This is a genomic window from Blattabacterium cuenoti, assembly GCF_014251795.1.
GTDB lineage: Bacteria > Bacteroidota > Bacteroidia > Flavobacteriales > Blattabacteriaceae > Blattabacterium > Blattabacterium cuenoti_AB.
Genome location: NZ_CP059201.1, coordinates 346,029 through 402,971, shown reverse-complemented (window position 1 = coordinate 402,971; position 56,943 = coordinate 346,029). Strand labels below are relative to the sequence as shown.

The 56,943-nt window shown below is 27.4% G+C and carries 62 protein-coding genes, 4 tRNA genes, 3 rRNA genes, 1 pseudogene and 1 other annotated feature (2 of these 71 running past the window's edge); of the genes and pseudogenes, 49 read left to right on the top strand and 21 right to left on the bottom strand.

The genetic code is table 11. The features are described 5' to 3' along the window. The 28 genes in view from rplD to nhaD are tightly spaced (at most 56 nt apart) and all read left to right on the top strand, a layout consistent with a single transcriptional unit that may run on beyond the window. Positions 1-57: the 3' end of a 50S ribosomal protein L4 gene (gene rplD, locus H0H55_RS01980; protein WP_185861087.1), read on the top strand. 576 nt of this gene lie to the left of the window's left edge; the window shows 57 of its 633 coding nt (coding positions 577-633); its start codon lies off the left edge, out of view; its stop codon occupies positions 55-57. Continuing rightward, on the top strand, positions 54-344 hold the full coding sequence (gene rplW, locus H0H55_RS01975) for a 50S ribosomal protein L23 (RefSeq protein WP_185861086.1): 291 nt from the start codon (positions 54-56) through the stop codon (positions 342-344). The genes rplD and rplW overlap by 4 nt, the downstream gene beginning before the upstream one ends. A gap of 5 nt (positions 345-349) precedes the next feature. Then, the gene (gene rplB / locus H0H55_RS01970; protein WP_185861085.1) at positions 350-1,174 is read left to right on the top strand and encodes a 50S ribosomal protein L2; all 825 of its coding nucleotides are present in this window, start codon (positions 350-352) and stop codon (positions 1,172-1,174) included. Between the two features lie 14 nt (positions 1,175-1,188). Further along, entirely contained in the window at positions 1,189-1,482 is a 294-nt protein-coding gene (gene rpsS / locus H0H55_RS01965; RefSeq protein ID WP_185861084.1) for a 30S ribosomal protein S19, read from the top strand. Beyond that, complete coding sequence (locus H0H55_RS01960) at positions 1,479-1,862, top strand: large ribosomal subunit protein uL22 (RefSeq protein WP_185861083.1); 384 nt, start codon at positions 1,479-1,481, stop codon at positions 1,860-1,862. Before rpsS ends, H0H55_RS01960 begins: the two co-directional genes overlap by 4 nt. A gap of 2 nt (positions 1,863-1,864) precedes the next feature. Then, positions 1,865-2,560, top strand: a complete 696-nt coding sequence (rpsC, locus tag H0H55_RS01955) for a 30S ribosomal protein S3 (protein ID WP_185861082.1) — start codon at positions 1,865-1,867, stop codon at positions 2,558-2,560. Positions 2,561-2,579: 19 nt separating this feature from the next. After that, positions 2,580-2,993, top strand: coding sequence for a 50S ribosomal protein L16 (gene rplP / locus H0H55_RS01950; RefSeq protein WP_185861081.1), 414 nt, complete (start codon positions 2,580-2,582; stop codon positions 2,991-2,993). Further along, complete coding sequence (gene rpmC / locus H0H55_RS01945; RefSeq protein WP_185861080.1) at positions 2,990-3,190, top strand: 50S ribosomal protein L29; 201 nt, start codon at positions 2,990-2,992, stop codon at positions 3,188-3,190. Before rplP ends, rpmC begins: the two co-directional genes overlap by 4 nt. After that, positions 3,174-3,440, top strand: coding sequence for a 30S ribosomal protein S17 (gene rpsQ / locus H0H55_RS01940; RefSeq protein ID WP_185861079.1), 267 nt, complete (start codon positions 3,174-3,176; stop codon positions 3,438-3,440). Before rpmC ends, rpsQ begins: the two co-directional genes overlap by 17 nt. Continuing rightward, positions 3,440-3,811, top strand: coding sequence for a 50S ribosomal protein L14 (rplN, locus tag H0H55_RS01935; protein ID WP_185861078.1), 372 nt, complete (start codon positions 3,440-3,442; stop codon positions 3,809-3,811). The genes rpsQ and rplN overlap by 1 nt, the downstream gene beginning before the upstream one ends. 18 nt (positions 3,812-3,829) lie before the next feature. After that, positions 3,830-4,066: a 50S ribosomal protein L24 gene (gene rplX / locus H0H55_RS01930; RefSeq protein ID WP_185861077.1), complete on the top strand. Its 237-nt coding sequence runs from the start codon at positions 3,830-3,832 to the stop codon at positions 4,064-4,066. Then, a complete protein-coding gene (gene rplE / locus H0H55_RS01925) occupies positions 4,050-4,616 on the top strand; it encodes a 50S ribosomal protein L5 (protein WP_185861572.1) in 567 nt (188 codons plus the stop codon). The genes rplX and rplE overlap by 17 nt, the downstream gene beginning before the upstream one ends. After that, positions 4,609-4,878, top strand: coding sequence for a 30S ribosomal protein S14 (rpsN, locus tag H0H55_RS01920; protein WP_185861076.1), 270 nt, complete (start codon positions 4,609-4,611; stop codon positions 4,876-4,878). The genes rplE and rpsN overlap by 8 nt, the downstream gene beginning before the upstream one ends. Positions 4,879-4,893: 15 nt before the next feature. After that, the gene (gene rpsH / locus H0H55_RS01915; RefSeq protein ID WP_185861075.1) at positions 4,894-5,277 is read left to right on the top strand and encodes a 30S ribosomal protein S8; all 384 of its coding nucleotides are present in this window, start codon (positions 4,894-4,896) and stop codon (positions 5,275-5,277) included. A 28-nt stretch (positions 5,278-5,305) separates the two neighbouring features. Further along, positions 5,306-5,851, top strand: coding sequence for a 50S ribosomal protein L6 (gene rplF, locus H0H55_RS01910; protein WP_185861074.1), 546 nt, complete (start codon positions 5,306-5,308; stop codon positions 5,849-5,851). A 5-nt stretch (positions 5,852-5,856) separates the two neighbouring features. Next, the gene (rplR, locus tag H0H55_RS01905) at positions 5,857-6,180 is read left to right on the top strand and encodes a 50S ribosomal protein L18 (RefSeq protein ID WP_185861073.1); all 324 of its coding nucleotides are present in this window, start codon (positions 5,857-5,859) and stop codon (positions 6,178-6,180) included. Positions 6,181-6,187: 7 nt separating this feature from the next. Further along, the gene (rpsE, locus tag H0H55_RS01900) at positions 6,188-6,688 is read left to right on the top strand and encodes a 30S ribosomal protein S5 (RefSeq protein WP_185861072.1); all 501 of its coding nucleotides are present in this window, start codon (positions 6,188-6,190) and stop codon (positions 6,686-6,688) included. Continuing rightward, positions 6,681-7,145, top strand: a complete 465-nt coding sequence (gene rplO, locus H0H55_RS01895) for a 50S ribosomal protein L15 (RefSeq protein WP_185861071.1) — start codon at positions 6,681-6,683, stop codon at positions 7,143-7,145. Before rpsE ends, rplO begins: the two co-directional genes overlap by 8 nt. A gap of 9 nt (positions 7,146-7,154) precedes the next feature. Further along, complete coding sequence (gene secY / locus H0H55_RS01890) at positions 7,155-8,537, top strand: preprotein translocase subunit SecY (RefSeq protein ID WP_185861070.1); 1,383 nt, start codon at positions 7,155-7,157, stop codon at positions 8,535-8,537. 56 nt (positions 8,538-8,593) lie between these two features. Then, complete coding sequence (gene infA / locus H0H55_RS01885) at positions 8,594-8,809, top strand: translation initiation factor IF-1 (protein ID WP_185861069.1); 216 nt, start codon at positions 8,594-8,596, stop codon at positions 8,807-8,809. 21 nt (positions 8,810-8,830) lie between these two features. Further along, complete coding sequence (gene rpmJ, locus H0H55_RS01880; RefSeq protein WP_022565077.1) at positions 8,831-8,947, top strand: 50S ribosomal protein L36; 117 nt, start codon at positions 8,831-8,833, stop codon at positions 8,945-8,947. A 5-nt stretch (positions 8,948-8,952) separates the two neighbouring features. Next, positions 8,953-9,333, top strand: a complete 381-nt coding sequence (gene rpsM, locus H0H55_RS01875; protein ID WP_185861068.1) for a 30S ribosomal protein S13 — start codon at positions 8,953-8,955, stop codon at positions 9,331-9,333. Positions 9,334-9,336: 3 nt separating this feature from the next. Next, positions 9,337-9,735, top strand: coding sequence for a 30S ribosomal protein S11 (rpsK, locus tag H0H55_RS01870; protein ID WP_185861067.1), 399 nt, complete (start codon positions 9,337-9,339; stop codon positions 9,733-9,735). 15 nt (positions 9,736-9,750) lie between these two features. Then, entirely contained in the window at positions 9,751-10,359 is a 609-nt protein-coding gene (rpsD, locus tag H0H55_RS01865) for a 30S ribosomal protein S4 (RefSeq protein ID WP_185861066.1), read from the top strand. A gap of 11 nt (positions 10,360-10,370) precedes the next feature. Next, on the top strand, positions 10,371-11,369 hold the full coding sequence (locus H0H55_RS01860; RefSeq protein ID WP_185861065.1) for a DNA-directed RNA polymerase subunit alpha: 999 nt from the start codon (positions 10,371-10,373) through the stop codon (positions 11,367-11,369). Continuing rightward, complete coding sequence (gene rplQ / locus H0H55_RS01855; protein ID WP_185861064.1) at positions 11,359-11,796, top strand: 50S ribosomal protein L17; 438 nt, start codon at positions 11,359-11,361, stop codon at positions 11,794-11,796. The genes H0H55_RS01860 and rplQ overlap by 11 nt, the downstream gene beginning before the upstream one ends. Further along, entirely contained in the window at positions 11,789-13,093 is a 1,305-nt protein-coding gene (gene eno / locus H0H55_RS01850; protein ID WP_185861063.1) for a phosphopyruvate hydratase, read from the top strand. The genes rplQ and eno overlap by 8 nt, the downstream gene beginning before the upstream one ends. A gap of 25 nt (positions 13,094-13,118) precedes the next feature. After that, positions 13,119-14,384 (top strand): sodium:proton antiporter NhaD, encoded by a 1,266-nt coding sequence (gene nhaD, locus H0H55_RS01845; protein ID WP_185861062.1) that lies wholly within the window; start codon positions 13,119-13,121, stop codon positions 14,382-14,384. On the opposite strand, the gene H0H55_RS01840 is transcribed toward nhaD, so the two are convergent. After that, the gene (locus H0H55_RS01840; RefSeq protein ID WP_185861061.1) at positions 14,355-14,765 is read right to left on the bottom strand and encodes a hypothetical protein; all 411 of its coding nucleotides are present in this window, start codon (positions 14,763-14,765) and stop codon (positions 14,355-14,357) included. The two genes, nhaD and H0H55_RS01840, sit on opposite strands and share 30 nt — an antisense overlap. A 65-nt stretch (positions 14,766-14,830) precedes the next feature. Here H0H55_RS01840 and menB point away from each other — a divergent pair, with 65 nt between their 5' ends. The 5 genes from menB to H0H55_RS01815 are packed head-to-tail and all read left to right on the top strand — an operon-like array spanning position 14,831 to position 19,414. Then, a complete protein-coding gene (menB, locus tag H0H55_RS01835) occupies positions 14,831-15,655 on the top strand; it encodes a 1,4-dihydroxy-2-naphthoyl-CoA synthase (protein WP_185861060.1) in 825 nt (274 codons plus the stop codon). Beyond that, positions 15,652-16,572 carry a 1,4-dihydroxy-2-naphthoate octaprenyltransferase gene (gene menA, locus H0H55_RS01830; protein WP_317168405.1) on the top strand — a complete coding sequence of 307 codons (921 nt, stop codon included), beginning with the start codon at positions 15,652-15,654 and terminating at the stop codon, positions 16,570-16,572. The genes menB and menA overlap by 4 nt, the downstream gene beginning before the upstream one ends. Before the next feature lie 4 nt (positions 16,573-16,576). Then, positions 16,577-17,263, top strand: coding sequence for a metal-dependent hydrolase (locus tag H0H55_RS01825; RefSeq protein WP_185861059.1), 687 nt, complete (start codon positions 16,577-16,579; stop codon positions 17,261-17,263). 10 nt (positions 17,264-17,273) lie between these two features. Next, the gene (locus tag H0H55_RS01820; protein ID WP_185861058.1) at positions 17,274-18,380 is read left to right on the top strand and encodes an enolase C-terminal domain-like protein; all 1,107 of its coding nucleotides are present in this window, start codon (positions 17,274-17,276) and stop codon (positions 18,378-18,380) included. Beyond that, positions 18,371-19,414, top strand: a complete 1,044-nt coding sequence (locus H0H55_RS01815; RefSeq protein WP_185861057.1) for an AMP-binding protein — start codon at positions 18,371-18,373, stop codon at positions 19,412-19,414. The genes H0H55_RS01820 and H0H55_RS01815 overlap by 10 nt, the downstream gene beginning before the upstream one ends. 4 nt (positions 19,415-19,418) lie before the next feature. Here the strand turns inward: H0H55_RS01815 and H0H55_RS01810 are convergent, their stop codons facing one another. Next, positions 19,419-20,663, bottom strand: a complete 1,245-nt coding sequence (locus H0H55_RS01810; RefSeq protein ID WP_238784147.1) for an NADP-dependent isocitrate dehydrogenase — start codon at positions 20,661-20,663, stop codon at positions 19,419-19,421. 338 nt (positions 20,664-21,001) lie between these two features. On the opposite strand from H0H55_RS01810, the gene H0H55_RS01805 reads away from it, so the two are divergent. From H0H55_RS01805 to H0H55_RS01795, 3 genes are all read left to right on the top strand, one after another. After that, positions 21,002-21,856, top strand: a complete 855-nt coding sequence (locus H0H55_RS01805) for a serine O-acetyltransferase (RefSeq protein WP_394798758.1) — start codon at positions 21,002-21,004, stop codon at positions 21,854-21,856. Positions 21,857-21,871: 15 nt separating this feature from the next. Beyond that, on the top strand, positions 21,872-22,780 hold the full coding sequence (cysK, locus tag H0H55_RS01800; RefSeq protein WP_185861056.1) for a cysteine synthase A: 909 nt from the start codon (positions 21,872-21,874) through the stop codon (positions 22,778-22,780). A 305-nt stretch (positions 22,781-23,085) separates the two neighbouring features. Then, positions 23,086-24,750, top strand: coding sequence for a diflavin oxidoreductase (locus tag H0H55_RS01795; protein ID WP_185861055.1), 1,665 nt, complete (start codon positions 23,086-23,088; stop codon positions 24,748-24,750). Positions 24,751-24,910: 160 nt separating this feature from the next. Here the strand turns inward: H0H55_RS01795 and H0H55_RS01790 are convergent, their stop codons facing one another. Genes H0H55_RS01790 through H0H55_RS01780 form a run of 3 tightly spaced genes read right to left on the bottom strand, consistent with a single transcriptional unit; the run spans position 24,911 to position 29,242 of the window. Beyond that, positions 24,911-25,864 carry a 2-hydroxyacid dehydrogenase gene (locus tag H0H55_RS01790; protein WP_185861054.1) on the bottom strand — a complete coding sequence of 318 codons (954 nt, stop codon included), beginning with the start codon at positions 25,862-25,864 and terminating at the stop codon, positions 24,911-24,913. After that, on the bottom strand, positions 25,861-28,155 hold the full coding sequence (locus H0H55_RS01785) for a transglycosylase domain-containing protein (RefSeq protein ID WP_185861053.1): 2,295 nt from the start codon (positions 28,153-28,155) through the stop codon (positions 25,861-25,863). Before H0H55_RS01785 ends, H0H55_RS01790 begins: the two co-directional genes overlap by 4 nt. A gap of 40 nt (positions 28,156-28,195) precedes the next feature. Then, positions 28,196-29,242 (bottom strand): PSP1 domain-containing protein, encoded by a 1,047-nt coding sequence (locus H0H55_RS01780; protein ID WP_185861052.1) that lies wholly within the window; start codon positions 29,240-29,242, stop codon positions 28,196-28,198. 61 nt (positions 29,243-29,303) lie between these two features. Here H0H55_RS01780 and coaD point away from each other — a divergent pair, with 61 nt between their 5' ends. Then, on the top strand, positions 29,304-29,774 hold the full coding sequence (gene coaD / locus H0H55_RS01775) for a pantetheine-phosphate adenylyltransferase (RefSeq protein WP_185861051.1): 471 nt from the start codon (positions 29,304-29,306) through the stop codon (positions 29,772-29,774). 6 nt (positions 29,775-29,780) lie between these two features. Here coaD and rnr read toward each other — a convergent pair whose 3' ends face one another. Continuing rightward, on the bottom strand, positions 29,781-31,718 hold the full coding sequence (gene rnr, locus H0H55_RS01770) for a ribonuclease R (protein WP_185861050.1): 1,938 nt from the start codon (positions 31,716-31,718) through the stop codon (positions 29,781-29,783). A gap of 156 nt (positions 31,719-31,874) precedes the next feature. Between rnr and H0H55_RS01765 the strand changes: the two genes are divergently transcribed. Next, positions 31,875-32,693, top strand: a complete 819-nt coding sequence (locus tag H0H55_RS01765; protein WP_185861049.1) for a glycogen/starch synthase — start codon at positions 31,875-31,877, stop codon at positions 32,691-32,693. A 33-nt stretch (positions 32,694-32,726) separates the two neighbouring features. Then, complete coding sequence (gene glmS / locus H0H55_RS01760; RefSeq protein ID WP_185861048.1) at positions 32,727-34,577, top strand: glutamine--fructose-6-phosphate transaminase (isomerizing); 1,851 nt, start codon at positions 32,727-32,729, stop codon at positions 34,575-34,577. A 91-nt stretch (positions 34,578-34,668) separates the two neighbouring features. Here glmS and H0H55_RS01755 read toward each other — a convergent pair whose 3' ends face one another. The 5 genes from H0H55_RS01755 to H0H55_RS01735 form a co-directional block, all read right to left on the bottom strand. Next, positions 34,669-35,403: a uroporphyrinogen-III synthase gene (locus tag H0H55_RS01755; protein ID WP_185861047.1), complete on the bottom strand. Its 735-nt coding sequence runs from the start codon at positions 35,401-35,403 to the stop codon at positions 34,669-34,671. Positions 35,404-35,472: 69 nt separating this feature from the next. Beyond that, positions 35,473-35,543: transfer RNA gene (locus tag H0H55_RS01750), tRNA-Cys, on the bottom strand. Positions 35,544-35,553: 10 nt separating this feature from the next. Then, positions 35,554-35,907 carry a dihydroneopterin aldolase gene (gene folB, locus H0H55_RS01745; RefSeq protein WP_185861046.1) on the bottom strand — a complete coding sequence of 118 codons (354 nt, stop codon included), beginning with the start codon at positions 35,905-35,907 and terminating at the stop codon, positions 35,554-35,556. Positions 35,908-35,920: 13 nt separating this feature from the next. Then, entirely contained in the window at positions 35,921-36,535 is a 615-nt protein-coding gene (locus tag H0H55_RS01740) for a superoxide dismutase (RefSeq protein WP_185861045.1), read from the bottom strand. Positions 36,536-36,584: 49 nt separating this feature from the next. After that, positions 36,585-37,814, bottom strand: a complete 1,230-nt coding sequence (locus H0H55_RS01735; RefSeq protein WP_238784146.1) for a phosphoglycerate kinase — start codon at positions 37,812-37,814, stop codon at positions 36,585-36,587. Between the two features lie 69 nt (positions 37,815-37,883). Here H0H55_RS01735 and H0H55_RS01730 point away from each other — a divergent pair, with 69 nt between their 5' ends. Next, positions 37,884-38,336: an RpiB/LacA/LacB family sugar-phosphate isomerase gene (locus H0H55_RS01730; RefSeq protein WP_185861567.1), complete on the top strand. Its 453-nt coding sequence runs from the start codon at positions 37,884-37,886 to the stop codon at positions 38,334-38,336. Continuing rightward, a tRNA-Asn gene (locus H0H55_RS01725) sits at positions 38,314-38,387 on the top strand. Before H0H55_RS01730 ends, H0H55_RS01725 begins: the two co-directional genes overlap by 23 nt. Positions 38,388-38,475: 88 nt before the next feature. Here H0H55_RS01725 and gmk read toward each other — a convergent pair. Further along, the gene (gene gmk, locus H0H55_RS01720) at positions 38,476-39,099 is read right to left on the bottom strand and encodes a guanylate kinase (protein ID WP_238784145.1); all 624 of its coding nucleotides are present in this window, start codon (positions 39,097-39,099) and stop codon (positions 38,476-38,478) included. Positions 39,100-39,142: 43 nt separating this feature from the next. Between gmk and H0H55_RS01715 the strand changes: the two genes are divergently transcribed. Then, a complete protein-coding gene (locus H0H55_RS01715; protein ID WP_185861044.1) occupies positions 39,143-40,132 on the top strand; it encodes an aspartate-semialdehyde dehydrogenase in 990 nt (329 codons plus the stop codon). Here H0H55_RS01715 and rsmI read toward each other — a convergent pair whose 3' ends face one another. Beyond that, positions 40,133-40,804 (bottom strand): 16S rRNA (cytidine(1402)-2'-O)-methyltransferase, encoded by a 672-nt coding sequence (rsmI, locus tag H0H55_RS01710; protein WP_185861043.1) that lies wholly within the window; start codon positions 40,802-40,804, stop codon positions 40,133-40,135. Between the two features lie 214 nt (positions 40,805-41,018). Here rsmI and H0H55_RS01705 point away from each other — a divergent pair, with 214 nt between their 5' ends. Beyond that, positions 41,019-41,441, top strand: a complete 423-nt coding sequence (locus tag H0H55_RS01705; RefSeq protein WP_185861565.1) for a hypothetical protein — start codon at positions 41,019-41,021, stop codon at positions 41,439-41,441. Between the two features lie 4 nt (positions 41,442-41,445). Here H0H55_RS01705 and topA read toward each other — a convergent pair whose 3' ends face one another. The 6 genes and pseudogenes from topA to queA (H0H55_RS01680) form a co-directional block, all read right to left on the bottom strand. Further along, positions 41,446-43,326, bottom strand: a complete 1,881-nt coding sequence (topA, locus tag H0H55_RS01700; RefSeq protein WP_455905746.1) for a type I DNA topoisomerase — start codon at positions 43,324-43,326, stop codon at positions 41,446-41,448. A gap of 17 nt (positions 43,327-43,343) precedes the next feature. Continuing rightward, entirely contained in the window at positions 43,344-43,553 is a 210-nt protein-coding gene (locus H0H55_RS03130) for a toprim domain-containing protein (protein WP_455905744.1), read from the bottom strand. A gap of 4 nt (positions 43,554-43,557) precedes the next feature. Continuing rightward, entirely contained in the window at positions 43,558-44,535 is a 978-nt protein-coding gene (locus H0H55_RS01695) for a polyprenyl synthetase family protein (RefSeq protein ID WP_185861042.1), read from the bottom strand. Between the two features lie 13 nt (positions 44,536-44,548). Beyond that, complete coding sequence (gene queA / locus H0H55_RS01690; RefSeq protein ID WP_185861041.1) at positions 44,549-45,592, bottom strand: tRNA preQ1(34) S-adenosylmethionine ribosyltransferase-isomerase QueA; 1,044 nt, start codon at positions 45,590-45,592, stop codon at positions 44,549-44,551. A gap of 229 nt (positions 45,593-45,821) precedes the next feature. Beyond that, positions 45,822-46,147 (top strand) — a sequence feature (16S ribosomal RNA rRNA prediction is too short). Between the two features lie 44 nt (positions 46,148-46,191). Next, a pseudogene (locus tag H0H55_RS01685) lies at positions 46,192-46,536 on the bottom strand (polyprenyl synthetase family protein); the annotation flags it as partial. A gap of 13 nt (positions 46,537-46,549) precedes the next feature. Continuing rightward, the gene (queA, locus tag H0H55_RS01680) at positions 46,550-47,593 is read right to left on the bottom strand and encodes a tRNA preQ1(34) S-adenosylmethionine ribosyltransferase-isomerase QueA (RefSeq protein WP_185861041.1); all 1,044 of its coding nucleotides are present in this window, start codon (positions 47,591-47,593) and stop codon (positions 46,550-46,552) included. Between the two features lie 182 nt (positions 47,594-47,775). Between queA (H0H55_RS01680) and H0H55_RS01675 the strand changes: the two genes are divergently transcribed. From H0H55_RS01675 to rrf, 5 genes are all read left to right on the top strand, one after another. Next, positions 47,776-49,311 (top strand): 16S ribosomal RNA (locus H0H55_RS01675). A gap of 104 nt (positions 49,312-49,415) precedes the next feature. Next, positions 49,416-49,489, top strand: a tRNA-Ile gene (locus tag H0H55_RS01670). Positions 49,490-49,492: 3 nt separating this feature from the next. After that, positions 49,493-49,566: transfer RNA gene (locus H0H55_RS01665), tRNA-Ala, on the top strand. Positions 49,567-49,618: 52 nt separating this feature from the next. Next, positions 49,619-52,503, top strand: a 23S ribosomal RNA gene (locus tag H0H55_RS01660). Positions 52,504-52,559: 56 nt separating this feature from the next. Beyond that, positions 52,560-52,670 (top strand): 5S ribosomal RNA (rrf, locus tag H0H55_RS01655). Together the 16S, 23S and 5S rRNA genes with 2 tRNA genes alongside form the textbook arrangement of a ribosomal RNA operon. A gap of 27 nt (positions 52,671-52,697) precedes the next feature. Here rrf and H0H55_RS01650 read toward each other — a convergent pair. Together H0H55_RS01650 and rpsA are read right to left on the bottom strand one after the other, a co-directional pair. Continuing rightward, entirely contained in the window at positions 52,698-54,410 is a 1,713-nt protein-coding gene (locus tag H0H55_RS01650; RefSeq protein ID WP_185861040.1) for a ribonucleoside-diphosphate reductase subunit alpha, read from the bottom strand. Positions 54,411-54,416: 6 nt separating this feature from the next. Then, positions 54,417-56,213: a 30S ribosomal protein S1 gene (rpsA, locus tag H0H55_RS01645; RefSeq protein WP_185861039.1), complete on the bottom strand. Its 1,797-nt coding sequence runs from the start codon at positions 56,211-56,213 to the stop codon at positions 54,417-54,419. A gap of 180 nt (positions 56,214-56,393) precedes the next feature. Here rpsA and dnaE point away from each other — a divergent pair, with 180 nt between their 5' ends. Further along, positions 56,394-56,943: the beginning of a DNA polymerase III subunit alpha gene (dnaE, locus tag H0H55_RS01640; RefSeq protein ID WP_185861038.1), read on the top strand. The gene runs 3,779 nt beyond the window's last position; 550 of the gene's 4,329 nt are visible here — the first part of the coding sequence; the start codon lies at positions 56,394-56,396; its stop codon lies off the right edge, out of view.

The following is a 56,943-nucleotide window of genomic DNA, read 5'->3' as shown; positions in this document are numbered from 1 at the left end:
ATTATTTTTTCAGAAAATTCTATAAATAGAATATCTAAATTTTTAGATTCAATATGATTTTAATTAAACCTTTTATCACAGATAAGTCTTATAAAGGAAAGAAATATAATTGTTATACTTTTTCTGTGAATATAAATTTTGATAAAATTCAAATCAAAAAAAAGATAAAAAAATTGTTTGGATTGAACATAAAAAATATCAGAACAATGATTTATCCTAGAAAGGATAAATCTAAGTATACTAAAAAAGGATTTCTTTATGGAAGAACTAATAAAATAAAAAAAGTTATTGTTCAATTTGATAAAAATCAGGAAATTGATTTATTCAATATTAATCAAAAATAAATCCGATGTCAGTAAAAAAATTAAAACCCATAACACCTGGTCAACGCTTTAAAATTGTAAATTCTTTTGATAAACTTACTAGTTCTAATTGCGAAAAAACTTTAGTGAAAGGAAAATGTAAATCTGGGGGAAGAAATAATATGGGGCGTATGACAATGCGTTATTTTGGAGGAGGACACAAAAGAAAGTACAGAATAATAGATTTTAAAAGAAAAAAATTTGGTATTTATGCGGTTGTGAAATCTATAGAATATGATCCTAATCGATCTTCTTTTATTTCTTTACTTCATTATGAAGACGGAGAAAAAAGATATATTCTAACAATAGAAGGATTAAAAGTGGGACAAAAAGTAATTTCAGGAAAAAGTATTCCTTTTAATATAGGAAATTCTACTTTTTTAAGCGATATCCCTTTGGGAACTAACATATCTTGTATAGAATTTAAACCTGGTCAGGGCGCTAAAATAGCGAGAAGTGCAGGGTCTTTCGCTCAATTATTTGCGAAAGATGAAAAGTATGCTACTATTAAACTTCCTTCTGGAGAAATTAGAATGATAATGATAACTTGTATGGCTACAATTGGAATTATTTCTAATGTTGATCATCAGTTAGAAATATATGGAAAAGCAGGAAAAATGCGTCATTTAGGACGAAGACCTAGAACAAGAGGTGTTGCTATGAATCCAGTAGATCATCCAATGGGTGGAGGAGAAGGGAAAGCTTCTGGTGGAATACCTAGAGATAGAAAAGGAAAACCATCTAAAGGATTTAAAACTCGTTCTAAAAAACGATATTCTGATAAATATATTTTGCAAAGAAGAAAAAAATAAAATAATTTATAATTATGGCAAGATCTTTGAAAAAAGGACCGTATGTTTCTCAAGCATTGTATAAAAAAGTATTGAACAATATTAAATTAGATAAGAAAACTGTAATTAAAACTTGGTCTAGACCTTCTACTATTTTACCTGATTTTGTAGGACAAACTTTTGCCGTTCATAACGGAAAACAATTTATCAATGTATATGTTACAGAAAATATGATTGGGCATAAACTTGGTGAATTTGCTCCAACTCGGATTTTTAGAGGACATGCTGGGTCTAAAAATAAATTGAAAATAAAAAATCAAAAAGTATGAAAGAGGAAACTAGCATAGTTTCAGCTTCTTTGAATGGTGTTAGAAATTCTCCAAGGAAGGTAAGATTGATAGCAAACCTAATTCGAAACAAAGAAATACAAAAAGCTATAGATTTGTTAAATTATAGTAAAAAAAGAAAAATTTCTATTTTTTTCAAAAAATTACTGATCTCTCTATTATCTAACTGGAAAAATAAAAATGATCAATCTTCTTATGAAAAAGAAAAATTTTTATACATAAAAGAAATTAAAGTGAATCAAGGTAAAACTTTGAAAAGATTACGACCTGTTCCTCAAGGAAGAGGCCATAGAATTAGAAAAAGATCAAGTAATATTATAGTTTTTTTGGATGAAAAAAAAGATGAAAAAAAAGAAGTATAATTATGGGACAAAAAACTAATCCAATTGTGAATCGACTTGGAATTATAACAGGATGGCAATCTAGTTGGTGCAATAATTATAAAGATAGAATACAAGAAGATTTTAAAGTAAGAAGATATATAGAAGCTAGATTTCCAAAAGGAATAGTTTCTCGTATTTTTATAGAAAGAACTTTGAAATTTATAACAATTACTATTAGAACATCAAGACCTGCACTTGTTATAGGAAAAAGAGGAGATGAAGTAGATACAGTAAGAAAAGAATTAAAGAAACTTACTAAAAAAGAAATTCAAATTAATATATCTGAAGTTAAACGTCCTGAATTAGATGCTCCACTAATTGCTAAAGGTTTAGTTAGACAACTAGAGAATCGTATTTCTTATAAAAAGGCCATTAAAGTATCTATTCTTTCCGCTGTCAGAACTAATGCCCAAGGTATAAGAATTCAGATTTCAGGAAGGCTTAATGGATCGGAAATGGCAAGATGTGAAACTTATAAAGAAGGCAGAATTTCTCTTGGAACTTTTCGTGCTGATGTTGATTACCATATGGAAGTGGCTCATACTATTTATGGCAGTATAGGAGTTAAAGTATGGATTATGAAAGGGGAAATATACGGAAAAAGAGAATTATCTCCATTGTTAGGAATTCAAAAAAAACATAGAAAATCTCATCATTTTAATAGAAAAAAGAAGTAAATAAATTTTTTTCATCAACATGTTACAACCAAAAAAAACAAAATATAAAAAAAAACAAAAAGGAAGAATTCGTGGAAATGCAAAAAAGGGTATTTTTCTTTCTCGAGGTTTGTATGGAATCAAAGCTTTAGAAGGAGCTTGGATCACTTCTAGACAATTAGAGGCTGCGAGAATTGCTGCAACAAGATATATGAAAAGAGAAGGACAATTATGGATTAATGTTTTTCCTGATAAGCCAGCTACAAGAAAACCACAAGAAGTCCGTATGGGAAAAGGAAAAGGTCCTGTTGAATTCTGGGTATCTGTAGTTAAACCTGGTCGAATTTTATTTGAAATAGATGGAGTTGAAATGGATGTAGCTAAAGAAGCTTTAAGATTAGCTGCTCAAAAACTTCCTATAAAAATAAAATTTATTTATTCTAATGAATTATGAATAATTTAGACATAAAAAATTTATCCATTAGGAATTTGATTAAGAAAATTAGTGAGTTGAAAAAAAACTACCAAAATATAAAATTTAATCATCACATAAAAATGTTGAAAAATCCTATGCAAATTAAATTTATCAGGAAAAATATTGCCAAATTAAAAACTGAATATAATAAAAAAATTAATGATAAAAAAAACTAGAAACATTCGAAAACAAAGACAAGGAATAGTTGTTAGTGATAAAATGGATAAAACGATTATAGTACATGAAATCAAAAAGGTGAAACATAGATATTACGGAAAAAGTATTACGAAAAATAAAAAATATATGGTTCACGATGAAAAAAATATTTCTAAAAATGGAGATAAAGTAAGTATCATGGAAATGCGTCCTGTTAGTAAAAGAAAATGTTGGAGATTAGTTAATATTTTAGAAAAATTTAATGTATAATGTTACAACAAGAATCTAGGTGTAGAGTATCCGATAATACAGGAGCTAAAGAAGTTTTAATTATTAGAGTTTTAGGTGGAACTAAAAAGAGATATGCTTCATTAGGTGATACTATAGTAGTTACTATAAAAGTAGCTGTTTCTAAAGGAAGTATAGTTAAAAAAGGTCAAGTTTGTAAAGCTGTAATAATTAGAACAAAAAACAGAACTAGAAGAAAAGATGGATCTTACATAAATTTTGATGATAATGCTTGTGTGTTAATTAACACTTCTGGAGAAATAATGGGAACAAGAGTTTTTGGTCCAGTAGCAAGAGAACTAAGGGAAAGAGAATATATGAAAATTATTTCTTTAGCACAAGAAGTTTTGTAAAAAAACAAACAAATTTTCATGAAAAAAATAAAGAAAAAAGATAAAGTATTAATTTTATCAGGAAATTATAAGGGGATTGAAGGAATAGTTACGAAAGTTTTTTATAAAAAAAATAAAGCTATTATAGATGGAATCAATATGGTTAAACGACATACTAAACCTATTCCAAAACAACCTAAAGGTGGTATTATAGAAAAAGAAGCTCCTATACATTTATCTAATTTGAAAAAAATTGAAAGTGATTTATCAATCTAAATTTCAAGAATTTTATAAAAAAAAAATAGTTCCTGCTTTAATTAAAAAATTTAGATATATTTCTATTATGGAAGTACCTAAATTAAAAAAAATAGTGATTCATCAAGGGGTAGGTTCTTCCGTTTTTGATAAAAAAATCATATATCATTCCATGAATGAAATAACAGATGTAACAGGACAAAAAGCTGTTTTTTGTTATTCTAAACATGATGAATCCGGATTTAAACTTAGAAAAGGAATGTCTATAGGGGTCAAAGTTACTTTAAGGAGAGTAAAAATGTATGAATTTTTAGAAAGACTTATTGTTGTTTATTTACCTAGAGTTAGGGATTTCAATGGAGTGAAAGAAAATAGTTTTGATGGTCGTGGAAATTATAATATGGGAATTATAGAACAAATAATTTATCCTGAAATAAGTATTGATAAAATTAAAAAAAATATGGGAATGAATATTACATTTGTAACTTCTGCAAAAAATAATGAAGAAGCTAAAAGTCTTTTGTCTTTATTTGGAATACCTTTTAAAATTAAAAAGAATAAAAATGGCTAAAGAATCAGTTAAAGCAAGACAAAGAAAAAGAGAAAAAATGGTTTTGAAATATGCAAGTAAAAGAAAAGCTTTAAAAAAAGCTGGAAATTATCAGCTATTGCAAAAATTACCTAGAGATGCTTCTCCTGTTCGTTTAAGAAATAGATGTTCTATTACTGGTAGATGTAGAGGATATATGCGTAAGTTTGGAATTTCTCGTATTATTTTTAGAAATTTAGTTTCTCAAGGACTTATTCCTGGAGTAAAAAAAGCAAGTTGGTGAAAAAAAACATAACGTATGGATATTATTGCTGATTTTTTAACTAGAATTCGAAATGCTAGTTTAGCAAAACATAAATTACTTAAAGTTCCATCTTCTAAAATGAAGAAAGAGATTCTTCGTGTTTTATTAGAAAATGGATACATATTAGGTTATAAATTTGAATATGATAGAAAAATAATTAAAATAGCTTTAAAATATTATAAAGAAAAAACTTCTGTTATTCAAAAAATTATTAGAATTAGTAAACCAGGATTAAGAAAATATTGTAAATATAAAAATATACCTAGAGTATTAAACGGATTAGGAATTGCTATAATTTCTACTTCTAGTGGAGTTATTACAGATAAGCAAGCAAGAAAAAAGAAAATAGGAGGAGAAATATTATGTTTTATATATTGAATTGATTAAATTTTAAATTATAAAAAAAATGTCTAGAATAGGGAAGAAGCCTATTTTTATCCCTGAAGATGTTAATATTGAGATTTTTGATCAAAATATATTGGTAAAAGGCTCTTTAGGAAGTTTAAGTCAAAAAATTTCAGAAGGATTTCAATTGAATTTAAATGGAAATAAATTGTTAATTACTAAAAATCAAGAAAATAAAAAATATAAATCTTTACACGGGTTATATCATATGTTAATAAAAAATATGATAATAGGAGTTACAAAAGGATTTCAAAAAAAATTAGAGTTAGTAGGAATTGGTTACAGAGCATTTTATAATGAATCAATTTTAGATTTAAGTTTAGGTTTTTCTCATAATATTATGATGCAAATTCCTGAGGAAATTAATATAAAAATAGAGTCTGAGAAAGCTAAAAATACTATTATTATTTTAAAATCTTATGATAAACAGTTGTTGGGAATAATCGCTGCTAAAATTAGATCTTTCAGAACTCCAGAACCTTATAAAGGAAAAGGAATTAGATATTTTGGAGAAGAAGTTCGAAGAAAGGCAGGAAAATCTGCTTAAATTATATGAAAAATAAAAAATCGAGAAAAATTTTCGGAAATCCAAATAGACCTAGAATTTCCGTTTTTAGAAGCAATAAAGAAATATATGCACAAATAATAGATGATTTATGTGGAAAAACTTTAGTTTTTTCTTCTTCAAAAGAAAAAGAATTTCGAAAATATAAAAAAAATAAAACAGAAATAGCTAATAAAGTAGGAAAACGATTAGGAAACAAGGCAATGAAATTGAAAATAAAAAAATTAGTATTTGATAAAGGAAAATATTTATATCATGGAAGAGTTAAATCTTTAGCTGATGGAGTGAGAGAAGCTGGGTTAGAATTTTAAATAAAATATGTCAATAAAATATACAGGATTTGAGTTAAAAGAAAAATTAGTTGGAGTAACAAGAGTATGTAAGGTAACTAAAGGAAGAAGGTATTTTAGTTTTAGTGCTATTGTTATTAAAGGAAACGAAAATGGAATAGTAGGTTATGGATTTGGAAAATCTAAAGAAGCACCTGATGCTATTCATAAAGCTGGAGAGCAAGCAAAAAAAAATCTTTTTAAGGTATGTATTTCTAATGGAACCATACCTCATAAACAAGAGGCTAAATATGGGGGAGCGCGTATTCTGATCAAACCTGCATCTGATGGGACTGGAATCATTGCTGGAGGTCCTTTAAGGGCCGTTCTTGAAGCTGCAGGATTGAGAAATGTTTTGTCTAAATCTAAAGGATCGTCTAATCATCATAATGTTATAAAAGCAACGATCAAAGCATTAAGTAAAATGAGAGATGTTTATATAATAGCAAAACAAAGAGGAATAAACACAAAAAAAGTATACGATGGATAAAAGTTTTTTAACTATTAATTGTTTACATCCAAACCATAAATCTAATAAAAAGAAATTAAGATTAGGTAGAGGACAAGGTTCAGGAAAAGGAGGAACTTGTGGTAGAGGACATAAAGGAGCTAAATCTAGATCTGGTTTTTCTAAAAAAAAAGGATTTGAAGGAGGACAAATGCCTTTTCAAAGAAGAATACCTAAATTTGGATTTAAAAGAAATGTTTTCGGTAAAAGAATTGTTGGAATTAATTTAGACACAATTCAAGATCGTATTAAAAAAGAAGGAAAAAATATCGTTAATAAAGAATTCTTTATCAAAAATAATTTGATTAGGAAAAATGATTTTGTTAAAATTTTAGGAAGAGGGAAACTTAACATCCCATTAAAAATATATGCATCCAAATTTAGTAAAAAAGCTTTATTATCTATAAAAAAAATAGGGGGAGAAGCTGTATTTACATAAACAAAATTTATGAATAAAAATTTTATAATGACTGTTTATAACATTTGGAATGTTAAAGAATTACGAAAAAAAATAATAATCACTTTAGGTTTATTGTTAGTATATCGTTTTGGTGCTTATATTCCTCTTCCAGGTATTAATCCTTTAGGAATTAGTAATTTTATAGAAAAATTTAATTCAGGATCTAAAGGATTAATGCAAATTTTATCCTCTTTTACAGGTGGGGCTTTTAATCGTGCATCAGTTTTAGCTTTAGGCATTATGCCTTATATATCTGCATCTATTATTATACAATTGATGTGTATAATTATTCCTTATTTGCAAAGATTACAAAAAGATGGAGAAAGCGGAAGAAAACAAATTAATTTTATAACGAGATGGTTAACTATAGGAATATGTTTAATACAAGCTCCTGTGTATCTCGTTTCTTTGACTCAACAATTTATTCCTTTTTCTTCTTCAAGAATTGCTTATTTAATTAATTTAAATACTTTTCATGGGAAAAGTATGTTTTGGATTATAGGAATAATGATTTTAACTTCAGGTACTTTATTTACCATGTGGTTGGGAGATAAAATAACGGATAAAGGAATAGGAAATGGAATTTCTTTAATTATAATGTCTGGAATAATAGCGCGTTTTCCAGATGCTATCAGTAAGGAAATTATTAGTAAATTGGAAATTGGAAATGGAGGATTAATAATTTTGTTTCTTGAATTTTTATTATGGTTATTAGTTATTTTGTTTTCTATTATAATTATTCAAGCTGTTAGAAAAATACCAGTACAATATGTTTCTCATTATAAGTCTTTAGGATTAGATTCAATACACAATAAAAAGCATCAATATATTCCACTAAAAATGACGGCAGCTGGAGTTATGCCTATTATATTTTCTCAAGCTATTATGTTGTTTCCACTAACTTTTTCTGATTATGTAAAAAACACTAACATAAAAAGTTTTTTTCATCTTTTTCAAGATATTTATGGATTATGGTATAATTTAACTATTTCTTTGTTAGTCATAATTTTTACTTTTTTTTATACAGCTATTGCTATTCCAGTAAATCAAATGGCCAATGATTTGAAAAGAAGTGGAGGACATATACCTAGAATTAAACCTGGAAAAGAGACTGCTGAGTATATAGATCGCATTTTATCAACAATCACATTGCCTGGAGCTTTTTTATTATCAGTCATAGCAATACTTCCCTCTATTGTTTTTCGTTTGGGTTTTACACAAAATTTTTCTTTATTTTATGGAGGAACTTCTCTACTAATTGTAGTAGGAGTAATTCTAGACATTTTACAGCAAGTGAACATATATCTTTTGAACTATCATTATGATGAATTAATGATGATGAAATATCGTAGTAGTAGATATACTAGATAATAATTTTTTTGTATATATTATTTTTATGTTTTATATTAAACAAATTATTTATATGTATGGCTAAACAAAAGCATATTGAAGTTGATGGCATTATCATAGATTCATCTCCGAATGCGATGTTTCGTGTAGAATTAGAGAATGGATGTGTTGTAAAAGCTCATATTTCAGGTAAAATGAGAATGCATTATATAAAAATATTGCCAGGAGATAAAGTAAGATTAGAAATGTCTTCTTATGATTTAGAAAGAGGAAGAATAACTTATAGATATTAAATCGAATCAAATTTTTATGTTATGAAAGTAAGGGCATCTTTAAAAAAAAGAACTGATAACTGTAAAATTGTTAGAAGAAAAAGACGTCTTCGTATTATTAATAAAAAAAATCCTAGATTTAAACAAAAACAAGGTTAATTTTTATGTCTGTAAGAATTTCAGGAGTGGATTTACCAAAATCTAAAAGGGGAGTTATCGGTCTTACTTATTTATATGGAGTGGGGAAAAGTCTATCAAAAAGAATACTCTGTTCAATTGGAATAGATGAAAATAAAAAAGTAGAGAGTTGGTCTGATGATGATATAAGTAAGATACGGAAATATATATCTGATCATATAAAGATTGAAGGAGAATTAAGATCTGAAATACAATTTCATATTAAACGATTAATGGATATAGGCTGTTATGTCGGAACTAGACATAGAAAATGTTTACCATTAAGAGGACAAAAGACAAAAAATAATTGTAGAACCAGAAAAGGTAGAAAAAAAACAGTAGCAAATAAAAAGAAAGTAGCAACATAAAATATGGTCAAATCATCATTGGGAAAGGGAAAGGGTAGAAAAAAATCAGTAGTAGTAGATTCTGTGGGGGAAGCTCATATCCAAGCTACTTTTAATAATATTATTATAACTTTAACAAATAAAAAAGGGGACGTAGTTGCATGGTCTTCTGCTGGTAAAATGAATTTTAGAGGATCTAAAAAAAATACTCCATATGCTGCTCAAATGGTAGCAGAAAATGTAGCAAAAGAAGGTTTAAACGCTGGAATAAAAAAGGTGGAAGTTAAAGTCAAAGGTCCTGGAGCAGGAAGAGATGCTGCTATACGAGCATTGAGTAATTCTGGTATTGTAGTAACAATAATAAAAGATATTACTCCTTTACCACATAATGGTTGTCGTCCTCCTAAAAGGAGAAGAGTTTGATATTTTTTTAAAATTATGGCAAAATATATAGGACCAAAAACCAAAATATCTAGAAGATTTGGGGAGTGTATTTATGGGGAAGATAAATATTTCGAAAGAAGAAAATATCCATCTGGTCAACATGGAGCTAACCGTCGTAGAGGAAAACGTTCAGAATATTTTATTCAATTAATAGAAAAACAAAAAGCGAGGTATACCTATGGAATATTAGAACGACAATTTGAAAGTTTATTTTTTGAAGCTTCGAAAAAAAAAGGAATAACTGGAGAGTTATTGTTGCAAGCATGTGAAAGTCGTTTAGATAACATAGTTTTTAGATTAAAATTTGCACCATCTCGATCTTCTGCTCGTCAAATTGTTTCTCATAGACATATTATTGTGAATAATAAAATAGTTAACATTCCATCTTTTCGATTAAAACCTGGAGATAAAATAGAAATTAAAGAAAAATCAAAAAAACACCCTGTAATATTAGATTCTATACACAATAAAACAGGACCAATAGTGGAATGGTTGATTTTGGATGAAAAAAACATGTTTGGTATATTTAGAATGATGCCAAAAAGAGCACAAATTCCTGAAAATATTAAGGAACAATTAATTGTTGAATTATATTCAAAATAGTAGTAAATTAAATGGCTATTCTAGATTTCGTAAAACCTAATAAAATTACAATATCTGAATTTTCAGATAGTAAGGGCATTTTTCATTTAAAACCTTTAGAACCAGGATATGGAATGACTTTAGGTAATGCATTAAGAAGAGTTTTATTGGGTTCTTTGAGAGGATTCGCAGTAACTTCTATTAAAATTAAAGGAGTTAAATATGAATTTTCTACTATAGAAGGGGTTCTTGAAGATGTAACTGAAATTATTTTAAATTTCAAGAAAATTCGTTTTAAACAAAAAATATTAGGAACTTGTAAAGAAACAGTTAACGTTCATATAAATCAGGAGAAACAAGTGACAGGAAAAATTTTGAATAAATTCATTTCTGGATTTCAAATTTTGAACGATAATTTAGTTATTTGTAATAAAGATGAATCAATTCCTTTAGATATAAGTTTCACAATTGAAGAAGGAAGAGGTTATGTTCCTGCAGAAGAAAATAAAAAGAATAATCAAGATTCTATTGAAACTATTTCGATTGATTCTATTTATACTCCAATTAAAAATGTGAAATATACAATAGAAAGCTGTCGCGTAGGACAAAAAACGGATTTTGAAAATCTTTCATTAGAAATAATAACGGATGGATCTATATCTCCAAAATTGGCTTTAATGGAGGCTTCAAAAATATTAATTCAGTATTTTTCTATTTTTTCTTATGAAAAAATAGGTGAGAAAAAAGAAGAAAAAATTAATAAAGAAAAAAAATATGATGAAGAATTTATACGAATGCGAACATTATTAATGTCTAAGTTAAGTGATATGGATTTATCTGTTCGTACAAAAAATTGCTTAAAGTCAGCTTCTATAAATACGATTGCAGATTTAGTGAGTTGTAAAAGAAATAATATGTTAAAAATGAGAAATTTTGGTAAAAAATCACTAGATGAACTAGAAAGTAAAATGAAGGATAAAGGATTATATTTTGGCATGAACATAGGAGAATTTAAATTAAATGAATCATAAAAATAAAAATAATCACTTGGGAAGAAAATATGGACATCGTAAATCCCTTCTTTCTAACATTGCTTCTTCTCTTATAAAAAAGAAAAGAATTTTTACAACTTTGGCTAAAGCTAAAACTTTAAGAAAATATATAGAGCCTATTATAACAAAATCAAAAATTAACACAATTCATTCTAAAAGAAATATTTTTTCGTATTTAAAAGATAAAGAAGCGGTATCAGAATTATTTAAGGATACTTTTCACAAAGTACGTGAACGTTCTGGTGGGTATACTAGAATAATAAAAACTGGATTTCGTTTTGGAGATCAAGCTTCTTATTCCCTGATTGAATTCGTAGATTTTAATGAAATATATACTTCTAAAAAAAGAGTAAAATCCATAAGACGGAGCAGAAAAAAACATAGTAGTAACAATAACAATGAGTAAAATTAAAAAGATTCAAGCTAGACAAATATTAGATTCTAGAGGAAATCCTACTGTAGAAGTAGACGTAATAACTGAAAATCATATATTAGGACGAGCCTCTGTTCCATCTGGAGCGTCAAAGGGAAAAAATGAAGCTTTTGAATTACGTGATGAAAATCAAAATGTTTTTTTTGGAAAAAGTGTTTTAAAAGCTGTTCAAAATGTAAATGATATTATTGCTCCTGAACTAATCGGAAAATCTGTTTTAGATCAAATTAGCATTGATCGACTGATGTTAGAATTGGATGGAACAGAGAATAAAACAAGATTAGGATCTAATGCTATTTTGGCTATTTCATTAGCTACCGTAAAAGCAGCTTCTAATGAGTTGAGAATTCCTCTTTATAAATATATTGGAGGAGTTTATACTTGTTCATTACCTATACCATTAATCAATATTATTAATGGGGGAAGACATTCAAATATTTCTTCTATAGTTTTTCAAGAATTTATGATAATTCCTGTTAAAGCCAATACTTTTAGAGAAGCGCTTCAAATGGGACATAAAGTATTTTTTCAACTAAAAAATATGTTAAATCATAAAGGTTTTTCTACAAATGTAGGCGATGAAGGGGGTTTTTCTCCTAATTTTAAGAATAATGGTATTGAAAGTATTTTAGATTCTATATTAGAAGCTATACACATAGCTAATTACGAACCTTATGATCAAATTGCTATTGCTATAGATTGTGCTGCATCTGAATTTTATGAAAAAGAAAAAAATCAATATGATTATTCTAAGTTTGAAAAGCCAGAAAAAAAGACAAAAGATTTGATTAAAACGAGAGAAGAACACATTAATTATTTATCTTATTTAATTAAAAAATATCCAATTATATCTATTGAAGATGGAATGGATCAACATGATTGGGAAGGATGGAAATTGTTAACTCATGAAATAGGAGATAAAGTTCAATTGGTGGGAGATGATCTTTTTGTAACACAAGTAAAAAAATTGAAAAAAGGAATAGAAGAGAAAGTAGCAAATTCTATTTTAATTAAAGTAAATCAAGTAGGAACATTAACGGAAACAATTGAAACAATAAATGTAGCTAAAAAAAATAAATATAAAAATATTGTATCTCATCGTTCTGGAGATACTGAAGATCCTTTCATAGCAGATCTTTCTGTTGCATTTAATATTGAACAAATAAAAACAGGTTCTTTATGTCGTTCTGAAAGAGTTTCAAAATATAATCAATTATTACGTATTGAGAATGCTCTTGGAAAAAATTCATTTTATTCAAAATGGAATTAAATATTTTATTAGAGTATAAAAATCAATGGTAATTTTAATTTTTATCTTTGGATATTTATTAATTACTTTTGAGAATTTATTTTCTATAAATAAAGTTATTTCATCTATTTTAATGGCTACTATTTGTTGGTCTTTGATTATATTTTTTAATCTTCCTGTTTATGAACTAGATCAACATTTAATTCCAAAAGAAGATCCCAAGCATTTATTATTATTTCATTTAGGAAAAGCATCTGAAATTGTTTTTTTTCTTATTGGAGCTATGTCTATTATTGCTATTATTGAAAAGTATTCTGGATTCGAAGCTCTAAAAGAATTATTTTTTACAAGTACAAAACGTAAGTTTTTATGGATTATAAGTATAATTTCTTTTTTATTATCTGCTATAATAGATAATCTGACAGCTACTATGGTTTTAATTTCTTTATTGAGAAAAACCGTATCAAATTATAAAGATCGTTTATATTATTTAGGATTAATCATTATATCTGCTAATGCAGGAGGAGTTTGGTCTCCTATTGGGGACATAACTACAACCATGTTATGGATTTCTAATAAAGTAACTACAATTCATCTCTTAAAAAAAATATTGATACCATCTATATTATGTATGGTTATTTCTACTTTAATAGCATCTTATATGCCTATTTTTAATGGATCTATTCAAATAGAAAAAAATAATAATCTTGATTCTCTCAATAGAGGTTTTTTTATGTTAAAAATAGGTTTATTTTTAATGTTACTTGTTCCAGTTTTGAAAACTATAATAGGAATTCCTCCATATATGGGAATGATGTTTTCTCTAAGTATTATGCTTCTCATAGTATCTAAAAAATATAGATCAAAATCTATATTAAATGATACGCTAAAAAAAATCGATATATCTAGTATTTTATTTTTTTTAGGAATTTTACTTTCTGTTTCTTCTTTAGAATCCATGGGGATATTATATACTTTATCTCATTGGATCAATGAAACTGTTTATACGTGGAAGATTACAACTTTTTTATTTGGATTAATCTCTTCTATTATAGATAACGTTCCTTTAGTAGCTGCTACCATATCTATGTTTTCTTATCCTATAAATCATGACTTATGGCATTTTATAGCTTATGTTTCTGGAACAGGAGGAAGTATCTTTTTGATAGGATCCGCGGCAGGTGTAGCAGCTATGAGTATGGAAAAAATAGATTTTTTTTGGTATTTAAAAAAAATTAGTTGGATTGCTTTAATGGGATATATATCTGGATTTATTTATCTATTAATTTATCCATTTTTTTCTTTGCAATAATTCTATAAAGTTTCCTCCTATATATGAAAAAAAGAAAAAAATAGGTAAAATTATTATTTTGAACCATAATGGAAATGGATAAAAAAACATATGAAATAGTATCATAATAAATAAAATAAAACCTGTTAATATAGCATAAGCTTTTTTTGCATTTTTTGAAAAAAAAGCAGTGATTAATCCTCCTAATAAAGCACTAAAAGCATAAATGAAAATTAAAAAAATGAAAAATTCAGTAGGCGCTTTAATTAAGATATATTTGAATTGTTTTAATGGTATCAATCTTATTTTTTCAAAATATTTTTTTACAATCTTAATTGCATAAAATATTTCTATGATACTTATTAAAATTCCTATAGATATAGATAAAACATTACGGAACATAACATAATAGAATCTTTTTTTTTGTTATTTTGTAAAAGTAAATATCAATTTTTAATTTTTTGATTATGGATCATGTTATAGATTGGATTCCAATTAAAAAATATGAAGACATTTTATTCTTTTTTGGAGAAGGTATTTCTAAAATAGAAATTAATAGACCATGGTGTCATAATGCTTTTCGTGTTGAAACAGTCAATGAAATGATAGACGCTATAAATATATGCATAAATAGAAGTGATATAGATGTATTAATTATAACTGGATCTGGAGAAAAATCTTTTTGTTCTGGAGGAGATCAAACTACAAGAGGTATGGGTGGATATTTAGATAAAAATGGAAATCCAAGATTAAATATTTTAGATTTTTATAAAAAAATAAGAGAAATACCTAAACCGGTTATAGCTATGGTTAATGGTTATGCAGTAGGAGGGGGGCATGTTTTGCATGTTGTCTGTGATTTAACTATAGCTTCTGATAATGCTATTTTTAGTCAGGTAGGACCAAAAGTTGGTTCTTTTGATGGAGGATTTGGATGTTCATATTTAGCTCGTCATATTGGACAGAAAAAGACACGGGAAATGTGGTTTTTATGTCAAGAATATACAGCTAAAGAAGCTATGAAAATGGGATTGATTAATAAAGTTGTAAAAAAAGAAGAATTGGAGGCAGAAACTATAAAATGGTGTAAAATCATGCAAAAAAGAAGTCCTATGTCTTTAAGGATGATTAAGCGTTGTTTAAATGCAGAATTGGATGGACAACATGGACTGATGCAATTAGCAGGAGATGCTACTTTAATGTTTTATTTAATGGAAGAATCTCAAGAAGGAAAGAAAGCTTTTTTAGAAAAAAGATCCCCTAATTTTAAAAAATTTCCAAAATTTTTATGAATATGAAAATTCAATATTGGATTTATGCAGCTCGTATTTATACTTTACCTTTATCTTTTTCTGGAATAACTTTAAGTTTTGTTATATCTAGAAATAGAACGAATGTAGATTTTTCTGTTTATTTTCTATGTGTTTTAACTGCTTTATTATTACAAATATTGGCAAATTTTTCAAATGATTATGGAGATAGTATATCTGGAGTAGATAATTTTCAACGAATAGGACCTAAAAGAACAATTCAATATGGTTTTATTTCTTTATCAGAAATGAAAAAAGCTATATATATATTTTCTGTTTTATCTTCTATTTCAGGATTGTTATTGCTTTATAAAACTATATTATGGAATAGTTTTTTTACCTTTTTTATATATTTTATAGGAATTTTTATATGTATATATAGTTCAATAAAATATTCTGTAGGACCACATCCTTATGGTTATAAAGTAGGAATGGGTGATTTGTCTGTTATGATTTTTTTTGGAATTCTATCGGTAGTAGGAAGTTATTTTTTATATACTCAAACTTTGAGTATGGATATATTTCTTCTTTCTTTATCTATAGGTTTTCTAAATATTGGTGTTTTGAATGTGAATAATATGAGAGATTTAGATAATGACTCCAAAAGTGGAAAATATACTATACCTGTATGGTTAGGTATAAAGTATGCAAAATTATATCATATATGCATTATATTAACATCAATATTTTTAGGAGCATGTTTTATCTTTTTAAATAAAAAAAATAATAAAGTTATTTATCAATGGTTTTTCTTTATTTTTATTGTTATTTTTTTAATATTACATATTAAAAGAATAATTTTTATTAAAGAAAATAAATTATTTAATTTAGAATTAAAAAAATTAATTGTACTGATTCTTTTATATGGATTTAGTATAGAAATTGGTTTTATATTATAGTTTTATGAAAGTTATTTTTTTTTCTCACAGTACATGTATGTTAGAGATACATGACAAATTATTATTAATTGATCCTTTTTTTTCAGGAAATCCTATTTTTAGAAATACAAATTTCTTAAATTTTTTTCAAAAAATAGATTATATTTTATTGACTCATGCGCATTATGATCATGTATGTGATGTAGAATTGTTTTCGCATAAATTTAATAATATTTTAGTGATCTCTAATTATGAAATATCTAATTATTTTAATAAAAAAGGAATAAAAACATATGGAATGAATTATGGTTCTTTCATATCTTTTCCTTTTGGAAAATTAAAATATGTTTGGGCCGCTCATTCTAGTGCTTTTTATGATGGAACTTATGGAGGAAATCCAGGAGGTTTTCTTTTACATACAGATGAAGGAAATTTATATATATCAGGAGATACATCTGTGATATATGAAATGAGTATTATTCCAAGTTTTGGAAATTTAAAACTATCTATATTACCAATAGGGGGAAAATATACTATGGATGTAGAAGAAGCTTTGATTGCTTCAGATTTTTTAAAATGTGAAAAAATATTAGGAGTTCATTATGATACTTTTGAAGATATTAAAATTAATAAAAAACAAGCGAAAAGAAAATTTTTTGAAAAAGGAAAAGAACTGATTTTATTAGAAAAAGGAAAAACTATACATGTTTAATCAAATGAATATGAATCCAAACAGGGGTATAGAGTTTAATTTATTTTTAAAAAAACGAACATTTTTTTTTAAAAACAAAATATTTAATTCCAACAGAATATTTCAAAATAACAATATATGGTTTATTATATTAAAAAAGAATGATCAAATAGGAATAGGAGAATGTAATCCAATATTAGATAAATATGCTTTAAAAAATATAAGAAAATTTGAAATAGAACTAAAAAATCTTTCCAAGAAAGTTCTTTTTTTAAAAAAAACAAAAGCATATTATTATCACAAATATATCTCATATCCATCAATTTTATTTGGATTAGAACAAGCTTTTATAAGTTTAGAAAATAAATTTCCTATATTATATAATTCTGAATTCACTTGTGGAAAAAAAGGAATTGCTATAAATGGTTTAATGTGGCTAAATTCTTTTAATAATAAAAAATATGCAATAAAAGAATTAGAAAGTAAAATTATTAAAGGTTTTTCATTCATAAAAATGAAAATAAATACAGATTCTTTTAAAAATCAGTATTTATTATTAAAAGAAATAAAGAAAAAATATCCTTTTATAAAAGTACGTATAGATGCAAATGGTTGTTTTGAAAATATTCAGAAAGCTTTATATTATTTAAATCAATTTTCAGATTTGGATATAATTGATTTAATGGAACAACCTATATCATCTGGAAATTGGAAATGTATGTCAAAAATATGTGAAAAATCTGAATTACCTATAGCATTAGATGAAGAATTAGCAAATATTAATATATTGAAAGAAAAACAAAAATTATTAGACATTATTAAACCTCAATATATTACATTAAAACCCAGTGTCAATGGAGGATATCATGGATCTGAAGAATGGATAATAGAAGCTATCAAAAGAAAAATAAAATGGTATATCAGTTCTTCTTTGGAAAGTAATATTGGAATTAATGCTATTGCTCAGTGGACTTTTATTATGCAAAATAAATATAAAAATTGGAATACACATGGATTAAATACTGGTATTTTATACGTAAAAAATTGGATTTCTCCTTTAGAAATTAAAAAAGGTTTTATTTGGTATAATCCATTTATAAAATGGAGAATAAAAACATTATTAAATAAATGTGGATAGATTTTTCCTCCAAAAATATACGGACTTCTTTCTTTTTTTTGAAAAATAAAAATGATGATTATTGGAAAAAGGCTATTTTTTCATTTTTAAAAAATTGGTATGATGATCAACCTATCATATCTTCGTTAACTTCTGGATCAACAGGGATTCCTAAAATTATTTGTTTGCATAAACAACATATGTTAGAAAGAGCTATCAAAACTGTAGAATTTTTAAAACTTAAAAAAGAAGGAATTAAAGGATTATTATGCTTATCTTCAGATTTTATAGCTGCTAAAATGTTTTTAGTACGTGCTATTATTTTTAAATGGAAAATATATTGTGTACCTCCGTCATCTAATCCTTTAAAAAATATTAAAGAACGTTTTGACATAACCTCAATGGTTCCTATGCAAGTTTTTTTCAGTTTAAAATACTTAAACAATATTAAAATAATTTTAATAGGAGGATCTTCAATATCAAATTTTTTGGAAAAAAAATTACAAAATATTTCAACTACTTGTTATGCTACTTATGGGATGACTGAAACATCAGGTCATGTAGCTATAAAAAAAATTAATGGACCAAATAAATCTGCTTTTTATGAAGCATTTCAAGATATTTCTCTGACTGTGGATAATAGAAATTGTTTAGGAATTTTTTGTCAAAATTCTATGAATTCATTTATACAAACAAATGATATTGTTCATATGATATCTAAAAAAACATTCAATTGGATAGGTAGATATGACAATATAATCAATAGTGGAGGAATTAAAATTATTCCTGAACTAATAGAAAAAAAAATCAGTTATCTCATTCCTTATAATAAACGATTTTTCATATCTTCAATTCCAGATAAGATTTTAGGAGAAAAAATCATATTGGTTGTTGAAGGAAATTCTTTTACATTGAAAATTCCAGATAAGATTTTTAGTGGTTATGGAAAATTTTATAAACCAAAGAATATTTTTTTCGTATCTCATTTCGCAGAAAATTTATTGGATAAATTTAAAAGAAAAGAGATTATAAGAAATCTGATCAAAACAGAATAATATATTATGTTGTTTCATTCATTTTTTTATCAAAAAATATTTTTAATTCTTTAATAAAGGTTTTAGTATCCAAATAGTTTTTTTCTTTATTATTTTGATGAGATATTTGAAATAAATCTTTGGTCATTTTTCCAGATTCTATAAAATCTATACATGCTTTTTCCATTTTTTCTGAAAATAATTTTAAGTCTGTATTTTGATCTAAAATAGCACGGTGTTTCAGACCACGAGTCCAAGAAAAAATAGATCCAATAGGATTTGTTGATGTTTTTTGTCCTTTTTTATACAATCTATAATGTCTTGTTATAGTGCCATGAACAGCTTCAGATTCTAAAGTTTTTCCATCTGGAGTAAGGAGAACAGAAGTCATCATTCCCAATGAACTAAAACCTTGAGCTATGCAATCAGATAGTAAGTCTCCATCATAATTTTTGCAAGCCCATATAAATTTTCCATTCGATTTAATAGCTTTTGCAAGCATATCATCAATTAAACGATGTTCATAAGTAATCTGTAATTTTTCAAATTTTGATTTAAATTCATTATCATACATTTCTTGAAATATACTTTTGAATCTACCATCATATGTTTTCAATATAGTGTTTTTTGTTGATAAAAAAAGGGGCCATTTTCTATATATAGAATAGTTAAAACAAGAACGAGCAAATCCATATATGGATTTATCTGTATTGTACATGCCCATAGCAATACCAGGCCCCATAAAATTATGGATTTCAAACTTCATTATTTCATTCTTTTTATTATCTGGAACAAAAGATATATATAATTTTCCTTTTTCTTTAATTAATAAATCAACAGCCTGATATTGATCAGCATAAGCATGTCTAGCTATACATATAGGGTTTTTCCAGTTTGGAATAGAACAAGGAATATTTTTTACTATAATAGGTTCTCTAAAAACAGTTCCATTAATAATATTTCTAATAGTTCCATTTGGAGATTTCCACATTTTTTTGAGATGAAATTCTTTCATTCTCTCTTCATCTGGTGTAATAGTAGCGCACTTAATTCCGACATTATGTTTTTTTATAGCATGAGCGGCATCTATAGTTATTTGATCATTTGTAACGTTTCGGTTTTTAATTCCCAAATCAAAGTAAATGATATTTATATCTAAATAAGGTAAGATAAAATTTTTTTTTATGTATTTCCATATAACTCTAGCCATTTCATCTCCATCTATTTCTACTATAGGATTGTTGACTTTTATTTTTTTCATGTTTTTCATGAATATGATGTTATGATGTTATAATATAATATGTTTTTTTAATTTAAAAAAAGAAATCCTTATATTTGTTTTTTGAATTCATTAGTTGGGTATTAATGTATATGTCAACCCTTTGATATGTTCAAAGGGTTTTATTTTTTTGTAAAAAGGTAAAGTACTATGTTTTGTGTCAATCTTATAGTTGCAATATTCTATCTATACTATAATTAAGATTTTTTTTTTTTGTAGAAATCATTGATAAGAATTGAAAAATTAATAAATATTGATTTCCAAGTTTGAAAATTCATAAAAATATTTTTGATAACAAATGTAGAATGTCTACATGATCCTAAAATAGGATGATCAGATCCAATGAAATTAAAAAACAAATGTTAGATTTTTTAACAACTGTATTTAAATATAATAAAAATAAAAATATTTATCCTGATAAAAAAAAATCTGAATATTTTGTGAAAAAATTATTTCACACTTTATTTACTCCTAATCATGAAATTTTAAATGATATAATTATTTTTAAAAAAAATTACGAAGAATTAAAAAAAATTTTATACGAAATCTTGATTGAATTAAATATAAATAAAAAAAATTCTGATCACTTTGCTCAAGTGTTTTTCAAAGAAATTCCTAATATTTATAAAATGTTAGTAATAGATGCAAATGCAATATTAAAATCTGATCCTGCAGCAACAGTAATAGAAGAGGTTTTTTTTTCTTATCCTGGTTTTTTTGCTATTGCATTATATAGAATTGCACATCAATTATGGATTCAAAAAATCCCTCTTTTACCAAGGTTGATTACGGAATATGCTCACAGTAAAACTGGAGTGGATATTCATGCATCTGCAAAAATAGGAAAAGCTTTTGCTATAGATCATGGAACAGGAATAGTTATAGGTTCTAGTACAAAAATTGGAGATAAAGTCAAGATATATCAAGGTGTCACATTGGGAGCTATTTATGTAGATAAAAAATTAGCAAATATAAAACGACATCCTACAATCGAAAATCAGGTTACAATATATGCAGGAGCGACTGTTTTAGGAGGAGATACTATAATAGGTCATGATAGTGTACTTGGAGGTAATGTTTGGGTTACTAAAAGTATTCCTCCTTTCTCTATAGTATATCAAAAAAATGAAATAAAAATGAGAAATAATAGTCCTTTTCCTGATCCTATTAATTTTATGATATAATCAAAAAGAAAAAAAATGAAAGTTGATAGCATTTTAAAAACTATCGGAAATACACCTCATGTACGTCTTAAGAGATTATTTCCTAATCATCAAGTGTGGATCAAATTAGAAAAAAATAATCCTGGAGGGAGCATAAAAGATAGAATTGCTTTATCTATGATAGAAGATGCGGAAAAAAAAGGAATTATTCATCAAGGAGATATTATTATAGAACCTACTTCTGGAAATACAGGAATTGGATTAGCTATAGTTTGTTCTGTTAAAGGATATCGTCTGGTTTTAGTAATGCCAGAATCAATGAGCATTGAAAGAAGAAAATTATTTTCTATTTTTGGGGCAAAATTTGTTCTCACTCCAAAAGAAAATGGAATGAAAGGAGCTATAAAAAAAGCGGAAGAATTAGTTGATACCATTCCAAATTCCTGGATGCCAAAACAATTTGATAATCTTTCAAACATAAATATACATAAAAATACAACTGCAAAGGAAATTATTCATGCTTTTCCTAAAGGTATAGATTATTTCATAACAGGAGTAGGAACTGGAGGCCATATTACTGGTATAGGAGAGATATTAAAAAATAAATTTCCAAATATAAAAATATTTTCTGTAGAACCTATAGAATCTCCAGTGATATTTGGAGGAAAACCTAATCCTCATGCTTTACAAGGGTTAGGTGCAGGTTTTATTCCGTCTATTTTGAATGTAAAAATATTAGATGGATCTTTTTTAGTATCTAAAGAAGAAGCTTTTCATCATGTTAGAAAAATCGCAAAAAAAGAAGGAATTCTTGTTGGAATATCTACCGGTGCTTCACTTTCTGCTATAGAGAAACAGTTATCAAAATTTTCGGAAAAATCTATAATACTAACGTTTAATTATGATACTGGAGAAAGATATTTATCAGTTGATAATCTTTTTTAGATTCAATAATTTTTTATTTTAAGATTTTCATTCTGAAATGAATAATATAAAAAATATTTATATATCTGTTTATGCTTTATGCTATGATAAACAAAAATAACAAGAATAAATCATAACTTATCATGATCATGATATTAATGGGTATGGATAAATTTTAAAAAAACTGATATTTAATGTTATGAATAAGTTTATAGAACAAGTTTCAATTTCGATGCTAAAAAAAAAGAATTTTTTAGGTAAAATTGTAACTTGATTTACTTTAAAAAAGATTATTTTTTAGTTTAATCGTGTTAATATTTTTTAAAATGTTATCTGAATCAAATTATAAAACATTTATTAAGTTAATACAAGAATCTTCTAAAGAAGAAATTATATGGATGAGTGCTTATATGTCTGGTTTGTTATGTTCTAAAAAAAATCATCAAAAATTTATAAGAAAAGAGGAAAAAAAAATAACGCTAGTTTATGGAACAGAAACAGGTAATGCCAAAAATCTAGCTTTTGATATTCATCAAAAAGTTAAAAATGAAAAATTTCAAATCAAATTAATCAGTTTAGATCAATATAATTTTCAAGATTTAGAAAAAGAAGATTATTTTTTTATTATAATGAGTACATATGGAGAAGGAGAACCTCCTTCTTCTGCAAAAAATTTTTTTGATTTTATTCATACAAATGAAAATATATTTCTGAAAAATATGAAATATAGTGTATTGGCTTTAGGAGATAAATCTTATACTTATTTTTGTAAAGCAGGAGAAGATGTCGATAAGCGTTTACATGATATAGGGGCAAAAAGAATTATTTCATTACATAAATGTGATGTTGATTATGAGAATCAAGCAGAAGAATGGTTTTCAAAAATTATAAGTTTTTTAAAAAAAAAAAAAAATAAGATTCATATAGAAAATAAAAAAATATATGGAAAAATATTAAATAATATAATTTTAAATGATCAAAAAAAAGGATCAAAAAAAGAAATTCATCATATTGAAATTTTCGTTAAAAAAAAAATTAAATATCTTCCTGGGGATTCTATAGGTATTTTTCCTGAAAATACTTCTAATGAAGTAGATAAAATTATCGAATTTATCGATAAAAATAAGATAAAAAAATTTGTAAATTTTGAGGAAAAAAGTAAAATATTTGATCTTTTTAAGAAAAGTTTTAATATTATTTATTTATCTGAAAGTTTCTTGAAAAAATATTCTTCTTTATCAAGAAAAAAAAATATTTTATTAAATCATAAATGGAAACTTATTGATCTTTTAACAGAATTTCCAATAAAAAATACATGTTCTTTAGAAGATTTAATTAGGATTATGGATCCTATAAAACCTAGACTCTATTCCATATCTTCCTCTCCTACAGCTCATGATAATATAATTCATATTACTGTATCTCGTCATCGTTTTCAATTAAATGGAGAAACGGCATATGGTCATTGTTCCGATTTTTTATCTAAATTGAAAATAGGAGATAATTTATCTTTTTCGATTTATAAAAATCAATTATTTAAATTACCTAATTCATATAAAGATATAATTCTTATTGGTCCTGGCACCGGAATTGCTCCTTTTCGTTCTTTTCTATATGAAAGAGAAATAACAGAAGCAACGGGTAAAAATTGGTTATTTTTTGGAGATCAACATTTTGATACAGATTTTTTATATCGAACAGAAATTGAAAATTGGAAAATGAAAGGAATTCTTCATCATGTAAGTTTATCTTTTTCCAGGGATCAGAAAAAAAAGATTTACGTACAAGATAAAATATGGGAAAATAGAATAGAATTTTTTTCTTGGATAAAAAATGGAGCTTATATTTATATTTGTGGAAACAAAACTCCTATGAGTGTAGATGTTGATAAAATGATTTCTAATGTTATAGAAAAAATAGGAAAATGTGATTCAACTCTATTTATAAAAAAAATGAAAAGAGAAAGAAGATATTTAAAAGATGTATACTGAGTTAACAAGTAATAAATAAAAAATCAATTTGGTCTTTATGATAATTCTATATTATATCAAAAATCAAAACAAGAGACATAATAAAGGATAGTATATTTTTTTATATCTGTGTTAGAATTTTTTATTATTTAGTGATAATTTTTGATATTTTATGTAAAAATCATGTTTTATTTAATTTTTTCTTTAGAAAAAGAATTTTTTCTATAATTTTTTTGTCCATTTTGTATTTCGATTCTTTAGTCCATCCTGCAATATGGGGGGTTAATATTACTTTATTAGAATGAATAAGATAAGAAAAACTCTTAGTAAAATGATGATTATGAGAAATATTATTGAAAGAAAAATTTTCATATTCTAATACATCTAAACATGCTCCATTTATTTTTCCGTTTTTTAATGCTTCAACTAAATGATTTGTAACTACACATCCTCCACGAGAAGTATTTATAAAATAAAAAGGTTTGCAAAATTTTTTAATAAAATCATAATTCATCATTCCTTTTGTTTTTTTTGTATAGGGAATATGTAAACTTATTATATCTGATTTTTGAAAAATCATATTCATATTCACCTGTTTTGCGTAAATATCTCCTATTTTAGGTATAATATCATAACATAATATTTGAACATCAAAATTTGAAAGTTTTTTTGCAAAAGCTTTTCCTGTATTTCCATATCCAATGATCCCTATTGTTTTCCCCATAATTTCTATTCCTCTATTAGTTTCTCTATTCCATTTTCCCTTTGAAACTTGTTGATGAGAACGAATGATATGATTCATCATACATAATAACATTCCTATCGCATGTTCTGCTACCGAATCTTTGTTTCCTTCTGGAGATGAAATTAAAGTTATTCCTTTTTTTACTGCATAATTTTTATCTATATTTTCTGTTCCAGATCCAATACGAGCTACAAATTTTAGATTTGTTGCTTTTTCAATAAATTTTTTATCTATTTTTAATCTATTCCTTAAAATTATGCCATCATACATATACAGATCAATTTGATCTGTGGAATCATTGTAATTTTCATCACAAATCAATCCTTCTTTTTTTAATTTGTATATAATAAAAGGATGATTTCTATCTAATATTAATATTTTTTTTATCATTTATCATAATCTTTGTTATTTTCTGAATTTAAGTTTATATCAAAATCTATAATTTCATTTTGTTTCATATAATTTTTTTTTTCTTCTCTAATTATATTGTCTTCTTTTATAACTTCATTACATTGATCCCAATAAGATTGATAATTTTTAGGCTTTTGGAATAACAATTTATCATGATAAATTAAATTCATATTTTTATATAGACTTTTCATATAATAAGCCCATATAGGTAAAGCCATATTTGCTCCTTGTCCTAACTTAACACTCTCAAAATGAGAGAATCTATCTTCCCAACCCACCCAAACTCCAGTAGTTAAATTAGGGACCATACCTATGAACCATCCATCTGAGTTTTCATTAGTTGTTCCTGTTTTTCCTGCTATGTCTCCTGTTAAATTATATGATTGTAATCTTTTTGCAGTTCCATATTTAACGACTCCTTGCATTAACTTTAACATAATATATCCTATTTCTTCATTAAAAACTTGTCTTTTATTAATATCTACATGTTCTTGAATTAAATTTCCATTTTCATCCTCGATTTTTACTAGAATAGAAGGTTTAACATAAATTCCATAATTAGTAAATGTATTGAATGCTCCTGTCATTTCATATAAAGTCAAATCAGCAGAGCCAAGAGCAATAGATGGATGTTCAGGAATGATAGACTCTATTCCCATTTTTTTTGCTAAATTAATTACTGTATTTGGACTCATTTGTGACATTAAACGAGCTGAAATCGTGTTTACAGAAAAAGCTAATCCATCTTTCAAAGTAAGAACCCCTCCATATTTTCCATTAGAATTTCTAGGAGTCCATTTTCCTAAATGAAATTTTTCATTTGAAATTTTTGTACAAGGATTATAATGTAATTCATTAATAGCGGCAGCATATAAGATAGGTTTAAAGACAGAACCAACTTGACGTTGAGTTTGTGCTACATGGTCATATTGAAAATAATTAAAATCTATTCCTCCTACCCATGCTTTAATAAATCCAGTATAAGATTCTACAGATAACATTCCTGCTTGAATAATACTTTTTTGATAACGAATAAAATCCCATGGAGATATGAATACTTGTTTAGTCCCATTCCAGGTAAATAATTTAATTAATTGTGGTTTTTGAAATTCTTCTAAAATTTTTTCTTCTGTTAATCCTTTTTGTTTTAAATCTTGGTAAAGAGCTGTTCTGTGCATCGCAGATATAAGAATTCGTTTTGTTTTTTCTGGAGAAATGTTTAAAAATGGAGCATTCCTATTTTTTTTTTGAAAACGATTAAATAAGATTTGTAATTGACTGAGGTGTTTTTTAAGCGCCTTTTCTGCATAATCTTGCATTCTAGCGTCGATAGACGTGTATATTTTTAATCCGCTAGAATAAAGATTAAGTTTTTGTCCAGTTTTTTTTTCATGTTCGTTTAAAGCTTCCTGAATTTCTTTTTTCAAAAACTCTCCATAATAAGTTAATAATTCAAAATCTTTTTTTTGTATTTTAAAATTTATTTTTATAGGTTTTTTTAACTCTTTTCTATATCTATTTATATTTAAAAAATTATATTTTTTCATTTGATATAAAACTAAATTTCTTTGTTTTTTTGCTCTATCGGGATAATTTTTTGGATTATATAAAGAAGGATTTTCTAACATTCCAACCAATGTAGCACATTCTCCTAAATTTAATTCGGAAACTTTTTTATTAAAATAAGTGTGAGCTGCTGTTTCTATTCCTTTTGCATTGTACAAAAAATCAAATTTGTTATAATACATAGTAATAATTTCTTCTTTTGTGTAACGTTTTTCTAATTCAATAGCCATTAACCATTCTAATAGTTTTTGATATATTCTATGTAATTTGTTTCTTGCAGATGATCCTGTAAAAAGAAGTTTTGCTAACTGTTGTGAAATCGTACTTCCTCCTCCTTTTTTTCCTAAAGAAAAAAAAGCTCTAAGAAAAGATTTTGCATCAATTCCAGAATGATATTTAAAACGGATGTCTTCTTTTGCAAGAAGTGCATTTACAAGATTTTTTGGAAGTTGTCGATAACTAACTAAAGTTCTATTTTCTGAAAAAAATTTTCCTAATAAAATTCCGTTATAATCATATACTTCTGATCCTACTTTCATAGTAGGATTTTCTATATCTCTTGTATTAGGTAAAGTTCCTAAATATCCTTTAGAAGCTGCATAAAAAATGATAATGATAGTACTTATTCCTGCAATAAATAAAAACCAAAAATAAAAAATAAGTCTACGAAAAAAAGAATTTACTTTTGTACTTTTTCTATACACGAAAAAAAGATGATTTTATTAACATCATATAATGTAATGTTTATATAGATAAATCTTTAAATGTTAATTCTGTTTTTTGAATAATATTGATATTTGATAACTCTTCTAAAGAAGGAGCCATTTTATTTTTTTCTAAAATTTCTTTAATTTTATTTACTTTTATTTTAAACCAAGTATTTGGATTCTTAACATAAGAAAACCACATTCTTTTTTTAAACACATCAATTTTCATACATTGAGCAATTCCTTTTTCTGTATGAATTTTTCTGTTAAAATCTGGAAAATCTTTAATAGCGTCTAAATAGGTATCTAATTCATAATTAATACAGCATTTTAATTTGTTACATTGACCAGTTAATTTTTCAAGATTTATTGAAAGTTGTTGATATCTTGCTGAATTAGTTGTTACACTTCTGAATTTTCTTAACCAAGTGGAACAACAAAGTTCTCTACCACAAGAACCAATTCCTCCAATTTTTGCTGCTTCTTGTCTATATCCTATTTGACGCATTTCTATACGGATATTAAAATGAAAAGCTAATTCTTTAATTAATTTTCTAAAATCAATTCTATTTTCAGCTGTATAATAAAAAATAGCTTTTCCTCCATCTCCTTGATATTCAACATCACAAATTTTCATAGAAATATTTAAATTTCTTGAAATTTTTTTGGCTTGAAAAAGAGTTGAAAATTCTTTTTTTTTAACATATTTCCAAATATTTATTTCTTTATATGTTGATTTTCTATATATTTTTTTAAAAGTATTTAAATCAGTGGCTTTGTTTTTTATTTTTAATTTGACCAATTCACCAGTTAAAGAAACTATACCAATATCATATCCGATACCAGATTTGGTTTCCACTGTTACAATATCTCCTTGATCAAGAAATATTCTTTCTCGATTCATAAAAAATTCTTTTCTATCATTTTTAAATTTTATTTCTACTATCTCATATTTTTGAGACTCAAAAGGAGATTTAATATTGGATAACCAATCTAATGGATTAGGTTTCCTACATATTTTTTTTTTGAAAATTTTTTCTTTTTTTACACATTTTTTTAAACAATCAGAGCATGATTTGTTCATTATTTATTTAATAAATTTATAAAAAAATTTTTATTTTATTTTATAAATATATTTCTAAAAAATGAATAAAAAAATAGCAGTATTTCCTGGATCTTTTGATCCCATTACTTTGGGTCATTATGATATTGTTGTTCGAGCTTTAAATTTATTTGATCAAATTATTATAGCTATTGGAAAAAATTTTCAAAAAAAAAATATGTTTTCTATAAAGAAAAGAAAAAAGTGGATACAGAAAACTTTTTTAAATTTTTCAAAAAAAATAGAAATTGATTCATTTAACGGATTAACTATTTCTTTTTGTATCAAAAGAAAAGCTCAATTTCTATTAAGAGGAATTCGAAATCAGATAGATTTCGAATTTGAAAAAAACATCTTTATTACTAATACAGAATTATGTAAAAAACATATTGTTGAGACAGTTTATCTTTTTTCTTCTCATGAAAAATCTCATATTAATTCTGATATTGTTAGAGATATTATAAAAAATGGAGGAGATTATACCATATTTGTTCCTTCTGCTGTTAGAATATAATAGAATTTATATATTTTCGATCCAATCTAAAGTAATTTGTTTTTTTTCTATGTTAGCATCTATAAGTTTTACTTTCACTTTATCTCCTAGATTATAAATTTTTCTTTTTTTTTCCCCTATTATACTATAATTATTTGAATTTAGTACATAAGAATCTTCTTTAATATCACGTAATCGTACCATTCCTTCTGTTTGAAATAATAATAAATCAATATAAACACTCCAATCAGTAAATCCTGTAATAACACCATCAAATTCTTTTCCTATAAATTTTCTTATATATTTAACCTGCATATATTTTAAAAATTCCCTTTCTATATCTATAGCTATTCTTTCTTTATAACTACAATGACCAGACTGCTTTTCATAAAATTCTATTGTTTTAAGTTTATATTCTTTATTATTTAAATAATGATATAATAAACGATGTGCTATGATATCCGAATATCTTCTTATGGGAGATGTAAAATGAGTGTAATATATAAAAGATAATCCATAATGTCCTATATTTTTTGTGGAATATTTAGCTTTACTCATAGAACGAAGAATCAAATTTTCAATCATATTTTGTTCTGGTTTTCCTTTAATTTTTTTTAATAAATGATTGATAGAATTTTTTATATTTTTCATATCTAAAAAATAACCTAAAGGTTCTATAATTTTTTTGAGTAAAAAAATTTTTTGAAAATCAGGTACATCATGTATTCTGTAAATATAAAGATTGTTAGAAGGATTTCCATCTAAATTCAAACTAACAAACTCTGAAATTTTTCTATTAGTCAATAACATAAATTCTTCAATTAAACGATGAGCATCATTGTTTTTTTCTAAGTGTAATGATATTGGATCATTGTTTTTATCTAAATGAAATTTAACTTCCACTTTTTCTAAATAAAATCCACCATGTTTTAATCGATTTTGAATTAATATTTTAGAAAATAAAAATAATGTGTAAATATCCTCGTAATAATCTCCTTTTTTTTGTTCAATAATAGATTGAACCTCATCATATGTAAATTTTCTATTAGACCGTATTATAGTTTTTCCAAACCAGTTTTTCAATATTTCTCCTTTTCGATTGATATTGAAAATATAAGAAAAACTTAATTTATCTTTTTTTGGTTGTAATGAACAAAGATCATTAGATAATATTTGAGGAAGCATAGGAATAACTTTTCCTACAAAATAAATAGAAGTCGCACGTGAATATGCTTCTTGATCTAATAAACTTCCTTCTTTTATATAATGAGAAACATCAGATATATGTACTCCTATTTCCCATGTATCATAATTTAATTTTCTAATAGAAAGAGCATCATCAAAATCTTTTGCATCTAAAGGATCTATAGTAAATGTATTAACTTTTCGCATATCTCTTCTGAGGTTGATATCCAAAATTGATTTTGAAAAAATTTTTTTAGCTTCATTTTCAATTTTTTTAGAAAATGTATGAGATATTCCATACTCTTCTAGTAAAGAAAAAATTTCTGTTTTATATTCTCCAGAAGATCCAAATCCTTTAACTATTTTTCCAAAAGGATTTGGATATTTTTTAGGCCATGACGTAATTTTTACTAATACTTTATCATTATGATGATATTTTTTCAATCTTTGTATTGGAATTAAAATATCTACATGAATATTATTATTATGTACTATTCCATATTTATTATTAGATTGAACGTTAATTTTCAATATTCCAATAAATTGTTGAGTTTTTCTTTTAATTACTTTTAATACTTCTCCCTGTATTTTTATTCCTTTTTTATTGTAGAATTTAACTTTTACTAAATCTCCTTCCAATGCTCGGTTTGTTTTATTTTTTGGAATAAAAATATCCTTTTGAGATTCATTAATATGAATAAATGCATATCCATGATTAGTAATATGAATAAATCCTGTATACAAATTATTATAATGTTTCTTTTTTATTTGTTTTTTCATAACAAAAACATAAAGTTATAGAGTTGAAAAAAATTTACAATCTAAATATTTTATATAAAAAAAATACTGAACATTTTTGTTATTAAACTTAGGATATTATTTATTATATTTGCAACGATCCGTTTTTTTACATAAAAAAATAAAAATAACTCTAAGATGACAGGTAAACGTATACTATATGTTTCTTCGGATTTATTCCCTTTTTCTTCAGAGAATACAATATCTTTATCGGTATTGAAAGCCACTAAGTTTATGCAATCAACAGGAAACGATGTTCGTATATTTATGCCTCGTTTTGGAGTGATTAATGAAAGGAGGCATCAATTACATGAAGTTATTCGTCTATCAGGTATGAATTTAGTGATTAATGATATAGATCAACCTTTATTAATAAAAGTAGCATCTATTCCTGATGCTAGATTACAAGTTTATTTTATAGATAATGAAGAATATTTTAAAAGAAAAGCAATTGATGAAGATGATAATGGAATCTTTTTTAGAGATAATGATGAGAGAGCTTTATTTTTTACAAAAGGAGTTTTAGAAACCGTAAAGAAACTAAATTGGAAACCTGATATAATACACATATATGGATGGATGAGTTCTTTTATTCCTTTATATGTTAAAAATCTTTACAAAGAAGATCCAATGTATAAAAATGTTAAAATTATTGCATCTATTTATAATAAACCTTTTAAAGGGTTTTTAAATAAAGATATTATTAATAAAATAAAATTTGATGGAATTAAATCTAGAAAGTTAAAATTGTTAGAAAATCCAAATTATTTGAATTTAATCAAATTATGTATGTATTTTTCTGATGCTATTATAAAAGGGGATCTTTTTTTTCCGGAAGAAATAGAAGATTATATTAAAGTAACTAAATTATTAGTGTTAAAGTATTATCCTGTAGAAGAAATAGAAACCGTTTATCAACAATTCTATGAAGAAACTGTTTTAGAAAAAATAAATTAAAAGATAGATAAAAAACTTATAATTTTATCTAGGATGTGTGGTATAATTGGTTATTTGGGTCATAAAAAAGCTTATCCTATTCTAATTAGTGGATTAAAAAAATTGGAATATAGAGGATATGATAGTTCTGGTATTGCTGTTTTTTCTAAAAATGGATATAGTTTGTACAAAACTAAAGGAAGAGTTCATGAGTTGGAAAAAAAAATTTCTTCTTCTAAAATAGAAATCAAAGGAACAACTGGAATAGGTCATACAAGATGGGCTACTCACGGAATTCCTGATGATGTTAATGCTCATCCTCATGTTTCAAACTCCAATGAACTGATTATGATTCATAATGGAATTATAGAAAATTATTATGCTATTAAAATTATTTTGTTAAAAAATGGATTTACTTTTAAAAGCAAAACAGATACAGAGGTTCTTGTTAATTTGATTGAATATATCAAAAAAGAAAATAAATTATCTTTAGAAGAAGCTGTAAGAATTTCTTTAAATGAAATTGTGGGTGCTTATTCTATCGCTATAGTAGAAAAATCTCACCCTGAAACAATTGTTATTGCAAAGTTAGGAAGTCCTTTATCTTTAGGAATTAAAAATAAAGAATTTTTTGTGTCATCTGATCCTATTTCTTTTATCAACTATACAAAAAATGTTATTTATTTAAAGGATGGAGAAATGGCTATTCTTAAAAAAGGGAAAAAATTAGATCTTAGAAAGATTCTAGATAATCATAAATTGAATCCAATTATTAAAAAACTTAAAATCAATTTAAAAGAAATTGAAAAAGGAAAATACAAATATTTTATGTTGAAAGAGATATATGAACAACCTAAAACAATATTAGATACTTTACGAGGTAGATTGTTAGTTCCGGAAAAAATTATTTGTATCAATGGAATTGAATCTAATAAAGATATTTTTTTAAATGCAAAATCTATAACTATAGTAGCATGTGGAACTTCGTGGCATGCCAGTTTAATTGGAGAATATTTATTAGAAGAGTTTGCTCGTGTTCCAGTCGAAGTTGAATATGCCTCTGAATTTCGGTATAGAAATCCTATCATAGGAAAAAAAGATGTTATTATTGTAATTTCTCAATCAGGAGAAACTGCTGATACTTTAGCTGCTTTAAAATTAGCAAAACAAAAAGGAGCTTTTGTATTTGGAATTTGCAATGTAGCAGGATCATCTATTGCACGACATGTAGATGCTGGAGCTTATACACACGCAGGACCTGAAATTGGAGTCGCTTCTACAAAATCTTTTACAGCACAAATTACAGTTCTCTTTTTATTAGCTTTAATTATAGGAAAATATAGATCAACAATTAATGACTATCGTTATAAATTTTTATGTGAAGAACTTGGATCAATTTCAAAAAAAGTCGATTTTACTTTGAAAATGGATGATTCTATAAAAAAAATATCTCAAATATATTATAATGTAAACAATTTTCTTTATTTAGGTAGAGGAATTAATTTTCCAGTTGCTTTAGAAGGAGCTTTAAAATTGAAAGAAATATCCTACATTCATGCAGAAGGTTATCCTGCCGCAGAAATGAAACATGGTCCTATAGCCTTAATTGATGAAAATATGCCAGTAGTTATTATTGCTACAAAAGAAGGATGTTATGATAAAATTATTGGAAACATTCAAGAAATTAAAGCTAGAAAAGGTAAAGTTATAGCCATAATTAATGAAGGAGATATTCAAGTTAATCTATTAGCAGATCATGTGATAAAAATACCGAATATTTCTGAGGAACTTAGTCCGTTAATAACTGTTATTCCACTTCAATTATTAGCTTATCAAATTGCTTACACACGAGGAAAAAATGTAGACCAACCAAGGAATTTAGCAAAGTCAGTAACAGTGGAGTAGAATTTGAAATTTCTATTTGTATAATTCCTTAAGATCTTAAGATATGGAGATTTAAAATTTCTGTATTAATATCACTTACTTACTATATATTTTATTTTTTAATATATTTTTCTAAAGCCATAGCCATAGAAGGGAATTCTGGTGTTGGAACTTTTATATCGATTTTTAATCCCGCTTTATAAGCGGCATCCAAAGTATTCTTTCCGAAAGTAGCAATTTTTATGTTATTTTGATCGAATTTAGGAAAATTATCAAATAAAGATTTGATTTCTGCTGGACTAAAAAAAACTAAAATATCATAATACACGTGTTTTAAATCAGATAGATCACTAGAAGTTGTTTTATATAAAATAGCTCGTTTCCAAAAAATATTTTGTTCATTTAACATATCAGGAATTTCTGGTTTTAATATATCTGAAGAAGGTAAAAGGAATTTTTCTTTATAATTTTTTTGAATGTAAGGAAGTATATCTTTAAATGATTTATTTCCAATGTAAATTTTTCTTTTTCTATATATAATGTATTTTTGCAAATAATATGCTATAGTTTTTGTTTGACAAACATATTTCATGGAAATAGGGACTTTAAAACGCATAGATTCAGCTAATCTAAAATAATGATCTATAGATTTTTTACTAATAAAAAGGACTACGGTAAAATCAGAAAAATTAATTTTCTGTTTTCTCACATCACTAGATGATGCTCCTTTAACTTCTATAAAAGATCTAAAATCAATATTAACATTTCTATTTTTGCTAAGTTTGATGTATGGAGTGTTAGAACCAACACTAAGAGGTTGTGAAATCAAAATATTATTTATCTTCATCCTTTTTTTTGTCAAAAACTTTTGATTTTAAATCCGCAAATTTATGCAAAAAATTTGTATAATAAAAAAAGGCACAGAGCGGAATCGAACCGCTATAAAAGGTTTTGCAGACCTCTGCCTTTCCATTCGGCCACAGTGCCGTACCTAAAGCTAATGATCCAAAATAACACAGACTCTATCTATATTTCCTTGTATAGGAGGATTTTCTTTGCAAATTTTAACTTTTGTATATTTGATTAAAGGTTTTTTGTATTCTTTTATTCTTTGAATTATTCTTCTCGCTAAATGTTCTATTAATTTAGAGTTGATACTCATTTCTTCTTTTACAATATGATATAAATCTACATAATTAATAGTTTCTGATAAATCATCACTGACAGATGCTTGATAAAGATCAAACTCAATTTCTAGATGAATAGTATAATGAGATCCAACATATTTTTCTTCTGGCATACATCCATGAAATCCAAATAATTTAATATTTTCTAATACAATTTTTCCCACGAAAATATTATTTTTACATATTTTCTTTATAGTTTTTTTCTACTTTTGTCCAATTTACGATATTCCAAAAAGAAGAAATATAATCTAAACGACGATTTTGATATTGTAAATAATAAGCATGTTCCCATACATCTAATCCAAATATAGGAGTCCCTTCGCAACCTGTTCTATACATCATAGGATTATCTTGATTTATTGTAGAACAAATTGTTAATTTTTCTTCTTTTACACATAACCAAATCCATCCAGAACCAAAATGGTTGACTGCAATTTTTGAAAAGGTATCTTTAAAGGAATCAAAAGAACCAAAACTTTTTTTAATAATTTCGTTAAAATCTCTACTTGGATGAGTGTGTTCTGTTTGAGAGTGAGGTATTAATATTTCCCAAAAAAGATTATGATTATAAAAACCTCCACTATTATTTCGAATGATTGAAGATTCAAGATGAGCTCTTTTTAAGATTTCTTTTATGGAACAATTCATCATATTTGTATTCGAAATAGCTTTGTTTAAATTATTTGTGTAAGTAGCATGATGTTTATTATAATGAATGTCCATGGTTTTCCTATCTATATAAGGCTCAAAATCTTTGTAAGAATAAGGTAATTTTGGGAGTTTAAATGACATAATTTTTATATTTTTAAAACAAATATAATTAAAAACCTTGGTATTTATTTTATTGTTTCATTGCTTTTATTCCTGGAAGAATTTTATTTTTTAAACTATCTAACATAGCCCCTCCTCCAGTGGATAAATAACTGATTTTTTTTTCACATTTTTCCATTTTCAGTGAGGCAATAGAGTCTCCCCCTCCTACTAAAGAGAACGATCCTTTTTCAGTTGCATTTGCTATTACTTTTGCCATAGACTTAGTTCCTAAAGAAAAATTTGGAAATTCAAAAACACCTACGGGACCATTCCATAAAATGGTTTTAGATTTTTTTATAATTTTTTCAAAGTTTTTTATAGAACAAGGTCCTATATCTAAACCCATCCATCCTTCTGGAATAGAATGAATATTTGCAATTTTTTTATTTGCTTCATTTTTAAATGAATCAGCAATTATTACATCTTTCGGTAGATGTATAACATTTATTTTATTATGGTATTTATCAAAAATTCTTCTTAATGTTTTTTCAATTATTTGATTTTTTTCAATTATAGAGTCTCCTATCATTCCTCCTTTTATTTTGATAAAAGGATAAGACATACCCCCTCCTACAAGGAGATAATCTGCAAAATTAATAATATTTTCAATAATTTCTATTTTAGAAGAAATTTTTGAACCTCCTAATAAAACAGTGATAGGTTTTTTTCCTTTTCCATATAAAAATTTATTCAAAAATTGAATTTCTTTCTTCATAAGAATGCCAATACATTTCTTTTTCCCAAAAAATTTTGGAAGAATAGTAATAGAACTATGGAAACGATGGACGACTCCAAAAGCATCATTAACATAAATATCTCCTAATTTAGATAATTCATAAGCAAAACCTTCATCTTCTTTTTCTTCTTCTTTATAAAAACGTAAATTTTCCAATAATAAAATTTCTCCAGTTTTCAATTCATTGATTTTTCTTATTACAGTTTTTCCTACACAGGATTCGTGAAAATTAACGGGAACTTTTAGTTTTTTGGATAAAAAATTAACCAAAAATTTTAAAGAATAAGTTTCAGAAGGAATTCCTTTTGGTCTACCAAAATGAGAAATAAGCACTATTTTTCCTTTTTCAGAAATAATTTTATTAATGGTTGGAATACTAGATATAATACGCGTATCGTCTATTATTTTTTGATATTTGTTTATAGGAACGTTAAAATCAACTCTAATTAAAGCTGTTTGATTTTTGAAATTAAAATCATAAACAGTTTTTATTTCCTCAATCATAATATCATAATCATTCATATATTTATTACAAAATTAATAAAATTTTATTTTATATGTATATTTGTTCTTCGTTTTTGTAAGAACATGATGTTAATAGCTATAGGTTCCGATCACACAGGTGTGCATTGTAAATATGCAATAAATAATTTTTTAATTAAAAAAGGATATGATATCAAAGATTTTGGGTTTTCAGAATATGGGAAAAAGGTTGATTATCCAGACTTTATTCATCCTGTAGCAGGATTTGTAAATAAAGGAAAAGCTGAATTCGGAATTATTATATGTGGAAGTGGAAATGGAGCTGCTATGACTGCGAATAAATATGAAAAAATTAGGGCAGCTTTAGTGTGGAGAAAAGAGATTGCTATCTTAGCAAGAAAACATAATAATGCTAATATTATCAGTTTGCCAGCACGTTTTGTAGATAAAAATGAAATGATAGAAATTGTAGAAATATTTTTGAAAACAAATTTTGAAGGAGGCAGACACAAAATAAGAATAAAAAAAATATCTGAAATCCTCAGTAGCTCAGTTGGTTAGAGCACCTGACTGTTAATCAGGGTGTCGCTGGTTCGAATCCAGCCTGAGGAGTTATTCTTGGTCAGTTTGGTTTTATCATTTGAAAGTCCTGTGATCTCTGATCTCTGGTTAAAATCCAGTTATCCTTGTTTTTTTTATTTTATCCGTAAATAAAACTGGAAACTATTTGAATTACTTTTTTTTTTGTTTGAGATAAATCAATGTTCAACAAAACAATATCAAATAATTTAGCATAACTGTTTTCTTCTTCAGCTTTATTTAAACGATAATTTATATTTTTTTCGTTATTTTCACAATCTTCACAATTTTTATGATCTCTTATTACAAGTCTTTTTTTTAAAATGTTTATTGAATTCACCATTATAAATATGGATAAGGAATTATTCGGATATTTTTTTTTTAGATTTAATCCTCCTTTTACATCTATGTCGAATAAAATATGTTTGTTTGATTTCCAAATTTTAAAAATTTCTTTTTTTAAAGTTCCATAAAATAAATTTGGATAAACTTCTTCCCATTCGGCAAATTGGTATTTTTTTATTTTTGAAAAAAATGAATTAATAGATAAAAAATAGTAATCTTTCCCATGTATTTCATTATGTCTAATTGATCGTGTAGTACATGATACAGAAAATTCTAATTCAGGAAATTTTGAAAGTAAACAATGTGAAATAGTAGTTTTACCAGATCCAGAAGGTCCTGATAATATAATCATTTTTCCTTTTTTCATTATTTTATCTAACTTTGTTATAGTTAATATCATGTAATATCATGGAAAATTAAATTTTTATAAAAATTTTTGTGAAATGAAATTAGGAATAGTAGGAGCTACAGGAATGGTAGGTCGTGTAATGATTGATCTTTTAGAAAAAAGAAATTTTCCATTAGATAAATTATATATTTCTGCTTCTAATAAATCTGTAGGAAAAGAATTTTTTTTCAAAAAAAAAACACATAAAATTATTAACATATATAATTTATTTTTAAATAAACCTGATATTGTTTTATTTTCGGCTGGATCTAGTATATCAAGGGAATGGGCTCCAAAATTTTCAAATATAGGTTCTATAGTTATAGATAATTCTTCTGCATGGAGAATGGATCCTGGAAAAAAATTAATCATTCCTGAAATTAATGCTTCTTGTTTATGCAAACAAGATAAAATTATAGCTAATCCAAATTGTTCCACAATACAATTAGTGATGGTGTTATTTCCATTACATATAAAATATGAAATTAAAAGAATTATCATTTCTACTTATCAATCTGTTACAGGAACTGGAAAAAAAGCTTTGGATCAGTTAAATCAAGAAGAGAATGGAGATTTTTCTCGTAAGGTCTATCCATATCCTATTTACCAAAATGTTTTACCTCATTGTGATTCTTTTATAGAAAATGGATATACAGTAGAAGAGATGAAATTAATTAATGAAACAAAGAAAATAATAAATGATTATAATATAGCTATAACAGCTACAGCTGTACGTGTTCCTGTTATAGGAGGGCATTCAGAATGTGTTAATATTACGTTCAGAAAAAAACCTAATATTAATCATATAAATGAAATATTATCACAAACAAAAGGAATAATAGTTCAAGATGAACCAAAAAAAAATGTCTATCCAATGCCATTTTATGCTCATGGAAAAGATGAAGTTTTTGTGGGTAGAATACGAGAAGATTTTTCATTTCAAAATTCTATAAATATTTGGATAGTGGCAGATAACCTTCGCAAAGGGGCAGCCACTAATGCTATTCAAATTGCAGAATATTTAATAAGAAAAAAATATGTTTAATTATTTTTCAAAATTTTTATCTATGACAATAGTATATTCTCCCAATATTTTTTTTATGTTTTGATAATATAAAATTATTTTTTCTATATTTCCTCTTAATATATTTTGAAAGTATTTGGATATTTCTTTGCATATAACAACATCTCTTTTTGATCCAAAAAAATATTTTATATCGTTTAATGTTTGTAATAATCTATGAGGAGATTCATATAATATTATGGTTCGATTCTCTTTAGATAAATTTTTTAATTTAGTTTTTCTTTTTTTTTTGGGTAAAAAACCGATAAAAATAAATTCATTAGAAGATATACCTGAACAAACTAATGCGGGAACAAAAGCTGTAGGGCCAGGCAAACATTCTATAGTGATAGATGCTTGAATACAAGATCTAATGAGTAAAAAACCCGGATCTGATATACTTGGAGTTCCTGCATTAGATATTAATGCTAATTTGTTTCCTTTTTGAATTTTTTTTATAATGGAAGGAACTATTTTATGTTCATTATAAATATGATATTTGCTAATGTTAGTTTTAATATTATAAAAATCTAATAATTTTTTAGAAATTTTATAACTTTCCACTAAAATTAAATCTACTTCTTTTAAGATTCGTAAACTTCTAAAGGTAAAGTCTTCTAAATTTCCTATAGGAGTGGGGACAATATATAACATGACAATAATTATATGTAAAAAAGATATAATTATGAAAATAAAAATCCATAACTTTTGTTTTCAAGTTTATGAAAAATGTTGATAATAATTATCAAAATTTACAATAAATTAATTTTTCATAATTAGATAACATAAAAATACTTTTGTTTAAATAATTAAAAATTTCATCATTTTACATTGATAAATGTAATTAATGTTGATGAAATCAATAATAATGAGAGGTAAACAATATATATTTAGAAGTCGTTTAGTGTCTGGTGATATCATATTTAAATATGATTTGAATGGTTTTTTAAGAGAAGTTATTTTTCCTGAAAGACTTTCTTTATCTCATTATATATGGATAGGCAAATACTTACCTTATAATGAGTCTATAATCAACAAAATGAGAAATTCTAAAGCTGCTTTTTCTATAGAAGAAATTCCTGCTGATTTATCTTTCAATCGTTTTTGGACAGATTATAAATATAAAGTAGGAAAGAAAAGAATGGCTGAAAACATATGGAATCGTATGTCATTATCTGATAGAGTAAAAGCTTTATCTTATATTCCTAAATATTTAGACCATATTAGACGCACAGGACATGATCAAGCTTATCCAACTACTTATTTAAATCAAAGATATTTTGATAATTAAATAATTATTCAATTTTTTTTTTATTTTCAATTATAATATTAATAGCTTGTTCTAAATTCAAATAATTATTAAAAAACATTTTTTCGTCAACTGGAATTGATTTTTTATTATATTTTATATAAATATTATATTTGTTTATTTTTAGGAAAATTTCATTTTTTTCAAATGTTCCCAATAATTTAGGTAACTCAAGAATTTTTAAAGCTTCTGGAAGAGAAATTGATTCTATTTTTTGTCTATTTAACAGAGGAGAAAATTTTGGTTTTTCTTTATTTTTATATTCTCCCATTTGAACAATAGGTCCGTATCTAGCTATTTTCGCAAAAACTTTTTTATTAGATTTTGGATCTTTTCCAAGAAAACGTTCTTTATGAATTTTATCAACATTTTTTTTAACATGTTGCATTTTTTCATAAAATTTGCTATAGAAATTTTCAACGATTTGAATCCAAGATTGTTTTCCTTTAGCTATATCATCAAAATTTTTTTCCAGATTTGCAGTAAAACTATAATTGACTATATCATCAAAATTTTTTTTTAAAAAATCAGTGGTTAAAATTCCCATTTCTGTGGGAAAAAATTTATTTTTTTCAATTTTATAAACTTCATCATTTTTTTTATAAATCAAATTTTTTTTTAGAGAAAAAGTTTCACGTACTTCTACTTTTTTTGAAATTTTTTGAATGTTAACATAATTTCTATTCTGAATAGTAGAAATTATAGAAACGTAAGTTGAAGGTCTTCCTATTCCCAATTGTTCTAATTTCTTGACTAAACTAGCTTCATTATATCTATATATTTGGTTTTTAATTGTTTGTTTAGCTGTAACTTCTTTTTTTTCTAAAAGAGAACCTCTTTCCATTTCTAAATTATATTTTTCTTTTTTTTCTTTACTGGATATTTTCATGAATCCATCAAATAATACAGTTTTTTGTGTATAAACAAAAAGATTTTTTAAATGAGAGGATTGAATGTAAACATCTTTTTTTTCAAAAATAGCGTCTGACATTTGACCTATAATTGTTCGTTCCCATATAAGTTTATAAAGACGTTTTTGATTTTTATCTAGTAAAAATGAATCTAAATAATTCTCATTATTATCAATAATAGTAGGATGAATTGCTTCGTGTGCTTCTTGAGAAAATTTTTTTTTATAAAATTTCCTTATAGAAAAATATTTTTTTCCATATGAAAAAAGTAGAAAATTCTTAATTTCTGATAAAATGTTTTTTGACAAGTTTGTACTATCTGTCCGGATATATGTAATTAATCCTTTTTCATATAGCTTTTGAGCTAGTAACATGGTTTGAGATGTGGAATAACTTAATTTTTTATAAGCTTCTTGTTGTAGAGAAGATGTCGTGAATGGAGGTGGAGGACTTTTTTTTTCTTGTTTTATAGTAATTTCTTTTACTATAAAAGTACTATTTATACATAATTTTAAAATATTTCTCATTTCTTGTTTATCTTCTATTTCTTTTTCTAATTTAGCATCAAAAATTCTATTAGATTCAGGATTAGTGAAGGAACCATATATTTGATAAGTTGGACGAGGAATAAAATTTTGAATTTTCTTTTCCTGTTCTGCTATAAGTCTTACTGCAACAGATTGAACTCTGCCAGCGGAAAGTCCGGTATTGATTTTTTTCCATAAAATAGGAGACAATTTATATCCTACTAATCGATCTATAATTCGTCTAGCTTGTTGAGCATAAACTAAATTATAATCAATTTTTCTTGGATTTTTTATAGCATTACAAATTGCTTTTTTTGTAATTTCGTGGAAAACAATTCTTTTATATTTTTTATCAGGAATATTAAAAATTTTGTAAATCTGATAAGCTATAGCTTCGCCCTCACGATCTTCATCTGAAGCTAACCAAATGATTTCGTATTTTTCTATTAATGTTTTAAGATTTTGAATAATCTTTTTTTTTTAGATAATATTACATAATTGGGTTCAAAATTATTTTTTATTTTTATTCCTATTTCTTTATCTGGTAAATCTATAATATGTCCATAACTGGACGTTACATGATAGTTTTTTCCAAGAAATGTTTGTATTGTATGAGCTTTAGTAGGTGATTCTACTATTACTAAATTTTTTTTCATTTTTTTATTGATTTCTTTCTACGATAAAATTTACCATTATTTTCAATGCTTCTTTGATTCGTCCTTCTGGATAAATTTTTAAAATATCTAATGCATTATTACGGAATTTAATCATTTTTTGAGTAGCATATTCTAATCCCCTATATTTTTTTATATAATAAATTATTTCATGTCTTTTTTTTTCATCATAATTTTTTATAAAATTTAGTATACATTCTTGTTCTTTTTGAGATGCTTTTTGAATAGTATAAATAAGAGGGAGCGTTATTTTTCTTTCTTTTAGATCAATCCCTACAGGTTTTCCAATTGAATCTTCTTTTTTTTCTTCATAATCAAATAAATCATCTTTAATTTGGAAAGCAATTCCTACAAACGTTCCAAATTTTTTCATTTTCAAAGTTGTTTGTTTATCTGCATTAACTGAACGTGCTCCTGCTTCACAAGAAGTAGCGATTAAACTTGCTGTTTTATGATATATGATTTTATTATATATTTTTTCGGTAATATTTAATTTTTTTGATTTCTCTATTTGTAATAATTCGCCTTCACTCATATCTTTTATTGTTTTACATACAATTTTAAGTAAGTCGTAATAATTATTATTTGTAGCAATTAGAAGACTCTTAGAGAGCAGATAATCTCCAATTAAAACAGCTATTTTATTTTTCCATATAGCATTAATAGAAAAAGATCCACGACGAAGTGAACTATCATCTATAACATCATCATGAACAAGTGTAGCTGTATGTATTAATTCAATTAAACAAGCGGTATGATATGTTTTTTTTTGTATTGTTCCTAACATTTTAGCTATTAAAAAAACAAATATAGGACGAATCAATTTTCCTTTTTTATGAGTTATATAGTGAGTAATTTGATCGATCAGAACAACATTACTTTTAATTATGTTTATAAATTGTTTTTCAAATTCTACTATTTCTTTTTTTATAACATTTTTGATTTTTTCTAATATAATTTCCATAAATATTATGATTTCATAATATTAACATGGCATCTCCATAAGAATAAAATCTATATTTTTTTTCCATTGCTATTTGATATGCTTTCATTATTAAATCAAAACCTGCAAAAGCAACTGTCATCATAAGTAAAGTTGATTTTGGCATATGAAAATTTGTAATCATGGAATTAGCTATGTTAAAATTATAAGGAGGAAAAATAAATTTATTAGTCCATCCATAAAACGGATTTAAATTTTTTTTAGAAGAAACAGAACTTTCAATAGCTCTCATAGAAGAGGTTCCGATTGCGCAAATTCGTTTTTTTTTTTGCTTAGCAAGATTTATAATTTTGCATGTATTATCGTTTATAATACATTTTTCGGAATCCATTTTATGTTTTGATATATCTTCAACTTCTACTGGTAAAAAACTTCCTAATCCTAAATGTAAAGTTATTTCTACTAAATGAATTCCTTTTATTTCTAATTTTTTTAATAAATGTTTTGAAAAATGTAATCCTGCTGTAGGTGCAGCCACAGATCCTTCCTCTTTTGCATATACAGTTTGATAACGTTTTTCATCATTTTTTTCAGGTTGTCGATTAATATATTTAGGTAAAGGAGTTTTTCCTAATTCTTTTATTTTTTTTATAAGTTCTTTGTGATTTCCATTAAAATTGAGTTGTAAAATTCGACCTCTAGAAGTAGTGTTATCTATGATCTCTCCTGTTAATCCAGACCCAAAATTTAATTTATTTCCCACTCTTACTTTTCTTGCTGGATCAACCAATACGTCCCACGTTCTATCTTTTGGATCTAATTCTCTAAGCAAAAAAACTTCTATTTTTGCTTCTGTTTTTTCTTTATTTCCAAATAATCTTGCCGGGAATACTTTTGTGTTATTCAAAATGAGAGTATCTCCTTCTTCAAAATATTCATGTAAATTTTTGAAAAACTTATGTTCTATTTTTTGATTCTCTCTATGAATAATCATTAATTTAGACTCATCTCTTTCTTGTGTGGGAAATTTAGCGAGAAGATTAAGAGATGATGCAAAATTGAAATCTGAAGTTCTCATACTAATGAATTAAGAAAATTTTGTGCATTTGTACATTATTATAATAATTTATATTAAAAACTTTTTAAAAAAAAAAAAAAAATGTATACTTGTATTTTTATTGTTCTTTACATAAAGAAGCTTCTAGACCTGATCATGCAGGATTTTTAATAAGATTTAACGCATTTGAAATTAATTTTTTTACAACGGAGAGTTTGATCCTGGCTCAGGATGAACGCTAGCGGCGGGCTTAACACATGCAAGTCGAGGGGCAGCATGGAATCTATTTTATAGATTTTGATGGCGACCGGCGTACGGGTGCGTAACACGTACGTAACCTGCCTTTTGCTAGAAAATAGCCTAAGGAAACTTGGATTAATGTTCTATAGTATAATGAAATCGCATGATTTTATTATTAAAGCATTAATAGTGCGGCAAAAGATGGGCGTGCGCCCGATTAGTTAGTTGGTAGGGTAAAGGCTTACCAAGACAATGATCGGTAGGGGGCCTGAGAGGGTGATCCCCCACACTGGTACTGAGATACGGACCAGACTCCTACGTTTAAGTAAGTCGTAATAATTATTATTTGTAGCAATTAGAAGACTCTTAGAGAGCAGATAATCTCCAATTAAAACAGCTATTTTATTTTTCCATATAGCATTAATAGAAAAAGATCCACGACGAAGTGAACTATCATCTATAACATCATCATGAACAAGTGTAGCTGTATGTATTAATTCAATTAAACAAGCGGTATGATATGTTTTTTTTTGTATTGTTCCTAACATTTTAGCTATTAAAAAAACAAATATAGGACGAATCAATTTTCCTTTTTTATGAGTTATATAGTGAGTAATTTGATCGATCAGAACAACATTACTTTTAATTATGTTTATAAATTGTTTTTCAAATTCTACTATTTCTTTTTTTATAACATTTTTGATTTTTTCTAATATAATTTCCATAAATATTATGATTTCATAATATTAACATGGCATCTCCATAAGAATAAAATCTATATTTTTTTTCCATTGCTATTTGATATGCTTTCATTATTAAATCAAAACCTGCAAAAGCAACTGTCATCATAAGTAAAGTTGATTTTGGCATATGAAAATTTGTAATCATGGAATTAGCTATGTTAAAATTATAAGGAGGAAAAATAAATTTATTAGTCCATCCATAAAACGGATTTAAATTTTTTTTAGAAGAAACAGAACTTTCAATAGCTCTCATAGAAGAGGTTCCGATTGCGCAAATTCGTTTTTTTTTTTGCTTAGCAAGATTTATAATTTTGCATGTATTATCGTTTATAATACATTTTTCGGAATCCATTTTATGTTTTGATATATCTTCAACTTCTACTGGTAAAAAACTTCCTAATCCTAAATGTAAAGTTATTTCTACTAAATGAATTCCTTTTATTTCTAATTTTTTTAATAAATGTTTTGAAAAATGTAATCCTGCTGTAGGTGCAGCCACAGATCCTTCCTCTTTTGCATATACAGTTTGATAACGTTTTTCATCATTTTTTTCAGGTTGTCGATTAATATATTTAGGTAAAGGAGTTTTTCCTAATTCTTTTATTTTTTTTATAAGTTCTTTGTGATTTCCATTAAAATTGAGTTGTAAAATTCGACCTCTAGAAGTAGTGTTATCTATGATCTCTCCTGTTAATCCAGACCCAAAATTTAATTTATTTCCCACTCTTACTTTTCTTGCTGGATCAACCAATACGTCCCACGTTCTATCTTTTGGATCTAATTCTCTAAGCAAAAAAACTTCTATTTTTGCTTCTGTTTTTTCTTTATTTCCAAATAATCTTGCCGGGAATACTTTTGTGTTATTCAAAATGAGAGTATCTCCTTCTTCAAAATATTCATGTAAATTTTTGAAAAACTTATGTTCTATTTTTTGATTCTCTCTATGAATAATCATTAATTTAGACTCATCTCTTTCTTGTGTGGGAAATTTAGCGAGAAGATTAAGAGATGATGCAAAATTGAAATCTGAAGTTCTCATACTAATGAATTAAGAAAATTTTGTGCATTTGTACATTATTATAATAATTTATATTAAAAACTTTTTAAAAAAAAAAAAAAAATGTATACTTGTATTTTTATTGTTCTTTACATAAAGAAGCTTCTAGACCTGATCATGCAGGATTTTTAATAAGATTTAACGCATTTGAAATTAATTTTTTTACAACGGAGAGTTTGATCCTGGCTCAGGATGAACGCTAGCGGCGGGCTTAACACATGCAAGTCGAGGGGCAGCATGGAATCTATTTTATAGATTTTGATGGCGACCGGCGTACGGGTGCGTAACACGTACGTAACCTGCCTTTTGCTAGAAAATAGCCTAAGGAAACTTGGATTAATGTTCTATAGTATAATGAAATCGCATGATTTTATTATTAAAGCATTAATAGTGCGGCAAAAGATGGGCGTGCGCCCGATTAGTTAGTTGGTAGGGTAAAGGCTTACCAAGACAATGATCGGTAGGGGGCCTGAGAGGGTGATCCCCCACACTGGTACTGAGATACGGACCAGACTCCTACGGGAGGCAGCAGTGAGGAATATTGGTCAATGGAGGAAACTCTGAACCAGCCACGTCGCGTGCAGGAAGAATGCCTTACGGGTTGTAAACTGCTTTTGTTTAGGAATAAAAATTCTTACGAGATAAGAATCGTGAATGTACTATACGAATAAGTGTCGGCAAACTCCGTGCCAGCAGCCGCGGTAATACGGAGGACACAAGCGTTATCCGGATTTATTGGGTTTAAAGGGTGCGTAGGCGGTTTATTAAGTCAGTAGTGAAATGTTGCAGCTTAACTGTTAAAATGGCTATTGATACTGGTAGACTTGAGTGAGATTGGAGTAGCTGGAATGTGTGGTGTAGCGGTGAAATGCATAGATATCACACAGAACACCGATCGCGAAAGCAGGTTACTAAATCTATACTGACGCTGAGGCACGAAAGCGTGGGGAGCAAACAGGATTAGATACCCTGGTAGTCCACGCCGTAAACGATGATCACTAGTTGTTGGATTATTTCAGTGACTAAGCGAAAGTGATAAGTGATCCACCTGGGGAGTACGGTCGCAAGGCTGAAACTCAAAGGAATTGACGGGGGCCCGCACAAGCGGTGGAGCATGTGGTTTAATTCGATGATACGCGAGGAACCTTACCAAGGTTTAAATGTACTACGAATAAGCTAGAAATAGTTTAGTCTTCGGACGGAGTACAAGATGCTGCATGGTTGTCGTCAGCTCGTGCCGTGAGGTGTTGGGTTAAGTCCCTCAACGAGCGCAACCCTCATTGTTAGTTGCCAGCGAGTAATGTCGGGGACTTTAACAAGACTGCCGACGTAAGTCGTGAGGAAGGTGAGGATGACGTCAAATCATCACGGCTCTTATACCTTGGGCTACACACGTGCTACAATGGTCGGTACAAAGGGTTGCTACTGAGCGATCAGAAGCTAATCTCTAAAAGCCGATCTCAGTTCGGATTGGAGTCTGCAACTCGACTCTATGAAGTTGGAATCGCTAGTAATCGCATATCAGCCATGATGCGGTGAATACGTTCCCGGGCCTTGTACACACCGCCCGTCAAGCCATGGAAGTCGGAGATACCTAAAATCGGTGACCGTTAAAGGAGCTGCTTAAGGTAAAATCGATAACTGGGGCTAAGTCGTAACAAGGTAGCCGTACCGGAAGGTGCGGCTGGAACATCTCTTTTTTAGAGCATTTTTCTTATTCAAAAAGATCTGTTTAGTGTTGGGCTAGAAGCTTTTTTTCTGTAAGACTTACAGGTAAGGGATGGAGATTGATTATATAGTAATCAGTCTCGTAGCTCAGATGGTTAGAGCGCTACACTGATAATGTAGAGGTCCGCGGTTCAATTCCGCGCGAGACTATTTGGGGAATTAGCTCAGATGGCTAGAGCGCCTGCTTTGCACGCAGGAGGTCATCGGTTCGACTCCGATATTCTCCATTTATTTATATAAAGTTCTTTGACATACATAATATACAATAATGATAAAGTAAAAAAGCTAATAAAGGGCGTATGGTGGATGCCTTGGCTCTGAGAGGCGAAGAAGGACGTGATAAGCTGCGATAAGCTGCGGGAATTGGCACATACGAATTGATCCGCAGATTTCCGAATGGGGAAACCTATCATAATTATATATGATATTACTTTTATGTAAAGCAAACCTAGAGAACTGAAACATCTAAGTATCTAGAGGAAAAGAAAACAATAGTGATTCTGTTAGTAGTGGCGAGCGAAAGCGGAATAGCCCAAACCATTATGGTCTAGGCTGTAGTGGGGTTATAGGTCTACAATAAATGACTATTTTTCTATAGTAGAATGATTTGGAAAGATCAATCATAGAAGGTGATAATCCTGTATATAAAATGGAAAAATTACATAAGTAGTAACCTGATTAGGACGGGACACGGGAAATCTTGTCTGAATTTGCCGGGCCCATCCGGTAAGGCTAAATACTACTCAGAGACCGATAGTGAACTAGTACCGTGAGGGAAAGGTGAAAAGTACTTCGAATAGAAGGGTGAAATAGATCCTGAAACCATACGCTTACAAACTGTCGGAGCTTCTTTATGAAGTGACGACGTGCCTTTTGCATAATGAACCTACGAGTTAATTTTTCCGGCAAGGTTAAGTAGTTCAGCTACGGAGCCGAAGCGAAAGCAAGTCTGAATAGGGCGTTCAGTCGGAAGGATTAGACGCGAAACCGAGTGATCTATCCATGAGCAGGTTGAAGCTGTGGTAACACATAGTGGAGGACCGAACCGGTTGACGTTGAAAAGTCTTCGGATGACTTGTGGATAGGGGTGAAAGGCCAATCAAACTCGGAGATAGCTCGTACTCCCCGAAATGCATTTAGGTGCAGCATCGTGTAAAATAATACAGAGGTAGAGCTACTGATTGGATGAAGGGGTTTCATAGCCTACTTATTCCTGACAAACTCCGAATGCTGTTATTATGTTTCACGGTAGTGAGGGCATGGGTGCTAAGGTCCATGTCCAAGAGGGAAACAACCCAGATCATCAGTTAAGGCCCCTAAGTATATATTAAGTTGAACAAACGAAGTTTAGTTACTGAGACAGCTAGGATGTTAGCTTGGAAGCAGCTATTCATTTAAAGAGTGCGTAACAGCTCACTAGTCGAGTGACTGAGCATGGATAATAATCGGGCATAAATATATCGCCGAAACTATGGGATTGATTTATCAATCGGTAGGGGAGCATTGTAAAAGCGTTGAAGTTATGTTGTAAAATATAGTGGAGCTTTTACAAAAGAAAATGTAGGTATAAGTAACGATAATGCGGGAAAGAAACCCGCACACCGAAAAACTAAGGGTTCCTCAGCTATGTTAATCAGCTGAGGGTTAGTCGGTTCCTAAGATAAAATCGAAAGGTGTAGTCGATGGATAACCGGTTAATATTCCGGTACTTATTTTTATTGCGACGGGGGGACGGAGTTATGAAACTGTCGCGTACTGACGGATATGTACGTTGAAGTAATTAGGTACAAAATATATTGGAAAATCCGTATATTTTGCTGATTTACGATAGTACTACGAGTCTTCGGACAAGTGGATAGTACAGGTAAGAACTTCCAAGAAAAGCCTCTAAGCTTCAGATAAAAATAAACCGTACCAAAACCGACACAGGTAGTTGAGGAGAGAATCCTAAGGTGCTCGAGTGATTCACGGCTAAGGAACTAGGCAAAATGAACCTGTAACTTCGGGAGAAAGGTAGCCTCTTTTTTAAAGAGGCCGCAGCGAAGAGATCCAGGCGACTGTTTATCAAAAACATAGGACTCTGCTAAATTGAAAAATAACGTATAGGGTCTGACACCTGCCCAGTACTGGAAGGTTAAAGAAAAGAGTTAGCTTTTAGCAAAGCTTTTGACTGAAGCCCCAGTAAACGGCGGCCGTAACTATAACGGTCCTAAGGTAGCGAAATTCCTTGTCGGGTAAGTTCCGACCTGCACGAATGGTGTAACGATCTGGAAACTGTCTCAGCCGTGAGCTCGGTGAAATTGTAATATCGGTGAAGATGCCGATTACTCGCAATGGGACGAAAAGACCCTGTGAACCTTTACTATAGCTTCGTATTGGTTTTGATTGAAAAATGTGTAGGATAGGTGGGAAACTTTGAAGCATTATCGCTAGGTAATGTGGAGTTGCCCTTGAAATACCACCCTTTTTTTAATTGAAATCTAACTCGATAAAAACAATTGAGGACATTGCGTGGTGGGTAGTTTGACTGGGGTGGTCGCCTCCAAAAAGGTAACGGAGGCTCCCAAAGGTACCCTCAACACGTTTGGTAATCGTGTGTAGAGTGTAATGGCATAAGGGTGCTTGACTGTGAGACTTACAAGTCTATCAGGTACGAAAGTAGGGCATAGTGATCCGGTGGTTCCGGATGGAAGGGCCATCGCTCAAAGGATAAAAGGTACTCCGGGGATAACAGGCTAGTCTCCCCCAAGAGCTCACATCGACGGGGAGGTTCGGCACCTCGATGTCGGCTCGTCACATCCTGGGGCTGAAGAAGGTCCCAAGGGTTGGGCTGTTCGCCCATTAAAGTGGCACGCGAGCTGGGTTCAGAACGTCGTGAGACAGTTCGGTCTCTATCTATTGCGAGCGTTAGAAGCTTGAGTGGAGCTGATTCTAGTACGAGAGGACCGAATTGGACGAACCTCTGGTGTATCAGTTGTGTCGCCAGATGCATCGCTGAGTAGCTATGTTCGGAAGAGATAAGCACTGAAAGCATATAAGTGCGAAACTCACCACAAGATTAGGCTTCTTTTAAGGGTCGTTGAAGATGACAACGTTGATAGGCTACAAGTGTAAAGATAGTAATATCATAGCTGAGTAGTACTAATTACCCGTAAGCTTTTTAATTTATTGTGATATGTATATTATGTTATGTCTTGTTTTATCAGCATTTTCTTATGGTATGGGTGGTTATAGCAATGTGGACCCACCTCTTCCCATTCCGAACAGAGAAGTGAAACACATTAGCGCTGATGGTACTGGTTTATTCCGGAAGAGTAAGTCGCCGCCCTGCCCTAATTTTTTTTTTATTTATAAAAAACTATAATAAACTTTCGAGATATAAATCTCGATTTTTTGTGTCTGCCCGAAGAATACTTTCACTTCTATAATAATAAAGACTTTTTAAACCTATTTTCCAAGCTTCAATATGTACATTGTTTATATACTTTGCTGGAGTATTTTGATGAAAAGAAAGATTTATACTTTGTCCTTGATCAATATATTTTTGTCGTATACTCGCTTGCTTAATTAGTTCTAATTGGTCAATTTCTTTGAAACATCTAAAAACATTTTTTTGTTTTTCATTAAGAGCAGTTAATCCAAGACAAGAACCTTTTTCATTAGCTATTTGTTCCCAAACTTCTGGAAGATTATATCCATTTTTTATGAGTATTTTTTCTAAATAAGGATTTTTACGAATATGCATTCCTTTCGAATCATCATCAACATATATATTCGCAGCTAAAGGTTCTACTCCTTGAGAAAGACCCCCAGCCAGTTTAGCAGAACTCCTATTAGGAGCCATTGCCATTAAAGTTAAATTTCTCTTTCCTGTTCCGACATTCCATTCAGGTTCTCCATATTCTTGAGCTAAATATTTAGTAGCTTTCTGAGATTCTTTTTGTATATTTCTAAATATACTATGTGTTAACATTTTAGATTGAACAGATATAAAAGGAATCATATTAGATTGTAGATATGAATGCCAACCTAAAGTTCCTAAACCTAAAGCTCGACTTTTTTCAGCAAAACGAACAGCATCTTCTATTCCCCGTATATGTTTTCCTTTATCAATAAATTCTTGCATGACTGCATCAAGAAATAGAATCGCATAAAAAACAGTATTTGTATTTTTCCATTCTACATATTTATATAAATTTAAAGAAGAGAGACAACATACAAGAGTATGACTTTCATCTGTTGGCAACATAATTTCTGAACAAAGGTTGCTATGATGTATTTTTAAACCGTGTTTTTTCCAATTTTCTGGAAGATTTTTGTTAGCATTTTCTTTAAAAAAAAGATATGGTTCTCCAGTTTGAACACGTTCTTTAAGTGTTTCAATCCATAAAAATCGTTCTTTTCCATTTCTTTTTAATACTTTTTCCATAAAAGAATTGGAAATTATTACACCTTGATGAACATTATGACATTGACGATTAATGTCTCCTTTCGGTTCTCTAATTTTTAAGAATTCTGGATATTCTTTATGTTCTATATTTAAATAAATAGCCACAGCTCCTCTCCTTGTTCTCCCTTGCTTACTAGCTACTATTGTACTATCATATGATTTAATAAAAGGAATAATTCCATCAGAAGTTCCTAATGTCCCATTTTTTATATAACTACCTACAGGTCTAACTAAACTAAAATCATAAGATGTCCCTCCACCATGTTTACTAAGTATAGCCATTTCTAAATTTTTCTTATAGATTTCATACATACTATCCCCAATTCTTCCAGAAAAACAACTGATAGGTAAACCTTTTTCTGTTCCAAGATTTACCATAACAGGAGTAGAAGGAATAAGCCATCCTTTCCAAAAAATATTAAAAAATTTTTCCTCTATTTCTGGTTTTTTTAAAATTTTTGCTGCATTTTTTGCTAATCTTTTATATGCTTCAAAAGGAGTTTCTCTATTCAACAAGTATCCTCCCTTAATCGTAGTTAAATATAATTCATTATTAGCCCAAACGGGAAAATCTTTTCCAACTTTCCATCCTTCTTTTTCTGCAACAGGGTGTGTTTCCATCACAAACTATTTATTTTTTTCTTTCTCAATTTGTTCTTTTAATTTAGCTAACCCTTCTATATCCCCGAGTGTGGATTTCTCAAATTTTCTGTTTCTTCCACGTTGTTCTTTCTTTTGGTCTTTATCACGATATACAGATGTATGAGAAATCACGATTTTTTTAGTTTCTTTATTAAATTCAATTATCTTGAAATTAGTTCTTTCCCCTTTTTTCAGAGTAGTGCCATCTTTTTTCTCTAAAAAACGTAAAGGAACAAAAGCTTCTATCTCTTGAGATTCTGTAAATTTCACAGAAGCACCCTTATCAAATAAATTTGATATTATTCCATTGTGAATACTACCCAAGGTATAAATTTTTTCATATTTGTTCCATGGATTTTCGGTTAATTGTTTATGTCCTAAATTTAATCTTCTTGCCTGAGTATCTAAAGCAAGGACCATCACCTCTAATTTATCATTTATACTGCAAAATTCAGATGGATATTTTATTTTTTTAATCCATGACAGATCATTACTATAAACAATTCCAGTAATTCCTTTTTCTAATTCCAAAAAAACTCCAAAATTTGTAAATTTTTTTACAACACCAGTATGTTTTGATCCTACAGGATATCTCTCCTGTATATTCATCCAAGGATCTGGAATTAATTGTTTAATGCTCAAAGACATTTTTCTTTCTTGACGATCTATAGTTAATATAACTGCTTCCAACTCATCTCCTATTTGTACAAAATCTTGAGTAGAAGATAAATCTGTAGACCAAGACATCTCACTAATATGCAACAATGCTTCTACTCCTGGAATAATTTCAATAAATGCCCCATAATCAGCTAAAACACTCACTTTTCCTTTTACTTTACTTCCTACTTTTAAATTTTCGTCTAAAGAATTCCAAGGATGAGGTTGCAATTGTTTTAATCCTAATTGTACGCGATTTTTTTCTTTATCAACACCTAATACAACAAATTTTAGTTCTTGCTCTAACTGAACTATTTCTGTAGGATGGTTAATATGAGGCCAACTCATATCGGTAATATGAAGCAAAGCATCTACTCCTCCTAAATCTACAAAAGCACCATAAGGAAGAATATTTTTTATTTTTCCTTCTAATACTTGTCCTTTATCTAACTTGGATATCATTTCTTTTCTCTGTTCTTCAATATCTCTTTCTATCAATACTTTATGAGAAACAACAACATTTTTTGTTTTTTTATTTATTTTAACTACTTTGACCTCCATAGTTTTTCCTACATAAATATCATAATCTCGAACAGGTTTTACATTTATATGTGATCCAGGCAAAAAACATTCTATATCAAATATTTCTACAATCAACCCCCCTTTTGTTCTAGCTGCTACATAACCTAATATGACTTCAGATTTTTCATATGCTTCATTAATACGTTGCCAATTTCTTAACATTTTTGCTTTTTGATATGATAGAATACATTGTCCTTTATAATCAATTTTTACAACCATCACTTCTATCTTACTGCCAATCTGAATATTCAAATTTTCTCTAAATTCACTTACAGGAATAGCACCTTCTGCTTTAAATCCAATATCTACAATAATATCTTTATCAGAAACATGTGTTACAATTCCTTGATATATTTCTAGTTCTTGAACTTTTGGCAAAGTTTTTGTGTATATTTCTTCAAATTTTTTTCTTTCTTCTTGTATATCATTATTTAAATGAGTTTCATATTTTGTCCAATCGAAACTTTTTTCTATAGGCTGATCGTTCAGTTTTTCATTTGTATGAGATGATTCTTTTTTTATTTCTTCGGTTTGATTAGACATAATTTTTATTATTTTTTCATTATTTTTTATCCATTTTATCCATAAAAATATACATATACAAAGAAACTAGGAAACTAGAATATACCAGTCTTAATATTCTCGTTTATTCGTTTTTAAAAAAAAAACAGATAATACAAAACTAATAATTTTTCAGTAACTTTTTCTATTAATTGAAATAAAATGTACCTCATTATTGATACAGAAACAACAGGATTACCTGTATCCTATAATCTTCCAATAACTCATACAGATAATTGGCCAAGAGTAGTGCAAATTGCATGGCAAAGTCATGATGTTATAGGCAATTTTATAGAATTTAAAAATTTTATTATTAAACCAGATAATTATGATATTCCTTTTAATGCTTTTAATATTCATGGAATAACTAATGAAAAAGCAAAAAAAGATGGAGTTGATTTAAATTTTGTTCTCCATGAATTTCAAAAATCTCTTAATCAATCTCAATGCTTAATTGGACATAATTTAGAATTTGATATAAAAGTAATTAAATGCGAATTTTTTCGAAAAAAAAAAGAGATTTCTTTTCAAAAGAAAAAAATATTAGATACTAAAGAAATTTCTACCCCTTATTGTAAATTATCATTATCAGGAAATGGAAAAAAATTGAAATGGCCTACATTATCTGAATTATATCAAAAACTTTTTGGAGAAAAAGTTCCAAATTTACATAACGCAGCAAATGATGTTAAAGTTACAGCTCGTTCTTTTT

What these genes read in the sequence shown, in the direction of transcription:
- rplW (WP_185861086.1), top strand. Translation starts at nt 54, where the DNA reads ATGATTTTAATTAAACCTTTTATCACAGATAAGTCTTATAAAGGAAAG.
- rplB (WP_185861085.1), top strand. Translation starts at nt 350, where the DNA reads ATGTCAGTAAAAAAATTAAAACCCATAACACCTGGTCAACGCTTTAAA.
- rpsS (WP_185861084.1), top strand. Translation starts at nt 1,189, where the DNA reads ATGGCAAGATCTTTGAAAAAAGGACCGTATGTTTCTCAAGCATTGTAT.
- H0H55_RS01960 (WP_185861083.1), top strand. Translation starts at nt 1,479, where the DNA reads ATGAAAGAGGAAACTAGCATAGTTTCAGCTTCTTTGAATGGTGTTAGA.
- rpsC (WP_185861082.1), top strand. Translation starts at nt 1,865, where the DNA reads ATGGGACAAAAAACTAATCCAATTGTGAATCGACTTGGAATTATAACA.
- rplP (WP_185861081.1), top strand. Translation starts at nt 2,580, where the DNA reads ATGTTACAACCAAAAAAAACAAAATATAAAAAAAAACAAAAAGGAAGA.
- rpmC (WP_185861080.1), top strand. Translation starts at nt 2,990, where the DNA reads ATGAATAATTTAGACATAAAAAATTTATCCATTAGGAATTTGATTAAG.
- rpsQ (WP_185861079.1), top strand. Translation starts at nt 3,174, where the DNA reads ATGATAAAAAAAACTAGAAACATTCGAAAACAAAGACAAGGAATAGTT.
- rplN (WP_185861078.1), top strand. Translation starts at nt 3,440, where the DNA reads ATGTTACAACAAGAATCTAGGTGTAGAGTATCCGATAATACAGGAGCT.
- rplX (WP_185861077.1), top strand. Translation starts at nt 3,830, where the DNA reads ATGAAAAAAATAAAGAAAAAAGATAAAGTATTAATTTTATCAGGAAAT.
- rpsN (WP_185861076.1), top strand. Translation starts at nt 4,609, where the DNA reads ATGGCTAAAGAATCAGTTAAAGCAAGACAAAGAAAAAGAGAAAAAATG.
- rpsH (WP_185861075.1), top strand. Translation starts at nt 4,894, where the DNA reads ATGGATATTATTGCTGATTTTTTAACTAGAATTCGAAATGCTAGTTTA.
- rplF (WP_185861074.1), top strand. Translation starts at nt 5,306, where the DNA reads ATGTCTAGAATAGGGAAGAAGCCTATTTTTATCCCTGAAGATGTTAAT.
- rplR (WP_185861073.1), top strand. Translation starts at nt 5,857, where the DNA reads ATGAAAAATAAAAAATCGAGAAAAATTTTCGGAAATCCAAATAGACCT.
- rpsE (WP_185861072.1), top strand. Translation starts at nt 6,188, where the DNA reads ATGTCAATAAAATATACAGGATTTGAGTTAAAAGAAAAATTAGTTGGA.
- rplO (WP_185861071.1), top strand. Translation starts at nt 6,681, where the DNA reads ATGGATAAAAGTTTTTTAACTATTAATTGTTTACATCCAAACCATAAA.
- secY (WP_185861070.1), top strand. Translation starts at nt 7,155, where the DNA reads ATGAATAAAAATTTTATAATGACTGTTTATAACATTTGGAATGTTAAA.
- infA (WP_185861069.1), top strand. Translation starts at nt 8,594, where the DNA reads ATGGCTAAACAAAAGCATATTGAAGTTGATGGCATTATCATAGATTCA.
- rpmJ (WP_022565077.1), top strand. Translation starts at nt 8,831, where the DNA reads ATGAAAGTAAGGGCATCTTTAAAAAAAAGAACTGATAACTGTAAAATT.
- rpsM (WP_185861068.1), top strand. Translation starts at nt 8,953, where the DNA reads ATGTCTGTAAGAATTTCAGGAGTGGATTTACCAAAATCTAAAAGGGGA.
- rpsK (WP_185861067.1), top strand. Translation starts at nt 9,337, where the DNA reads ATGGTCAAATCATCATTGGGAAAGGGAAAGGGTAGAAAAAAATCAGTA.
- rpsD (WP_185861066.1), top strand. Translation starts at nt 9,751, where the DNA reads ATGGCAAAATATATAGGACCAAAAACCAAAATATCTAGAAGATTTGGG.
- H0H55_RS01860 (WP_185861065.1), top strand. Translation starts at nt 10,371, where the DNA reads ATGGCTATTCTAGATTTCGTAAAACCTAATAAAATTACAATATCTGAA.
- rplQ (WP_185861064.1), top strand. Translation starts at nt 11,359, where the DNA reads ATGAATCATAAAAATAAAAATAATCACTTGGGAAGAAAATATGGACAT.
- eno (WP_185861063.1), top strand. Translation starts at nt 11,789, where the DNA reads ATGAGTAAAATTAAAAAGATTCAAGCTAGACAAATATTAGATTCTAGA.
- nhaD (WP_185861062.1), top strand. Translation starts at nt 13,119, where the DNA reads ATGGTAATTTTAATTTTTATCTTTGGATATTTATTAATTACTTTTGAG.
- H0H55_RS01840 (WP_185861061.1), bottom strand. Translation starts at nt 14,765, where the DNA reads ATGTTCCGTAATGTTTTATCTATATCTATAGGAATTTTAATAAGTATC.
- menB (WP_185861060.1), top strand. Translation starts at nt 14,831, where the DNA reads ATGGATCATGTTATAGATTGGATTCCAATTAAAAAATATGAAGACATT.
- menA (WP_317168405.1), top strand. Translation starts at nt 15,652, where the DNA reads ATGAATATGAAAATTCAATATTGGATTTATGCAGCTCGTATTTATACT.
- H0H55_RS01825 (WP_185861059.1), top strand. Translation starts at nt 16,577, where the DNA reads ATGAAAGTTATTTTTTTTTCTCACAGTACATGTATGTTAGAGATACAT.
- H0H55_RS01820 (WP_185861058.1), top strand. Translation starts at nt 17,274, where the DNA reads ATGAATCCAAACAGGGGTATAGAGTTTAATTTATTTTTAAAAAAACGA.
- H0H55_RS01815 (WP_185861057.1), top strand. Translation starts at nt 18,371, where the DNA reads ATGTGGATAGATTTTTCCTCCAAAAATATACGGACTTCTTTCTTTTTT.
- H0H55_RS01810 (WP_238784147.1), bottom strand. Translation starts at nt 20,663, where the DNA reads ATGAAAAACATGAAAAAAATAAAAGTCAACAATCCTATAGTAGAAATA.
- H0H55_RS01805 (WP_394798758.1), top strand. Translation starts at nt 21,002, where the DNA reads ATGATCAGATCCAATGAAATTAAAAAACAAATGTTAGATTTTTTAACA.
- cysK (WP_185861056.1), top strand. Translation starts at nt 21,872, where the DNA reads ATGAAAGTTGATAGCATTTTAAAAACTATCGGAAATACACCTCATGTA.
- H0H55_RS01795 (WP_185861055.1), top strand. Translation starts at nt 23,086, where the DNA reads ATGTTATCTGAATCAAATTATAAAACATTTATTAAGTTAATACAAGAA.
- H0H55_RS01790 (WP_185861054.1), bottom strand. Translation starts at nt 25,864, where the DNA reads ATGATAAAAAAAATATTAATATTAGATAGAAATCATCCTTTTATTATA.
- H0H55_RS01780 (WP_185861052.1), bottom strand. Translation starts at nt 29,242, where the DNA reads ATGAACAAATCATGCTCTGATTGTTTAAAAAAATGTGTAAAAAAAGAA.
- coaD (WP_185861051.1), top strand. Translation starts at nt 29,304, where the DNA reads ATGAATAAAAAAATAGCAGTATTTCCTGGATCTTTTGATCCCATTACT.
- rnr (WP_185861050.1), bottom strand. Translation starts at nt 31,718, where the DNA reads ATGAAAAAACAAATAAAAAAGAAACATTATAATAATTTGTATACAGGA.
- H0H55_RS01765 (WP_185861049.1), top strand. Translation starts at nt 31,875, where the DNA reads ATGACAGGTAAACGTATACTATATGTTTCTTCGGATTTATTCCCTTTT.
- glmS (WP_185861048.1), top strand. Translation starts at nt 32,727, where the DNA reads ATGTGTGGTATAATTGGTTATTTGGGTCATAAAAAAGCTTATCCTATT.
- H0H55_RS01755 (WP_185861047.1), bottom strand. Translation starts at nt 35,403, where the DNA reads ATGAAGATAAATAATATTTTGATTTCACAACCTCTTAGTGTTGGTTCT.
- H0H55_RS01740 (WP_185861045.1), bottom strand. Translation starts at nt 36,535, where the DNA reads ATGTCATTTAAACTCCCAAAATTACCTTATTCTTACAAAGATTTTGAG.
- H0H55_RS01735 (WP_238784146.1), bottom strand. Translation starts at nt 37,814, where the DNA reads ATGAATGATTATGATATTATGATTGAGGAAATAAAAACTGTTTATGAT.
- H0H55_RS01730 (WP_185861567.1), top strand. Translation starts at nt 37,884, where the DNA reads ATGTTAATAGCTATAGGTTCCGATCACACAGGTGTGCATTGTAAATAT.
- gmk (WP_238784145.1), bottom strand. Translation starts at nt 39,099, where the DNA reads ATGATATTAACTATAACAAAGTTAGATAAAATAATGAAAAAAGGAAAA.
- H0H55_RS01715 (WP_185861044.1), top strand. Translation starts at nt 39,143, where the DNA reads ATGAAATTAGGAATAGTAGGAGCTACAGGAATGGTAGGTCGTGTAATG.
- rsmI (WP_185861043.1), bottom strand. Translation starts at nt 40,804, where the DNA reads ATGTTATATATTGTCCCCACTCCTATAGGAAATTTAGAAGACTTTACC.
- H0H55_RS01705 (WP_185861565.1), top strand. Translation starts at nt 41,019, where the DNA reads ATGAGAGGTAAACAATATATATTTAGAAGTCGTTTAGTGTCTGGTGAT.
- H0H55_RS03130 (WP_455905744.1), bottom strand. Translation starts at nt 43,553, where the DNA reads ATGAAAAAAAATTTAGTAATAGTAGAATCACCTACTAAAGCTCATACA.
- H0H55_RS01695 (WP_185861042.1), bottom strand. Translation starts at nt 44,535, where the DNA reads ATGGAAATTATATTAGAAAAAATCAAAAATGTTATAAAAAAAGAAATA.
- queA (WP_185861041.1), bottom strand. Translation starts at nt 45,592, where the DNA reads ATGAGAACTTCAGATTTCAATTTTGCATCATCTCTTAATCTTCTCGCT.
- queA (WP_185861041.1), bottom strand. Translation starts at nt 47,593, where the DNA reads ATGAGAACTTCAGATTTCAATTTTGCATCATCTCTTAATCTTCTCGCT.
- H0H55_RS01650 (WP_185861040.1), bottom strand. Translation starts at nt 54,410, where the DNA reads ATGGAAACACACCCTGTTGCAGAAAAAGAAGGATGGAAAGTTGGAAAA.
- rpsA (WP_185861039.1), bottom strand. Translation starts at nt 56,213, where the DNA reads ATGTCTAATCAAACCGAAGAAATAAAAAAAGAATCATCTCATACAAAT.